At 33.5% G+C, this 54,574-nt stretch carries 48 protein-coding genes; 23 read left to right on the top strand and 25 right to left on the bottom strand.

What is annotated here, in order from left to right:
* Nucleotides 1-181 precede the first annotated feature (181 nt).
* Together K1X44_02075 and K1X44_02080 are read right to left on the bottom strand one after the other, a co-directional pair.
* Nucleotides 182-913: a ComF family protein gene (locus K1X44_02075; GenBank protein ID MBX7146077.1), complete on the bottom strand. Its 732-nt coding sequence runs from the start codon at nt 911-913 to the stop codon at nt 182-184.
* Between the two features lie 7 nt (nt 914-920).
* The gene (locus tag K1X44_02080) at nt 921-2,012 is read right to left on the bottom strand and encodes an anhydro-N-acetylmuramic acid kinase (protein ID MBX7146078.1); all 1,092 of its coding nucleotides are present in this window, start codon (nt 2,010-2,012) and stop codon (nt 921-923) included.
* Between the two features lie 86 nt (nt 2,013-2,098).
* Here K1X44_02080 and tyrS point away from each other — a divergent pair, with 86 nt between their 5' ends.
* The 3 genes from tyrS to K1X44_02095 all read left to right on the top strand — a co-directional run bounded on the left by tyrS (nt 2,099) and on the right by K1X44_02095 (nt 4,801).
* A complete protein-coding gene (gene tyrS, locus K1X44_02085) occupies nt 2,099-3,352 on the top strand; it encodes a tyrosine--tRNA ligase (protein MBX7146079.1) in 1,254 nt (417 codons plus the stop codon).
* A 111-nt stretch (nt 3,353-3,463) separates the two neighbouring features.
* Nucleotides 3,464-3,898: a GyrI-like domain-containing protein gene (locus tag K1X44_02090; GenBank protein ID MBX7146080.1), complete on the top strand. Its 435-nt coding sequence runs from the start codon at nt 3,464-3,466 to the stop codon at nt 3,896-3,898.
* A gap of 39 nt (nt 3,899-3,937) precedes the next feature.
* The gene (locus tag K1X44_02095; protein MBX7146081.1) at nt 3,938-4,801 is read left to right on the top strand and encodes an AraC family transcriptional regulator; all 864 of its coding nucleotides are present in this window, start codon (nt 3,938-3,940) and stop codon (nt 4,799-4,801) included.
* A 17-nt stretch (nt 4,802-4,818) separates the two neighbouring features.
* Here the strand turns inward: K1X44_02095 and K1X44_02100 are convergent, their stop codons facing one another.
* Nucleotides 4,819-7,992 (bottom strand): AsmA-like C-terminal region-containing protein, encoded by a 3,174-nt coding sequence (locus tag K1X44_02100; GenBank protein MBX7146082.1) that lies wholly within the window; start codon nt 7,990-7,992, stop codon nt 4,819-4,821.
* Between the two features lie 103 nt (nt 7,993-8,095).
* On the opposite strand from K1X44_02100, the gene K1X44_02105 reads away from it, so the two are divergent.
* Together K1X44_02105 and bcp are read left to right on the top strand one after the other, a co-directional pair.
* Entirely contained in the window at nt 8,096-11,032 is a 2,937-nt protein-coding gene (locus K1X44_02105) for a bifunctional [glutamine synthetase] adenylyltransferase/[glutamine synthetase]-adenylyl-L-tyrosine phosphorylase (protein ID MBX7146083.1), read from the top strand.
* Between the two features lie 9 nt (nt 11,033-11,041).
* A complete protein-coding gene (bcp, locus tag K1X44_02110) occupies nt 11,042-11,506 on the top strand; it encodes a thioredoxin-dependent thiol peroxidase (GenBank protein ID MBX7146084.1) in 465 nt (154 codons plus the stop codon).
* A 1-nt stretch (nt 11,507) separates the two neighbouring features.
* Here the strand turns inward: bcp and K1X44_02115 are convergent, their stop codons facing one another.
* From K1X44_02115 to K1X44_02130, 4 genes are all read right to left on the bottom strand, one after another.
* Complete coding sequence (locus K1X44_02115; protein MBX7146085.1) at nt 11,508-12,767, bottom strand: hypothetical protein; 1,260 nt, start codon at nt 12,765-12,767, stop codon at nt 11,508-11,510.
* Between the two features lie 80 nt (nt 12,768-12,847).
* Nucleotides 12,848-13,961 (bottom strand): peptide chain release factor 2 gene (gene prfB, locus K1X44_02120; protein ID MBX7146086.1). Its coding sequence is split into 2 segments (ribosomal slippage): nt 12,848-13,891 and nt 13,893-13,961, totalling 1,113 coding nucleotides; the frame shifts between segments, so codons are not numbered across the junction.
* Nucleotides 13,962-14,000: 39 nt separating this feature from the next.
* Entirely contained in the window at nt 14,001-16,451 is a 2,451-nt protein-coding gene (locus K1X44_02125) for a penicillin-binding protein 1A (protein ID MBX7146087.1), read from the bottom strand.
* Between the two features lie 58 nt (nt 16,452-16,509).
* On the bottom strand, nt 16,510-17,673 hold the full coding sequence (locus K1X44_02130; GenBank protein ID MBX7146088.1) for an N-acetylmuramoyl-L-alanine amidase: 1,164 nt from the start codon (nt 17,671-17,673) through the stop codon (nt 16,510-16,512).
* Between the two features lie 841 nt (nt 17,674-18,514).
* Between K1X44_02130 and K1X44_02135 the strand changes: the two genes are divergently transcribed.
* Complete coding sequence (locus K1X44_02135; protein MBX7146089.1) at nt 18,515-21,247, top strand: ribonuclease E/G; 2,733 nt, start codon at nt 18,515-18,517, stop codon at nt 21,245-21,247.
* A 30-nt stretch (nt 21,248-21,277) separates the two neighbouring features.
* Here the strand turns inward: K1X44_02135 and K1X44_02140 are convergent, their stop codons facing one another.
* The gene (locus K1X44_02140) at nt 21,278-22,909 is read right to left on the bottom strand and encodes a gamma-glutamyltransferase family protein (GenBank protein MBX7146090.1); all 1,632 of its coding nucleotides are present in this window, start codon (nt 22,907-22,909) and stop codon (nt 21,278-21,280) included.
* 91 nt (nt 22,910-23,000) lie between these two features.
* Between K1X44_02140 and K1X44_02145 the strand changes: the two genes are divergently transcribed.
* The 7 genes from K1X44_02145 (at nt 23,001) to aat (ending at nt 28,453) form a co-directional block, all read left to right on the top strand.
* A complete protein-coding gene (locus tag K1X44_02145; GenBank protein MBX7146091.1) occupies nt 23,001-24,341 on the top strand; it encodes a M48 family metalloprotease in 1,341 nt (446 codons plus the stop codon).
* Nucleotides 24,342-24,466: 125 nt separating this feature from the next.
* Nucleotides 24,467-24,583: a zinc ribbon domain-containing protein gene (locus tag K1X44_02150; GenBank protein ID MBX7146092.1), complete on the top strand. Its 117-nt coding sequence runs from the start codon at nt 24,467-24,469 to the stop codon at nt 24,581-24,583.
* 267 nt (nt 24,584-24,850) lie between these two features.
* Nucleotides 24,851-25,510: a DsbA family protein gene (locus K1X44_02155; protein ID MBX7146093.1), complete on the top strand. Its 660-nt coding sequence runs from the start codon at nt 24,851-24,853 to the stop codon at nt 25,508-25,510.
* A gap of 24 nt (nt 25,511-25,534) precedes the next feature.
* Complete coding sequence (gene aroQ, locus K1X44_02160) at nt 25,535-25,996, top strand: type II 3-dehydroquinate dehydratase (protein ID MBX7146094.1); 462 nt, start codon at nt 25,535-25,537, stop codon at nt 25,994-25,996.
* A complete protein-coding gene (gene accB, locus K1X44_02165) occupies nt 25,996-26,451 on the top strand; it encodes an acetyl-CoA carboxylase biotin carboxyl carrier protein (GenBank protein ID MBX7146095.1) in 456 nt (151 codons plus the stop codon). Before aroQ ends, accB begins: the two co-directional genes overlap by 1 nt.
* Nucleotides 26,452-26,456: 5 nt before the next feature.
* Nucleotides 26,457-27,800, top strand: coding sequence for an acetyl-CoA carboxylase biotin carboxylase subunit (gene accC / locus K1X44_02170; GenBank protein MBX7146096.1), 1,344 nt, complete (start codon nt 26,457-26,459; stop codon nt 27,798-27,800).
* A gap of 29 nt (nt 27,801-27,829) precedes the next feature.
* Complete coding sequence (gene aat / locus K1X44_02175) at nt 27,830-28,453, top strand: leucyl/phenylalanyl-tRNA--protein transferase (protein MBX7146097.1); 624 nt, start codon at nt 27,830-27,832, stop codon at nt 28,451-28,453.
* On the opposite strand, the gene K1X44_02180 is transcribed toward aat, so the two are convergent.
* From K1X44_02180 to K1X44_02200, 5 genes are all read right to left on the bottom strand, one after another.
* Entirely contained in the window at nt 28,450-28,743 is a 294-nt protein-coding gene (locus tag K1X44_02180; protein ID MBX7146098.1) for a DUF2155 domain-containing protein, read from the bottom strand. The two genes, aat and K1X44_02180, sit on opposite strands and share 4 nt — an antisense overlap.
* Nucleotides 28,744-28,822: 79 nt before the next feature.
* A complete protein-coding gene (locus K1X44_02185; protein ID MBX7146099.1) occupies nt 28,823-29,032 on the bottom strand; it encodes a hypothetical protein in 210 nt (69 codons plus the stop codon).
* 107 nt (nt 29,033-29,139) lie between these two features.
* A complete protein-coding gene (locus K1X44_02190) occupies nt 29,140-29,622 on the bottom strand; it encodes an MlaD family protein (GenBank protein ID MBX7146100.1) in 483 nt (160 codons plus the stop codon).
* Nucleotides 29,623-29,637: 15 nt separating this feature from the next.
* A complete protein-coding gene (mlaD, locus tag K1X44_02195) occupies nt 29,638-30,123 on the bottom strand; it encodes an outer membrane lipid asymmetry maintenance protein MlaD (protein ID MBX7146101.1) in 486 nt (161 codons plus the stop codon).
* 31 nt (nt 30,124-30,154) lie between these two features.
* Complete coding sequence (locus tag K1X44_02200; GenBank protein ID MBX7146102.1) at nt 30,155-30,511, bottom strand: NADH:ubiquinone oxidoreductase subunit NDUFA12; 357 nt, start codon at nt 30,509-30,511, stop codon at nt 30,155-30,157.
* A 472-nt stretch (nt 30,512-30,983) separates the two neighbouring features.
* Here K1X44_02200 and K1X44_02205 point away from each other — a divergent pair, with 472 nt between their 5' ends.
* From K1X44_02205 to K1X44_02230, 6 genes are all read left to right on the top strand, one after another.
* Complete coding sequence (locus tag K1X44_02205) at nt 30,984-34,754, top strand: vitamin B12-dependent ribonucleotide reductase (protein MBX7146103.1); 3,771 nt, start codon at nt 30,984-30,986, stop codon at nt 34,752-34,754.
* A 17-nt stretch (nt 34,755-34,771) separates the two neighbouring features.
* The gene (locus K1X44_02210) at nt 34,772-35,242 is read left to right on the top strand and encodes a RidA family protein (protein MBX7146104.1); all 471 of its coding nucleotides are present in this window, start codon (nt 34,772-34,774) and stop codon (nt 35,240-35,242) included.
* A 115-nt stretch (nt 35,243-35,357) separates the two neighbouring features.
* Nucleotides 35,358-35,942, top strand: coding sequence for a hypothetical protein (locus tag K1X44_02215; protein ID MBX7146105.1), 585 nt, complete (start codon nt 35,358-35,360; stop codon nt 35,940-35,942).
* 1 nt (nt 35,943) lies between these two features.
* A complete protein-coding gene (locus tag K1X44_02220) occupies nt 35,944-36,228 on the top strand; it encodes a hypothetical protein (protein ID MBX7146106.1) in 285 nt (94 codons plus the stop codon).
* An 83-nt stretch (nt 36,229-36,311) separates the two neighbouring features.
* Nucleotides 36,312-36,554: a hypothetical protein gene (locus tag K1X44_02225; GenBank protein MBX7146107.1), complete on the top strand. Its 243-nt coding sequence runs from the start codon at nt 36,312-36,314 to the stop codon at nt 36,552-36,554.
* 339 nt (nt 36,555-36,893) lie between these two features.
* Entirely contained in the window at nt 36,894-37,337 is a 444-nt protein-coding gene (locus tag K1X44_02230) for a hypothetical protein (protein MBX7146108.1), read from the top strand.
* A 186-nt stretch (nt 37,338-37,523) separates the two neighbouring features.
* On the opposite strand, the gene K1X44_02235 is transcribed toward K1X44_02230, so the two are convergent.
* The 4 genes from K1X44_02235 to clpS form a co-directional block, all read right to left on the bottom strand.
* Complete coding sequence (locus K1X44_02235; GenBank protein MBX7146109.1) at nt 37,524-37,796, bottom strand: hypothetical protein; 273 nt, start codon at nt 37,794-37,796, stop codon at nt 37,524-37,526.
* A gap of 71 nt (nt 37,797-37,867) precedes the next feature.
* A complete protein-coding gene (locus K1X44_02240) occupies nt 37,868-38,719 on the bottom strand; it encodes a sel1 repeat family protein (GenBank protein ID MBX7146110.1) in 852 nt (283 codons plus the stop codon).
* Nucleotides 38,720-38,786: 67 nt separating this feature from the next.
* A complete protein-coding gene (gene clpA / locus K1X44_02245) occupies nt 38,787-41,057 on the bottom strand; it encodes an ATP-dependent Clp protease ATP-binding subunit ClpA (protein MBX7146111.1) in 2,271 nt (756 codons plus the stop codon).
* Nucleotides 41,057-41,380, bottom strand: a complete 324-nt coding sequence (gene clpS / locus K1X44_02250) for an ATP-dependent Clp protease adapter ClpS (GenBank protein MBX7146112.1) — start codon at nt 41,378-41,380, stop codon at nt 41,057-41,059. Before clpS ends, clpA begins: the two co-directional genes overlap by 1 nt.
* A gap of 401 nt (nt 41,381-41,781) precedes the next feature.
* Between clpS and K1X44_02255 the strand changes: the two genes are divergently transcribed.
* On the top strand, nt 41,782-43,071 hold the full coding sequence (locus tag K1X44_02255; GenBank protein ID MBX7146113.1) for a D-alanyl-D-alanine carboxypeptidase: 1,290 nt from the start codon (nt 41,782-41,784) through the stop codon (nt 43,069-43,071).
* 98 nt (nt 43,072-43,169) lie between these two features.
* On the opposite strand, the gene K1X44_02260 is transcribed toward K1X44_02255, so the two are convergent.
* The 8 genes from K1X44_02260 to K1X44_02295 all read right to left on the bottom strand — a co-directional run bounded on the left by K1X44_02260 (nt 43,170) and on the right by K1X44_02295 (nt 51,216).
* Nucleotides 43,170-44,477 carry a UDP-glucose/GDP-mannose dehydrogenase family protein gene (locus K1X44_02260; protein MBX7146114.1) on the bottom strand — a complete coding sequence of 436 codons (1,308 nt, stop codon included), beginning with the start codon at nt 44,475-44,477 and terminating at the stop codon, nt 43,170-43,172.
* Nucleotides 44,478-44,503: 26 nt separating this feature from the next.
* Nucleotides 44,504-45,385, bottom strand: a complete 882-nt coding sequence (gene galU / locus K1X44_02265; protein ID MBX7146115.1) for a UTP--glucose-1-phosphate uridylyltransferase GalU — start codon at nt 45,383-45,385, stop codon at nt 44,504-44,506.
* Between the two features lie 22 nt (nt 45,386-45,407).
* Entirely contained in the window at nt 45,408-45,839 is a 432-nt protein-coding gene (locus K1X44_02270; GenBank protein MBX7146116.1) for a hypothetical protein, read from the bottom strand.
* A 190-nt stretch (nt 45,840-46,029) separates the two neighbouring features.
* On the bottom strand, nt 46,030-46,767 hold the full coding sequence (locus K1X44_02275) for a hypothetical protein (protein ID MBX7146117.1): 738 nt from the start codon (nt 46,765-46,767) through the stop codon (nt 46,030-46,032).
* Between the two features lie 176 nt (nt 46,768-46,943).
* The gene (locus K1X44_02280; GenBank protein ID MBX7146118.1) at nt 46,944-47,603 is read right to left on the bottom strand and encodes an OmpA family protein; all 660 of its coding nucleotides are present in this window, start codon (nt 47,601-47,603) and stop codon (nt 46,944-46,946) included.
* Nucleotides 47,604-47,625: 22 nt separating this feature from the next.
* Nucleotides 47,626-48,105, bottom strand: coding sequence for a hypothetical protein (locus K1X44_02285; GenBank protein ID MBX7146119.1), 480 nt, complete (start codon nt 48,103-48,105; stop codon nt 47,626-47,628).
* A gap of 114 nt (nt 48,106-48,219) precedes the next feature.
* Nucleotides 48,220-50,292: a molybdopterin oxidoreductase family protein gene (locus K1X44_02290; protein ID MBX7146120.1), complete on the bottom strand. Its 2,073-nt coding sequence runs from the start codon at nt 50,290-50,292 to the stop codon at nt 48,220-48,222.
* Between the two features lie 75 nt (nt 50,293-50,367).
* The gene (locus K1X44_02295) at nt 50,368-51,216 is read right to left on the bottom strand and encodes a hypothetical protein (protein ID MBX7146121.1); all 849 of its coding nucleotides are present in this window, start codon (nt 51,214-51,216) and stop codon (nt 50,368-50,370) included.
* Between the two features lie 276 nt (nt 51,217-51,492).
* On the opposite strand from K1X44_02295, the gene K1X44_02300 reads away from it, so the two are divergent.
* The 3 genes from K1X44_02300 to K1X44_02310 all read left to right on the top strand — a co-directional run.
* Nucleotides 51,493-52,512, top strand: coding sequence for a putative 2-aminoethylphosphonate ABC transporter substrate-binding protein (locus K1X44_02300; GenBank protein MBX7146122.1), 1,020 nt, complete (start codon nt 51,493-51,495; stop codon nt 52,510-52,512).
* A 55-nt stretch (nt 52,513-52,567) separates the two neighbouring features.
* Nucleotides 52,568-53,659 carry an ATP-binding cassette domain-containing protein gene (locus tag K1X44_02305; GenBank protein ID MBX7146123.1) on the top strand — a complete coding sequence of 364 codons (1,092 nt, stop codon included), beginning with the start codon at nt 52,568-52,570 and terminating at the stop codon, nt 53,657-53,659.
* A 14-nt stretch (nt 53,660-53,673) separates the two neighbouring features.
* The coding region (locus tag K1X44_02310) for an ABC transporter permease subunit (protein MBX7146124.1) at nt 53,674-54,574 on the top strand (901 nt) is incomplete at its 3' end.

Raw genomic sequence — 54,574 nt, forward strand, 5'->3', positions numbered from 1 at the left:
TTTTCAGGTGTCAAAATTAACTCTGCTTTTTCACGTGCGGCTTCACCAATAAAATCACACACCATTTCTATATTTTGGTATGTGTCACCTAAGGATGCGATTTGCAAACATGCTACCTTAAAAGATTTTTTAGTTTTATCTATATCATCAAAACTCATATTTTTTTATAATTATATATAAATTAAACGACACGGGCTAAAGTTAAAATATCAACATTGGCAGCACCAGCATTTAAAAGCGTTTTTGTGCATTCCAAAACTGTTGCACCTGTTGTGAAAACGTCATCTATAAGAAGAATATGTTTCCCTTGTATAGTGTGTTTATATTTAGAATTAAATGTAAAAGCATTTTTTACATTTTTTTGTCTCTGATAATTACTCATATTTCCTTGGGAGAGAGTTGATCTAGACCTAATGAGTAAATTAGGAATATATTTCAAAGAGGTTAAAGTAGCTAAATGTTTAGCTAGTAAGGCTGATTGATTATAGCGTCTTTGCCATAAACGAACCCAATAAAGCGGCACAGGTGTAATCATTGAAACATCTTTTAAACATTTTTCGCCTGCTTTAATTAACCAACGTGTATAAAGATCGCAAGCATGCGTTTGATCAGCATATTTAAATTTTAAAATAAATAATCTACTAAAGTCATCATAACGTAAAGCAGCTTTTGCTCGGCGATAGAGAGGTTTATTTTTTAAACAAGCAAGGCATAATTCCTGATCATTATCGTAATCAAAGGGATATCCACAACACGAACATTGCGGATCAGTTAAAAAACTAAGATTTGCAAAGCAATCAAAGCAAACTGCATTTCCAGAATTTATTCCTGGCGGGTGAAGAAACACATCACATCCCAAACATCGTATTGGTAAAACAAGATTAAGCGCGGAATGTAAAATATTTTTTAACATTTTATCATTAAGAGAGACCTAATGATAAATGTCCCCCATATATTGGACGTATGACACCTGTTGTTTTTGGAAAACTAATAGGTAATTTTTTTAAAAAACGAACAGCGCAATAAGCAAAAGCTTGGGCTTCTAAACTATCACCTTCCCAACCAAAAGCTTCTACTGGTTTAACTGTAACTTTTAATCGTTCCTGCAAATTTTGCATTAAAGTTTTATTATGTCTTCCCCCACCTGTCACTAGCCACAGTTGAACAGGTTCTGGAAAATATTGTACAGATTTTACAATCGATTCTACAGTAAAAGCTGTTAATGTGGCTGTTCCATCTAAAAAAGAAAGACCTTGCAAACACGAAACATCAAAACCATATCGATCCAAAGATTTTGGGGGTTTTAAAGAAAAATAATGATGATCCATTAAAATATCTAAAAGTTCCGGATGGATCTTTCCTTGACGCGCATAACTTCCATCATAATCGTAATAATTATCACTATGTTTGCTTACCCAATCATCTATCAATGCATTACCTGGACCTGTATCAAAGGCAATTAATTTTTCTGGATCATCGTGATTAATCCAAGTTACATTAGCAACCCCACCAATATTAACAACAGCTAATGGATGCTGCAAAGATCGCGTTAATGCATGATGGTAAATAGGTACTAAGGGTGCTCCTTGACCACCTTCAAGCACATCTTGGGTACGGAAATCATTAACAACTTTGATGCCTGTTAATTTTGCAAGAAGTTCACCATTACCAATTTGTTTTGTTATTTTATCATGAGGTTTATGAATTAAAGTCTGGCCATGAAATCCAATAACATCAATAGTTGAACTGTCTTTTTTAATGGTTGTTAAAAAAGATTGGACAGCTTGACTATGAAGATAAGTTAATTCTTCTTCTAAAGATTTAATTAAATCCACATTGGTATTATCTTGCATAGCTTTAAAAATTTTCTGACGAAAAATTTGGTCATAAGGATAGGTATGACCTTGATAAAAATGAACTTCTTTATCGCCATCGGTCTCAAGCAAAGCAATATCAATTCCATCCCCGCTTGTTCCACTCATTAATCCCAGAGCCGATAATAATTTGGTCATTTTATTTTCTCTATTTATTACTTTTGTTAATTGACAAATCCAGCTAATAATTAATTTATACTAAAATAATACGAATGGGAAGTTTTATGAATAATTTTAAATCTAGCTTTATTAACACGATTATGTCCCGTGGTTATTTTTACCAATGCACCAATCTTGAATCTTTAGATGAAATAGCATCAACTGATGTTATCATTGGATATAATGGGTGTGATGCAACCGCTGATAGTCTTCATGTAGGTCATATGATGCAAATCATGCTTTTAAGACGTTTGCAACAACACGGACACAAACCCATTATTGTTGTGGGAGGGGGAACAACAAAAATTGGCGACCCATCAGGTAAGGACGAAAGTCGCCAAATTTTGACAGAACAGCAAATTGATCAAAACATAAAAAAAATAACACCTATTTTTTCAAAATTCCTTTCTTTTGGAAATAAAACAAATGATGCTATCATTGTTAATAATGATGATTGGCTTAAACATTTAAATTACATAGAATTTCTTCGGGATTATGGAAAATATTTTTCTGTTAATCGAATGCTATCCTTTGATTCTGTCAAATTACGGTTAGATCGACAACAGCCTCTAAGCTTTCTTGAATTTAATTATATGATTCTTCAAGCCTATGATTTTTTAGAATTATTTCGTCGTTATAATTGCCGGTTACAAATGGGAGGCTCTGATCAATGGGGTAATATTGTAAGTGGTATCGATTTAGCAAAACGTTTGGAACATCAAGAATTATTTGGATTATGCACATCATTATTAACTACTGCATCCGGAACAAAAATGGGAAAAACTGCATCTGGAGCTGTATGGTTAGATTCTGAAAAACTTAACCCTTATGATTTTTGGCAATATTGGCGCAACACAGATGATGCAGATGTTGGAAAGTTTTTAAAACTTTTTACTGATATTCCTTTGGATGAAGTTTCAAGACTAGAAAAATTGCCAGGTGCCGAAATTAATCACGCTAAAATTATGCTTGCTAATGCTATTACAACATTGGTTCATGGAAAAGATGAAGCAGAAAAATCTGCAGAAACTGCACGCTTAACTTTTAGTGAAGGCAAAATTGGTGAAGCTTTACCCATTTTTGAAATGTCTCTCAGCAAATTGGATCATGGCATTCCTGCTTTTGAACTTTTTAAACAATCGGGACTTACAACAAGCAATGCCGAAGCCAGACGATTAATCCAGGGAGGAGGCGCAAAAGTTAATGATGAAAAAATAACAGATGAAATGTTTAAAATAACCAAAAATTTTATGAATGAGGATGGTATAATTAAACTATCAGCTGGACGAAAAAAACATGCATTAATTAAAGTATCGTAATCATAATAATCTTTTATATTAATTTTTCAAAGTTCAATACAGCAAGATTTATCAAAAAACAATGTGATAGATTTTTATTATATTTTAACTTTATTAAAAGGAAAACATATAATGAAAAATATCCAAGAACCAATTACTATTGTGGGACTTGAACTAAAAACATCCAATGCTATAGCTGCAGAAACTATTCCACTGCATTGGCAAAAATTTTATCAAGAAAATATTTTAGATAAAATTTCTAATAAAATTTCTTCTGATATTTATGCTGTATATACACATTTTAAAAACATCGGAAAATATGAAGAATGCGTTTATTCCCTTATTATTGGTGTGGCCGTTAAAACAATAGAAAGATTACCAGAATCATTAGTTTCATTTACTATTATGCCTGAAACAAGAAAAATATTTAATGTAAAAAACGGCCCACAAAGTGTTGGAGAAAAATGGTTTGAAATTTGGCAACAGCCCCTTCAAAGAACTTTTATTGCCGATTATGAACACTATCAATCTTCTGGTACTATTGATATTTTTATTGGTGTTAAATAAAAATTATTAAGAGATGAATCATAAATATAGGTTAATACGATGCGTAAAGCTTCCCATCTCAAAGATTATGAACAACGATTAAACCGTGTTATAACCTATATTTATGATCATTTAAATGAACCCTTAGATTTATTAAAATTGGCTGATATTGCATGTATGTCGCCATATCACTGGCATCGTCTTTATCACGCTCTTTACGGTGAAACCATTGCCGATACAGTAAAGCGTTTGCGTCTACAAAAAGCTGCCACATATTTATCTCATACAGAATTATCACCTGCAATCATTGCCAAGAAAAGCGGATATCCCAATCTTCAATCTTTTACAAGGTTATTTAAACAAGAATATGGGTTACCACCAGCACAATATCGTAAAAAAGGGAACCACCACCAATTCCAACTTTTATCAAAACAATCTTTATCTGAACAAAATTATCCGGTTATTATTCGACACGTATCAGATTTAAAAATAGTCGCACTTAATCATCAGGGATCTTATATAGACATAGGAAAAGCTTTTTATAAGTTATTTACCTGGCTTGGTGCACATGATTTAGTTACAACAAACCAACGTATGCTCGGAATTTATTTTGATGATCCTTCTATCACAGCTGAAAAAGATCTAAAATCTCAGGCCGCAATGGTTATAGAAAATCATTTTAATGTTAATCCACCTATTATTTCCTCTTATATTCATGGTGGGCTTTATGCTGTATTACGTTATATTGGGCCTTATGCTAGTATGCGTGCAGCTTATCAATGGTTATATGGTCAATGGCTTCCTCAATCAGCATTTGAAACGACGGATCAACCAATTTTTGAAGAATATATAAATAATCCCCGAGATGTATCAGCCACAGAACTAATTACAGATATTTACTTACCTTTAGCATCTTCTAAGTAAAAAATTATTTGTATAATCTAATGCGTATCTTTTAAAATATTATTTTCTTGTTTTGGACTAAAAGGTTGGATATCCGGTATTTTTTCAAGATTATCATCAAAATCATCATCCAAATTATCTGATTCTGGATTAAAAATATCTCGTAAAAATCCTGGCGTTAGAATAGAGAAATGATTAATATCGAATATAGGCTGGTTAATTGAACCATAAGCTTTATAGGTAGAAGAAAATATGCCTTCGCCTTCACCCCCATTTATAATAGGACCTATAATAGGAATATTGTTTAGAATACTATTCAATAGATACGCAGGTGCTATAGTACCTTCTAAGTCAATTTTATCATGAGCAAAATCAATTATTCCTCTACTTGTAATACCAAGAGACGGCCCATGTGCACGAAGTTCTGGTATATTTATTTTCCCATCATGAATAGAAAAGTCTGATGAAAAGTTTGTAAACCAAACCCCCTCTCCTGTTAATAAATCGAGAATTCCCGTCAAAGATGCCATTGTAAATAATCTGGCTAAAAATGATGCGTTTGTAAAACGAAAAGATCCCATTTTACTTTTTCCATAAAAAACTCTTTGAGGATCACGATCATCAATATATCCAGAAATTTTCATTTTTCCATCTTCTATATTTTCAAGAATACCTAGCTGTTTTAACAAATATCCCATATTATCACACACAAACCTTAATTCATGCCTTTGACGTAATGGATCACTAGTATAGACTAATTTAAGGTCATCATTATTATTAAAATCACCTTTAATATTAATTGTATTCCACGATGTCCCATTATAACTTAATTCAATTGTTGCTGGATCCAAAATCTTATTATCATGATTATATAATTTTAATGATCCAGTACTTTTTATATTAAAAGGTTTTTTATTATTTTCTTCATTTTTTTGTTTCAAAAAAGGGGCGATATCTAGTATTCCTTGATCTATCAAAATTGATAATGAAGGGTTAATAAAGTTAACTGTTACATTTTTTAAATCTGTTATCCCTAATTTAAAACGATTAAATTTTACTAAAGATTGATTAAAGGGTAAATTCATTTCCCCACTTATATCTGCTGTCGATGTTGTAAATATAAATTGAAGATTATTAGGTTGAGGCAACAAATTATTATATTTAAAATTTAAAATTGCATGATCGGATTTACTTTTTATCCAATCAAGAGTGGGCACATTAATCTCTGTTTGATCAAATATAAACGATCCATCAATTGCTTGAATTGTATTTTTATTGTTATCCAAATTTACATTAAAACTAATTGGACCTTTAACATAATCCTTTAAATCTAAACCCCAATTTTTTATATCATTTGTTGTAAGTTGACCCGAAAGTTTAATTGATCTTTGCTGGTCCAAATTTTTATTAAAATTTTCTGTCCAATCTATATTGGTTTGAATTGAATCTAATAACCCTTCACCTTTTATTTTCATAAAATTCGGATTAAGTATTAAATTGAAATTACCCTCTGCCAAATCACGATTATTAAAAATATTCTTTATATTAATATTATTTAAATTACCTTCTACCTTAAAATCAATATCGTTCATATCCAAATCTTTCTTTGCCAAAAAATTGACCAACAGATCCGCGTCTACAGTACCTTCAACCTTTGCAGGATCAAACCCCAGTTTATTTGCATATTCAAGTTTTGGGTGGTTAAGTAAAGATAAAATTTTATTCAAAGAACTGTTTGTAGCAATTTGGATTTTAATTGTTTGATCTTTTTGATCAAATGGCCCAATTGACAATCGGGCATGATCATTAATTTTAATATTTTCTGATCTTACACCGTTAAACTCTGCATTAAATTCATTTTGATTTAAAGTGGCCGTTACCACACCATCTTGTACGGGTGGCATATAATCAAGATAATGAAATACAAAATCGTTTATTACGAAAGAACTATTAAAATGATCTAATAAAAAATTTTGTGTAATTGAATTAAAAGTAATTGAAAATTCTGATTGATAATGGCGGATCATTGCTGTATCAATATTATGCTCAATCCATTGATGTACATTTCGTACAGCATTAGCAGGCCAATATTTTTTCAAATAATCTACGGATAAATCTTTGACATTTAACGTACCTGTAAAATTAATTTGTTCTAAATTATCTGCAAGTTCGATTATTCCTTGACTATTAAAGATAGTATTCAAAGATTGTATATCAAAATTTTCCAAAACAATCTTCTGTTGATTTTGGGAAAAAGCGGTGAAATCTGCCTGATCAATTTGAAATAGTTGATTATTCCATAATGGTGACGTAATAGAACCTTGCCCTATAATTCCTTTTGTATAAAAACTATAAAATTGTCCATCCAATCCTATATCAATTTCTAGGTCTGCTGAAATATTTATTTCTGATGATACAATTTTATGGTTTGATAAAAAATTATCAGTTATAAAAGCCAAAGGTATCTGATCAATTTTATTTTGTAGATGCATTTTCTGCAATTGTTTATTAAACGCAAAAATTCCTGTTATAGATCCTTTATACTTACCTTCTAAATTTAGATCATAATTTCCTTCAAAAGTTAAAGGATCAAAAGAAACATAATAATTAAATGAATCTAGATAAAAAATTGATTGCTCCGATTGATCAATAAAATTTATAGAACCACGTAATAATTCAAGATTAATATTTGAATTTAGTTCTTTGTTTGTAGATACGTTTATAAAATTTAACTTTTTAATTAAATATAAAATTTTATCAAAATAGATTTTTTGTGATAAAGATTTTCTATCATTAAAAGAATCGATAATTAATTTATCTTCTGCCGTTCTTTTTAAATTGATATTTAAATCAACTAAAGATACTTTTTTAATTATTAATTTATTGTGTAATAAAGAAAAAAAATTAATATCTAAAACCAGATCAGGCAAAGTTAAAGAAAAATCTTCGTTTTTATTCATAAGTATAATTTGATTAAACAATATACGTGGATAAAAAGTATTTTTTTTCCATGTTAAAGATATATTGTTAATAACAATGTCCAGGCCAGTCTGATTTTTTTCTAGTTTTTCTTCAATTAAAGGAATAAAAAAATTTAAATTAACTGATTTGTTATTTGACAAATTATATAGGCCAATAATTAATAAAGTGCTTAAAATTAACAAGCAAATAGAAATCCCTTTTGTCACATAACGCATTAATCTATAAGACACTTTAAAACCTTTATAATTTATTTTTCTGATTTAATCATTTATAATAATTTTAAGCAATATATCTTCTCACTAACATAACTAATATAACATACAATTTAATTTTATGTTAAACCCATCAATAAACTTTAATCATTTACCCTTGCCCTCTGATGATAGCCAAGCCAAATTAGGTATGGAAAAATGGCGAAATCTTGTTACTAGTCAATCAGATCATTTGAAACAATTTATTATAGATCTAACAAATAATTTACAGGGGCAAAAGATACTCCAGTCAATTTTTGGGAATAGTCCCTATTTAACATATTGCCTTTTAAACGAACCTGATACCTTCTATTCTCTTTGCACAGAAAAAAGTATAATCGTATATGATAAAATTCTTAAAGAATTAGAACAAATTTTATCTAATATTTCTGATATAAATTTATTCATGCATCATTTGCGTATTGCAAAACGACGTATTTCTTTGGTTATTGCATTGTCCGATTTAGCTCAATGGTGGTATTTCAAGGAGATTGTCAGAAAATTAAGCCATTTTGCTGACACCATTCTTAATTTAACATGTCATTATCTTTTGAATCAAGCACGGTTAAAAGGTGATCTAATATTTCATGATCATGACATTCTTAAAAAGTGTGGCTTTGTTATTCTTGGAATGGGTAAATTAGGTGGAAAAGAATTAAATTATTCCAGTGATATCGACCTTATTATGCTTTATGATCCGAATAAGATAATTTATAAAGGAAAACAAAGTTTACAAAATTTTTTTACAACATTTACACGGCAATTTATTCATATTTTACAATACCCAACTGTCGATGGGTATGTTTTTCGAGTTGATTTAAGATTACGCCCTGATCCTGTATCTACACCTTTATGTATCTCTATTCAAGCTGCAGAAAATTATTACGAAACTTTTGGACAAAATTGGGAAAGATTAGCATTGATCCGGGCAAGAACAATTGCCGGTGATTTTGAAATAGGTCAAAATTTTTTAAAAACAATTCAACCTTTTATTTGGCGTAAATATTTAGATTTTGCTGCTTTACAAGATATTCACAGAATGAAAGAACAAATTCATATTAATCATGGGCATAATAAAATCAAACTTGAAGGTCATAATATTAAAATTGGGGCAGGTGGTATACGTGAAATCGAATTTTTTATTCAAACACAACAATTAATTTGGGGGGGGCGTTATAAAGATTTACAAACCTCATCTTTAGAGGATGCTCTTGATCAACTTGTACATATAGGTTGCGTTGATAAAAAAACATCTGAGCTAATGAAAGAAGCTTATATTTATTTAAGAACATTAGAACATAGATTACAGATGATTGATGATCATCAAATTCATGAATTGCCATCCCAACCCGAAAAATTGAAACAATTATCTTGTTTTATAAAGGAGAAATCTATCAAAGATTTTGAAGCAAAAACTTATTACTATCTTAATAATGTTGCCAAAAATTATATTAAATTATTTAATCCCACATCAGAAACAAATTCAAACCATTCTTTAATTTTTACTGGAATAGATTATGATAGTGAAACAATTAAATTTTTGGAAAAGCTTGGTTTTACCAATCCTTTATCTGTTATTGATATTATTAGACGATGGTATACAGGCCAATATCGTTCTACCCAAAATGAAAAAGTCAAAAATCTTTTATATATACTTGTTCCAAAACTATTAAAAATTTTTGGGCAAAGTACTAACCCAGAATTAGCTTTAATTAGGTTTGATAAATTTATTTCTAGTTTACCCACTGGTATACAAATTTTTTCACTTCTTCATAATTATCCTAATATTTTTTCAACAATATCGGATATTATGATTTATACACCTTTTCTAGTTGAACTTTTAAATGAAAAACCCCAACTTGCAGAATTTATTATAACACCATTCTTTTATGATCCCCTCCCACCTTTACCAAAGTTAAAAAAAGAATTACATACACAAATTATTTTTGAGAATAATTATGAAGAAAATTTAAATATATGCAGACGTTGGCTTAAGGAAAAAAAATTTCAACTTGCTTTTAAATTTTTTAAAAAACAAATTGATATAGAAACTTTAACATATTATTTAAGTAATATAGCCAACATAATAATCCAAATAGTTTTTGATATTACCTACCAGGCCTTTACACATCAATATGGATCGTTACCAAATTATAAAATTGCTGTAATTGCTTTAGGTAAGTTAGGGGCAAACGGATTAAGTTTTTCATCAGATCTTGACCTTATCTTTCTTTACAATCCGGAGAAAGAAAATAATGAAATTATAGGAAAAAAAATATCATCACTTAATGATTATAGCGCACGGTTAACTCAGCGATTTATCCATGCCATTAGTTTAATCAGTAAAGAAGGTAAATTGTACGATATTGATATGCGGCTTAGACCATCGGGTAACGTTGGGCCTATTGCTTCATCGCTTAGTGCTTTTACACGCTACTATCAAGAACAGGCATGGACATGGGAATATATGGCGTTAACTAAAGCAAGAGTAATTTGTGATTTTAATAACTTTAAACCAACCGTTAATAAAACCATTCGAAATATTCTTTGTCAAAAAAGATCAAATTTAAAAATTCTCCGCGATGTTTTAGAAATGCGTGAACGATTATTTAAAAACCATCCTACCCAAAATATTTGGGAAATTAAATATGTTAAAGGCGGTATAATTGATATAGAGTTTATATGCCAATATCTCCAGCTTATTTACGGATTTAGATATCCAAGCATTTTACATTCACACACAATAGCTGCATTAAAAGCTTTAAACAAATACAAAATCTTATCCACTAATCATACAGAAATTTTATTAAATGCTTTTCAATTTTACCAAAAGATTTTAGTTACATTCGAAATTTTGGGATTAAATGGTCATGAAAAAGATTTTTCTTTAGTTAATCAAAAAACAATGTCCTATATGATTGGTAAAGAAAATTTTGACATATTAAAAATGTCGTTGCTTGATACATCAGAACAAGTACAATCATTATATCAAACCATTTTAAAACCTATTGAAATATAAAGGTAAATTATGACATTAAAACCAGGAATAGCAGCGCCAGATTTCACAGCCTATGCTGATGATGGTAAAAAAATATCCTTAAAACAATTTAAAGGTAAAAAAGTCATTTTATATTTTTATCCCAAAGATGATACCCCTGGTTGTACTAAAGAAGCGTGCGATTTTCGTGATAAGCAAAGCAATTTTGTTGATCATAAAACGGTTGTTATTGGTGTTTCAAAAGACAATCAGCAAAGCCACACAAAATTCAAAAACAAATATAATTTAAATTTTATTTTAATATCAGATGAAGAGGGTAAAATTTGTGAAGCCTATGGTACCTGGATTGAAAAAAGCATGTATGGTAAAAAATATATGGGCATTGACCGCGCCACTTTTTTAATCAATGAAAAAGGGGTAATTGATCATATATGGCGTAAAGTGAAAGTCCCAGGTCACATTGATGAAATTTTAAATATAATACAGCCTCAATAATTTAATTTTTTGTTTCATTTTTTATATAGCGTTTTAAATGATAAACTAAGAGTTGCCCCAAACGTTCATTTCCAGCTGGCCTTTGACCAATACGCTGAATAATATCAAGATCGGGGCGTCCATTTCCTTCTACAATAACGGGTTTATTCGAACATATAGCTATATCCCATCCTATGATTAAACGTACTCCAAAATGACTATGGGCCTGCTTAACAAGTTCACATGTTTCTTTCCAAAGTGGTAATTGTCTGCCTAAAATCTTTGCATGCGTTGTTGGATGAATTTCATGCCATCTTGAGTTACGATTAAGTCCTATATCACTTGCTAATCCCAATGTTCCGGTTTCGATATTAACTGCTGCTGCTATGCCTCCAGCATGAAAATTATCAACCGTATGGTTATTGCCAACAGCCATACGAAAAATTGCATGAGTAATTTCATAATTTCCATGTTCATCTTCTATTGATACAACCCGAATTGTTGATAAGGCACCATTAGCCAAATCTTCTAACTCTTGATGAACTTTTATCCTTGGTTGAACAAAAAAAGGTTTTATATGTGACAAAATACGAAATTGGTCAATAAGTTCAGCAGCTGGTAATACTTTGCTATTGTTAGAATATTTACCTTCACCAACATAATCCCATCTTTCTATACCGTATCCTCCCCGGCCTAAAGTTGGTTTAAAAAATAAATCACAAGAAGGTAATAATTCTACGGAAGAATTATTATTTAGATTTATATATTGACCTTGTAAAAAAGAAGCAAAAATTGGTATATGGGCAAGATTATTTCTATGGCAAATTTCATTAAATTTAATTTTATTTTTTAAATGAACCCTTGGTTTAGTTTGATAGATTCTTTTCAAATAACTATAAATTCCTCTCTTCGTTTCAAAACGATAAAGATAATCTTTCCATAATCTATATTTTCTATCTTCATAAAGCTCAAAAATATAATACCATCTAGGTAAGAAAGGATAGGTTAATGCCAACGGCACCTGATCTAAAAACTGGCGCGTTAAACTTTTCCCAACCCGTTTTTTTACAATCCAACCATTTCTATATATACTAAGACATATAATAATCAAACCGATAAAAGGAGCTAATATTTGTTTGATACATAAAACCAACCGCGCAAACCATCTTTTTCTTCGCCATAATTCACGAGATTGAAATCGATGAATAAAATAAGCCGATGATCCATTTTGTCTAAGAAAAAACCAATTCAAACTGAATGGGGCAGTAAATCTTTTCTTCATTATCTTAATAGTTTTTATAAGTCGTATTTTGTAGGTAGAAAATATCATTATATCATCACAACATTAATAAAGTGATTATGTCAATCATTTCGTATATGCCCAACACGTGCTGCTAGTGATGCATGAATAAATAAATCAATGTCGCCGTCCAATACAGCACCCGTATTACTTGTTTCAACATTCGTTCTTAAATCTTTGACCATTTGATAAGGATGCAAAACATAAGAGCGAATTTGATGCCCCCATCCAATATCAGTTTTTGTTGCTTCTATACTTTGGGCTTCTGCCTCCCTCTTTTGTAATTCCCGTTCATAAAGACGTGCCTTCAGCATATCATAGGCCATAGCCCGATTTCGATGTTGCGAACGATCCGATTGACATTGGACAACAATGCCCGTAGGGATATGGGTAATTCTGATTGCACTATCTGTTTTATTAACATGTTGTCCTCCTGCACCTGAAGCACGAAACGTATCAACACGCAAATCTTTATCCTGAATATCTATTTCGATTGTATCATCAATCACAGGATAAACCCAAATGGATGCAAAACTTGTATGTCTTTTTGCTTGGCTATCAAATGGGGAAATCCGAACCAATCTATGCACCCCACTTTCAGTTTTTAACCAACCATAGGCATAAGCCCCTTTAATCCTAATCGTTGCAGATTTAATTCCTGCCTCTTCGCCGCTACTTTCTTCTATCCATTCAATTTTATAATTATGCTGTTCTGCCCATCTTGCATACATACGTAATAAAATTTGGGCCCAATCTTGCGCTTCCGTGCCACCTGCACCTGGATGAATTTCAAGATAGCATTCATTACTATCAGCCTCACCTGACAATAAACTGGCTAGTTCTTGTTGGGACGTTACATGACGCAAACGATGCAAAGTTGCTTCAGCTTCCGCAATAATTTCTTGATCATTTTCAAATTCAGCCAATTCAATAAGAGCAATTGTATCTTCAAGTTCTTTCAATAAATTTTGATACGAATTGATTGAAAACTGTAAATGTGTTCGCTCCCGCATAAGTTTTTGTGCATGAGCGGAATTGTCCCAAAGCTTTGGGTCTTCACATAAATGATCAAGTTCTGCTAACCGGTTTATTGCATGGTCCCAGTTAAAGATGCCTCCGGATAAGATCAAGGGACGCACGAATAGATTGAATGATACTAAGTATTTCTGCTTTCATTATTACCTTTTAATATTTTTATTTTAAAAATTTTTATCCTTAATATAAACCACCTGCATTTCCTGATGGTTCTTCTTGTGAAGGTAATTGTTGCATACCCTCACCATCAGTTATACCAAACATATCACTTTGCGGGATAGCTTCACCCGTGATGACCTGTTGTTGGGATGCATCTGGTTCCGTACCTGGTTTGAAAGCTTCTAAAATAACATTTGACCCTGCATAAGATCTTTGTCCTGTCGTAGCATCAACCCGAATTAATCTTATCCCAGGTGGTATTCTAAAAGGTATACCTGGCTGATCTTTTAAAGCTTCATTCATAAAATCACGAAAAACCGGGGCAGCAACACCTGCACCTGCTTCATTATTCCCTAAACTACGAGGTTGATCAAATCCAAAATAAACCCCCACCGCTAAATCAGGAGAAAAACCCACAAACCATGCATCATTATAATCATTACTTGTCCCTGTTTTTCCAGCTAAAGGTTTTCCTACAGAACGAATTGTACTTCCCGTTCCACGTTGAACAACACCCTCTAAAATCGACACCATCTGATAAGCTGTAAGTGGATCTTCGATCTGAGCACGCGTATCAGTTAATTTGGGGGTAACTTGTTGTTTCCATTCTTCGACAAAACATTCTGGGCAAGTACGTTGATCATATCGGTAAGTAGTTTTACCATTTCTATCTTGAATACGATCAATAAAAGATGGGTCAATTTTTTTGCCCCCATTGACAATCATGGCATAAGCTGTTGTTAATTTCAAAACTGTCGTTTCACCCGCACCTAAGGCCATGGAAAAAACAGGTAACATATTTTCATCAATACCAAATTTTTTTGCATACTCAACAATTTTAGGCATACCAACAGCTTGCGCCATACGGACAGTCATCAAATTTTTTGATTTCTCTACTCCCACACGCATTGTTGTTGGTCCAGAATATTCGTGTGTATAATTTTTGGGTGTCCAAAGAGGCATTCCTGGACCTTGGTTAACAGTTACAGGAGCATCCAAAATTAAAGTTGAAGGTGTGTATCCACTATCCAAAGCTGCCATATAAACAAACGGTTTAAAAGAGGAACCTGGCTGTCTTTTAGCTTGGGTTGCCCTGTTAAATTCGCTCATTTTATAGCTCCATCCCCCGGTCATGGCTAAAACTCTTCCTGTATGAGGATCAAGTGCAACTAATGCTGCCCCTATTTCTGGGATTTGACGCAATGTATATCGATCTTGTTGATCGGAAATATTTTCAACCAAAACCACATCACCCACTGTTAAAACATCTGATGGTTTTGCAACAACTTTACCCCACCCTGTTTTTTTAACAAGACGCGCCCATTTTAGTTCAGCTAAAGGTATGGTTCCTTTTTTGCCATCATTAAATCCAATTGATGCTTCACTATCCGTTAACGATAAAACTACAGCCACTTTCCATGACCCCAAATCAGGGGGAATAGGTAAAGAAGATAGTTTTTGTTGCCAATCATTTTGAACATTAAAATGATTTAATGGGCCCCTATATCCATGACGGCGATCATAATTAAGCATCCCGGCTTTTAAATATTTATCCGCTATAGCTTGCAATCTTGGATCAAGACTGGTACGTACAACCAAACCACCCTTATATAAAACATCATCTCCATAAAGATTAATAATCTGGCGACGTACTTCTTCTGCAAAATAATCGGCCCTTGCTGTTTCTGTTATACCTCGTTGTTTTACTTGCAAAGGTTCGGCAAGAGCGGCGTTTTTTTGGTCTTCAGTAATATACCCATCTTCGGCCATACGACCAATAACCCAATCTCTTCTTGATTTTGCGGCTTCATAATCATGAACCGGATGATAATGGTTGGGCGCTTTAGGTAAAGCTGCTAAATAGGCAGCTTCAGAAACAGTTAAATCATCTAAAGATTTATTAAAATAATTTAAACTTGCAGAAACAACCCCATAATTGCCTGTACCTAGATAAATTTCATTTAAATAAAGCTCTAAAATACGATCTTTACTAAAAGCTTGTTCAATACGGTAAGCTAAAATAATCTCTTTAACTTTCCTGGCTAGGGATAATTCATTTGTTAATAAAAAATTTTTTGCAACTTGCTGGGTAATAGTTGAAGCACCAACTGGACGACGATCTGCACCTTGAATTTTATTAAAAAAATTGGTTAGAAAAGCTTGGACCACACCTGGTAAATCAATACCTTTATGACTATAAAATGTTTTATCCTCGGCTGCTAAAAAAGCATTAATGAGCCTTTTAGGAATAGCCTGAATAGGAACAAAAACTCTGTTTTCTGTTGCATACTCCGTTAATAATCTCCCATCTGTTGCATAAATTCTTGTAACAATTGGGGGATCATAATGGGCCAATTGAGTATAATCAGGAAGATCTTTGGCATAATATTTATAAACCCCAAGCCCAATCGCTCCAGACAAAAGAGCACAAAATATAAATAAAGCACTAATTGTTTTTAAAATATGTGTCATTTTTCACTTTAGCTAAATCATATAAATTTTATTCTGATCTTTAAGGTTAATTGTAAAATTAATCTGGAATTTCTACTCTTTTTTGTAACGCAAAATATCTTTCAACACCAGATAAAATCACACCTGCTAGTTTAGCATGATATTCTGGTGAATTTAAGAGTATTTCATCTTCAGGATTGGATAAATAGCCCATTTCCAAAAGAACGGAAGGAATATCCGGCGCTTTCAAAACGGCAAATCCAGCAAATCGATGTGTATTATGTAAAAGCAATGTGCTTTCTTTTAATTCTTCAACGAGCAGCGTTGCAAACTGCACGGATCTATTCATTGTTTCACGCTGGGTTAAATCAATTAAAATATTACTAATAATTGGACTTTGTTCTGTTAAATCAACCCCTGCAATTAAATCCGCTTTGTTTTCCTTACTAGCCAATGCTTCAGCTTCAGCATCTGATGCTTGTTCTGATAAAGTATAAATAGAAGCTCCACGCAAATTAGGTTGAGAATGCATATCAGCATGCAATGATATAAAAAGATCGCCTTTTACTTGGCGTGCTATTGCTATACGGTCTCTTAAAACTACATATCGATCAGAATTCCTTGTTAGAAAAACTTTATAACGACCAGTTTCTTCAATTAATTTTTTTAACTGAAGCGCCATAGCTAAAGTTATATTTTTTTCTCTAAGATTATGCTCACTAATTGCGCCTGGATCATTACCACCGTGACCTGGATCTAAAACAATGACGATAGGTTTAGGTGTATTGGGTTTAACGGGTAAAGAATTTTGATTTGAAAAAATCGGAACTGTTTTATTTTCTTTAAATGAAGGTTTTGACGGTGGTATTAAATCTTTAAAATCTTCATGGACAATTTTTGGCTCGATTTCTGATGGGGTAGTTTTAACTTCTTGATCCGATTTTATTGTTTTATCCGAATTTTCTACAGGTTTTTCAGATAGAGATGGATTGATATTAGAAGCTGTTTTTTCTATTTGCGCTGGAATTGAAGGTTGAATATCAACCTTTTCTTCTTTACTAGAGTCAATTTTTGATTTTGTTGTTTTTGCCCAGCTTTCAAATTGATTAACTGTACTTTTTTGAAAATCTAAAACCAATCTATAGGTTTTGCGACCAAGGGGTGGTAATAAATCTTGATCACTAATTTTAACAGGATAAGTAAAAGTCAATAGAATTTGTGTTGTATTTTTTTTATAAACAATTTCAGTTTTTGCGATTAATCCCCGGTTTGAAATTAATCCCTGGGCAGATAAAATTTTATTAACAGATCTGACATCCGAATTAGGAATTTCAATTACAATTTTTTTAGGATTAGTTATACCATAAATAGTATAGTTAGGTTTATTTATAAATTCCGCTACAAAACGAGTTTTACCAGGATGTTCCCCTATTCTTAGGGCAGTTAATACTGTCTCTGCAGCATAAAGGGTCCGGGGCACAAATACCCAAATATTTAATAGTAAAAAAATAAAAAAGAAATATCGGTAATATTTAAAAATAAAGGAACGCATACCAATAATTCTATTCAAGATACATCATGATTATAAATAATTACTAAGTACAATTTATTGTAACTTCTAGAAAGTAATTAAAAAATACTTATATAAAATAATGAAAGCTGATACAATATTTATATTATATAATTAAGGGTAGAACCATAAAATTTATAGCTTTACGCTAAATTTTATCTCATTTCTATAAAATGAATTGTATTTTTCAAACCTTAGCAATTGACATTTTTTTAAAACCAGTAAAAATATGATCTTTATTTTAGAGTTTTACAAGACCAAATTCTTATGACCTTTAGTATTTTATACAGCAATTATTTTTATCGCTTAAAAACAATCTCTTTTCTTTCATCATTAATTGTTTTGTTTGAATTCTTATTCTATCGCGATACTATAACAACTCAACAATTTGGCTCTTTTCCTATTTATCACCCTTTTATTAATCAACTTTTCAATTCCCTATTGAATTTTTTTAACAAGTCTCAAGCAAAAATGTATTGGTTCGCTTGGACTTGTAAATTGAGGTATTATTTCTATGACAAAAAAAATGCTTATCGACGTTCTTCAACCCGAAGAAACACGTATTGCCGTTATTGATGGAAAAAAATTAGAAGAATTTGATTTTGAAACTAGTGGCAAAAAACTTATTAAAGGCAATATTTATCTCGCAAAAATTGTTCGTGTAGAACCATCTTTACAAGCAGCTTTCGTAGATTATGGTGGTAATCGTCATGGTTTTTTAGCTTTTAATGAAATTCATCCCGATTATTATAAAATACCTGTCGAAGATCGCGAAGCACTTTTAGACGCAAAAGCTAAAGAACGTCGGGATAAAGCAGCGCAAGAATTATTTCTAGATGATCATTTTGAAGAAATGATTTCTGAAGCTGTACCAACAGAATCATTTCATTCAGAAGATTCTACGAGTGAAAAATCTTCTACTCATCTTGAAATTAATGAAGAATTTAAGTCTTCATCATCTATGCCTTTACAAACCGATTATGGGTATGAACCTAAAATAACCCAGGAAATTTTTATAGATGACACTTTAACACCACGAGAACACTCTGAAAATACTTTCCTCTCAGATACAAATAATGTACAGAAAAATGATCAGTCAGTTCCATTTGTACAAAATGGTTTTTCAGAAAATCCATCTAATGATAATACAACCCCTGTCCTCCATTCATTGGAAGAGAATGTTGACATAACCCTTTCACAAAACCAAGATTTACCGGTCTCTGATGAAAATGATGGAATAGAAAACATACCAAATGATATGTCCGTATCCCATAATACTCGTGCTACCCAACTTTTACGTAAATATAAAATACAAGAAGTTATTAAAAGACGGCAAATACTATTGGTTCAAGTTGTTAAAGAAGAACGCGGTAACAAAGGGGCAGCTCTTACAACCTATTTATCTTTAGCTGGTCGTTATTGTGTTCTTATGCCTAATACAAGACATGGGGGTGGTGTAAGTCGTAAAATTACGTCAAATGAAGATCGTAAAAGATTGAAATCTTTTATGTCTGAATTATCACCTCTTGAAGATATGTCTGTTATTATCCGTACAGCAGGAAGCGAACGGTCCAAAACCGAATTAAAAAAAGACTTGGATTATTTAACAAGATTGTGGTCTGACATACGCGATCTGACTTTACGTTCAACTGCCCCAATTCTTGTTTATGAAGAAGCTAATTTAATTAAACGTTGTATTCGTGATCTTTACGATAAAGACATTGATGAAGTTCTTGTCCAAGGTGAAGAAGCTTATAAACATGCTAAAACATTTATGAAGTTACTTATGCCTAGTCACGCAAAAAAAATTAAACTATATCGTGACGCAAGCATACCTTTATTCCAAAGATTCCAGGTAGAAACCCAACTAGATATAATGCACAATCCAGTTGTTCAATTAAAGTCTGGAGGATATATCGTCATCAATACGACAGAGGCCTTAGTTGCTATAGATGTAAATTCTGGCCGCGCAACCCGGGAAAGAAACATTGAAGAAACTGCTTTTCGTACTAACCTTGAAGCAGCAGAAGAAGTTGCCCGTCAATTAAGATTACGTGACCTTGCGGGATTAATAGTCATTGATTTTATTGATATGGAAGAAACTAAAAATAAAACTGCTGTCGAAAGACGATTAAGAGAATGCACAAGAAATGACCGTGCAAAAATTCAATTGGGATACATAAGTCCTTTTGGTCTGTTAGAATTATCTCGTCAAAGATTACGGCCTTCTTTATTTGAAAGCCATACAGAAACCTGTCCTTATTGCAAAGGTATGGGACATGTACGATCTATTGAATCAACAGCTCTTCATATTTTGCGTTCAATAGAAGAAGAAAAAAAGTATAAATCTTGCACAATTTTAACTGTTACTCTGCCCGTTGCTGTTGCTTTTCATATTTTAAATCAAAAGCGTAAAACAGTTACAGATATGGAGAAACGTAACGGTTATCAAATTTTTTTCAAAGGTGATGATAAACTAATTGCAACGGATTATCGTGTAGATTTTGTTAAAGAACCAATAAAATCTGAAAAAAAATCTTCGACACCTGTTAATTTACCTCCTCTCAATCTGCCAGAAGATCAAAATGGTGATGAACCCGCTTTAAAACAAAAAAATTCTATACCAACGGAAGATGGTACCAACCTGATAGATGAACAAATTCAATTAACGAAAGATAATAAAACACACCGCACTTCATCACCCCAACATGGAAAAAAACGCCATTTAGGGCAAAAAAATAATCCCAAAAGCTATCAAGAAAGAATTATTGAACGTTATCGAAATTTAGACAAAATTGAAGAGGATACAGTAGAAGTATCAAAAACACATAATTTACAACCACCTGAAGAAGATGAAAATTATCTTATGGCTATATCATCAAATTCTTCTATTGAAGAAAATAAACCTGTAAAAAAACAAGATGGTAATCGCCAAAAACGTGGGTATTTTAATAAAAAAGATAAAAGAAAATATTCACCCCATTATAAAAAGAGAACTCATTATAAAGATAAAATATCAGATCAAGAAACTGAGCGTAATGAACATGTTTCTGAATCCAATTTTGTTTCTCCAAGTTCGCTAGAAACGAAGAGTTATAATGAAACACAAAAACATGAAGAAACAGAAAATAGCTCTTTACCTAAGTCTCCTTTTTCTTATGAAGAACAAATGGATCATCCGTTACCTAGAGCTGAAAAAAAAGATGCACGCCAAGGCTGGTGGAGTAAACTAGTAAAAAAAAGTTAGCTTAGCCCTATCTATAGATTAGAAATAATTTTAGTCTACTACGATTACACCTAATCCATTGCCACGCGGATCTGAAGCTACCTCACAACTTTGCTCCTTACCCGGTAATCCTTCAGGACACCAAATGGCATTCACACGTCCAACAATACCACCTTGGTCCAAATTATGCCCATGCTGCTTTAAGGATTCAAGAACAGATTCTTTTTCATTTTCTTCATAAAGAACAACATCTCCAACTGTACTATAATGTAATCTTGGGTTGCCTATTACTTGGTTAAGTTTTTTATCTAAAACATTCGTTTGCATTAAAACATAAATTAAAGAGCTTGCAGCAGTTGCACCACCTGATGCACTTGTCCCATAATGAAAGGCACCTGAATATCCATTTACAACAAGCGCTGGACCCAGTGCATTATACCCATCACCATTTTTACCTGCCGCAGAAGACCATAATATTCCTAAGCCTGGGATAACATGACCATTACCAAAAAGGGCGTTCATTGTAAAATTACAAGCAATAGCCATACCTTCAGCATCTGCAATAACAAAACCAGCAGCCCACGGATTCTGATCTTGATTAATTGGCTGATCAGTTAAGCTTGACAAAGGAGTCATTTTAGTATGAGAAATACCTTCTACTAGATTATCAATATAATCTTCATCAAGTAACTTTTCAATTGATGGGGCTGTTATGTCTCCATTTTGATTTAACCATCGACTTTCTTCTACATACGCACGTTTTAAAAGTTCAACAAAGATATGCGGTTTTTCATCTTCTCTTGCTCCTTGGTATAATCCACTCGTTAAAAAACCATGACCCGATTGAAGCATCAATAAAAACTGTGCTTCAAAAAGGCCATTCGCAGCAGGAGGAGATGCAAAATGAACCATATTACGTCCAAGTTCTAATTTGATTGTATCAACAAAATTAGGTTTTACAGATGCTAACAATTCAGATGTTATAGGAATATTGGACGCCTGGGCAGCTTCGCCAATTTGTTTAGCAAGTAATCCTATATAAAAGTCATTGGCACCTCTTGCACGCAACCCTCCCAAAACGTCTGCTAGTGCTGGTTGAACTAACATACTACCTTCATCAAGTAATGTACCATCAACTTTGGTAAAAACAGCACTTGTTGCGGGATCTTGACGTAAATAATTATCGGCTGTCAGAATTTCACGCGCTAAAGCCCGGCTTACTTTAAATCCTTTACGCGCAAGATTTTCAGCTGGAATAACAACCTCTTGCCATTTTAAGTCCCCATATCGTGCATGTAAGGCCGCCATACCTCTTATAGCTCCAGGTTGGCCTAAATTAGCTTGTTCATTTAACGTATAAGGCAAGAAATTTATAGATTCGGTTCTCGCAGGTTTTTTATCTTTCGGTTTAGCCGCATAATGAACGAGGCATATACCACCCCCCCCTAACCCTACAGATGAAGGCATTGTAACCGTCATTGTAAAATAGGCAGCAGCGGCAGCATCAGCTGCTGTTCCACCAGCTTTTAAGATATCACTAGCAACTTGAATCGTATAAGGTTCATCAGCAACAACTATGCCTAAAAAATCTTGTGTTGCTTCTTTTGTTTCTTCTGCTTGCCAACTACAAGATACTAAGATTAATATTATTGTATAACTAATAAAATAAAAGAATCTTTTCATACTTAAACTTTTTAGATCACAAAAACGAGTTATAAATTTGTACAAAATTTTTCTCTCCTTAAAATACTCTTTAACTATCTTTCTTTTTTTTATGAGCTTATATCCTATTAACATAGTTGATACGGTCAAAGCTGCTCCAACCAATAAAATCAGTTTTATTCGTGATTCAGAAATTGAAAATATCATTAGATCCTATGCAACACCTATATTTAGTGCAGCCAATCTCGAAGCTGATTCTATTCCAGTTTATATCATTGAAGACGAAAATTTAAATGCTTTTGTTGCAGGAGGCATGAAAGTCTTTATTCACACTGGCCTACTTATGCAAACCGAAACTCCAAACCAACTTATTGGAGTTATTGCCCACGAAACAGGCCATATAGCTGGAGGACATTTAGCAAGAGCGCAAGAACAACTGGAAAACGCTACTATCGAAGATATTATTGCAACAGTCTTGGGTATAGGGGCAGTTGTGGCAGGGGGGATAGGTGGTGCGGGCATGGATAATAGAGCGGCTGGGATTCTTTTAAATTCTGGAGCAGGGGTTGGATTACAATCCATGCTTCAACATACGCGAACGCAAGAAGCAGCAGCCGATCAAGCAGCTCTTTCTTATTTAGATCGCACAGGCCAATCATCTAAAGGTTTTTTAGAATTTTTTCAAATTTTAAAAAGTCAGGAAAACATGTTGGGGAGCCAACAAAACGTTTATCTACGTAGCCATCCTTTAACTGAAGATAGAATCAAAGCTGTTCGGGAGCATTTTAATCATTCTCCTTTTTCTTCACGTATTGATTCACCACAAAAACTTGCCTTACATCAACGAATGAAAGCAAAACTTATTGGTTATTTTATGCCTTTACAAACGGTTTTACAACTTTATCCAGAAAGTAATACAAGTGATATTGCCCGTTATGCCAGAGCTTTTGCTTATTACAGATCAAGTCAAACAAATAAAAGTATCGCTTTGATGGATAATCTTCTTCAACAATCACCCAATGATCCTTATTATAATGAATTTAAAGGACAAATCCTTTTTGAAACTGGGCATAATCAAGAAGCATTACCTTATTACCAAAAAGCTGTTGATTTACTTCCCAATGATCCTTTACTTCGTCTGGAGTTAGGACGTGTTGAAATTGAAAGTGAAAATCCACAAAACAATCTTTCAGCTATTACAAATCTTGAAAGAACACTACAAAAAGAACCCGATAATTCAAATGCATGGCGGCTTCTTAGTATTGCGTATGGACGTAGCGGCAATCTTGGTATGGCAGCTCTCGCCCTTGCTGAAGAGCAAAGTGCACGTGGCCACCAAGAGGAAGCCAAACAACAAGCAGAACGTGCTTTAAAATTACTTCCCTATGGATCGCCAGGTTGGTTACGTGCCCAAGATATTCAAAATGAAGCCAAAATTTCTAAAAATAAATAAAAATTCTATCGAAAAAAAAACAAACTATGCTATTTTAAAGAATATTTTTATTATTTAATATTAATAGATATTTACTTAAAAGGTTTCAAAAAATGTAATCCTATAAAATAGGCCAATCTTGTTCCATGCCCCTTAATAAAGATCCACAAGGCGGTGGCTCAAATATAGATGGGACAAAGAATAAGATGTATTGTAGTTATTGCTATCAAAATGGACAATTCACGTCAGAGATGAAAGTTTAAGATATGCAGCAATTAGTTAAAAATAAAATGAAAGAGATGGGTTTTCCTGGATTTATCGCTTCCCTTTTTGTAAGAAAAATTCCTAAACTCTATCAATGGAAACGAAATAATCGTTAAAGCATTATTATCCTATAATATTATTGTCATATATCGATTAAAATGATTTATAATAACCCAGAATCTAAACTATATAAATTTCTTTGTTTTTTATTTGTTATTATAATTTTAAGTTTTGTTATTTATCAAAATAGTTTTTTTACGCAAACGGTGAATAAAATCTTTTTGGATACCCAAAATTTTATTCACTATTTTTATAATGATATACGTCCCATATCAGATCTGGCCAATTCTGTACCCAATCAACATAAATCATCTAACAAAGAATCATCAAAACAAGATCAAATAACTATATTAAAAAAGGATATTTTCTTTAATCTTCATGATCCTTTTTTAGGGGATATAAATGCACCCTATAAAATTGCTTTTTTCTTTGATTACAGATGTTCCTATTGTAAGTCTATATCAACAAAATTGATACAAAGATTACAAACTGAAAAAGATATAAAAATTATTTTTAAAGAATTTCCTATTTTAGGTCCCATATCTATTCTTGCTTCAAAAGCAGCACTGGCAGCGAATAAACAGCAAAAATATTATGAAATTCATCAAGCTTTCATGGATCTAAAACAACCTTTATCCCAAGATATAATTGAAGATATTGCCCAAAAAATTGGACTAAATATGGAACAATTTGATCAAGATATGAATGACCCAGAAATCAACACTATTTTATCAATTAATCAAAATAGTGCTGAAAAACTTGACATAACTGGTACACCAACCTTTATTGTAGATAATCTGATTATTCCAGGTGTCATTGATCCTGAAGAAATGGTATCTTTAATAAAAAATCAGAATATTAATTAACAAATTTGAGATTTTTATTTTCACATGACTTCTAGCGCTAATATTATAATAATTAATGGCCCTAATCTTAATATGTTAGGTATGCGAGAACCAGAAATTTATGGATCAGTAACTTTAGGTGATATAGAAGAACAATGCCATAGTGTGGCCCATGATCTTAATCTTCATATTGATTTTTTTCAATCTAATCTTGAAGGTGATTTAATTAATTGGGTTCAACAAGCACCCGAAACATATGATGGTGTTATTATTAATCCTGCAGGCTACGGTGCCACATCTATAGCTTTACTTGATGCTTTACTTATGACTAAACTTCCTGTTATTGAAGTACATGTATCAAACATTTATCGGCGTGAATCATTTCGCCATCATTCTTATGTAAGTCTTGCCTCCCAGGGAATTATTTGTGGACTAGGGGCACAAGGATATAGTTTAGCATTACGAGCTATGGCAGAAATAATTGGTGTAATAAAGGTAGAAGAATAATGGTAACAAAAAAATTTGATATTGATGAGAAACTTGTCCAAAAGCTTGCGCAACTTTTGACTGACAATAATTTAAATGAGATTGAATTTGAAAGTGGAGACCAACGTATTCGTATTAATAAGGCAGGATCTGGATTGGGGCATGTTATAAACGCACCATCCTCCGTACCAATAAATAGTTCTGTTGTAAATACCCCTATATCTAGTACATTAGATGTATCCCAAGATGCTGTAACATCACCTATGGTTGGGACAATTTATCTTGCGGCAGAACCAGGTGCCAAGCCTTTCATTAGTGTAGGTAACACTGTAAGCAAAGGTCAAACTTTACTAATTATTGAAGCTATGAAAGTTATGAATCCTATTCAATCTCCTAAAAATGGCGTGATAAAAACTATTTTAGTAAGTGATGGCCAACCTGTAGAATATGGCGAACCTCTTGTTATTATTCAGTAAAATTCATGTTTGAAAAAGTTTTAATAGCCAATCGTGGGGAAATTGCGCTTCGTATTCATCGTGCATGCCGGGAAATGGGTATTCGCACCGTTGCTGTCCATTCTACAGCTGATGCCCAAGCTAAACATGTTTTATTAGCCGATGAAGCCGTATGTATTGGCCCTGCGGCGTCTAAAGATAGTTATCTTAACATTCCCGCTATTCTTTCGGCTGCTACAATTACAGGTGCAGATGCCATACATCCAGGTATAGGTTTTTTGTCAGAAAATGCAAAATTTGCCCAAATGGTTGAAGAACATGGTTTTTGTTTTATTGGTCCAAGCCCTGAACATTTATCTTTGATGGGTGACAAAATAAGGGCCAAAGAAGCCGCGATTAATCTTGGTCTTCCTGTCGTACCAGGTTCAGAAGGTGCTATTAAAGGCGATGATGAAGCTATACAAATTGCATCTTCTATTGGATATCCGGTCTTGATTAAAGCTGCGGCAGGTGGTGGTGGAAAGGGCATGAAAATTGCAACCAGTGATGCTGATATGTCCCAAGCCTTAAGCCTAGCCCGCGCAGAAGCTAAAGCTAATTTTGGTAGCGACGAAGTTTATATGGAAAAATATTTATCCCATCCAAGACATATTGAAATTCAAGTCTTGGCAGATCATCATGGGAATGTTATTCATTTGGGCGAGCGGGATTGTTCTCTCCAGCGACGTCATCAAAAATTATTAGAGGAAGCCCTATCCCCTGCCCTTAATTCAGATCAAAGAATGGCTATTGGTGAAACTGTAACCAAAGCTATGAAAAAGCTTGGCTATCGAAGTGTTGGAACGGTTGAGTTTTTATTCCAAGATGGACAATTTTATTTTATTGAAATGAATACACGGCTTCAGGTTGAACACCCTATTTCAGAAATGATCACAGGCATTGATTTGGTACGTGAGCAAATTCGCGTGTCTACCGGATCTTTTCTTGAACTTAAACAAAAAGATGTTGTTTTTAATGGACATGCTATTGAATGTCGTATTAATGCCGAAAATCCAATTGATTTTAGGCCTTCACCCGGACTTGTAACCGATTTTCATGCCCCTGGTGGTTTAGGGATCAGAGTTGATTCTGCGCTTTATGCTGGGTACCGCGTTCCACCCCATTATGATAGTTTAATTGCAAAATTAATTGTCCATGGGAACAGCCGTAATGAATGTATTATGCGCCTTAAACGTGCTTTGGAAGAAATTCATATTGGCGGTATCGATACTGTCATTCCCCTTCACAGAAAATTAATAACCAACAGCGATTTTATTAACGGTGATTATGATATCCGCTGGTTAGAAAAATTTGTTGAGCAAAAATCTTAACCTCGCTTAAAAATTACAGTTAAGCATTAATGACATATTCCCTTACACCCGAACTTGCCCTTAGAGCATATGCCGCTGGTATTTTTCCTATGGCACCAAGTCATGATTCCAACGATATTGATTGGATTGAACCTGAACAACGGGGTATCATTCCTCTTGATCATTTTCACATTCCCAAAAAACTTCACAAAATTTTACGTCGAAAAATTTTTGATGTTCAATGCAATAAAAACTTTGCGGAAGTGTTAATGAATTGCGCCAAACTTACAAAAGATCGTCATGACACGTGGATTAATCAACCTATTTATAATCTTAATTTAGAATTACATAGGTTGGGATTTGCCCATTCTATAGAATGTTGGCACAATAATGAGCTTGTTGGTGGATTATATGGCATCGCATTGGGAAGTGCATTCTTTGGTGAAAGTATGTTTAGTAAGGTCAAAGAAAGCAGCAAGGTAGCATTATGTTATTTAGTATCCCATCTTAAAGTTGGGGGATTTACACTTTTGGATACACAATTTTTAACGCCCCATCTTCAGCGTTTTGGTGCTATTGAAATATCCAAAGCTGATTATAAAAAAAAATTACAAATTGCGTTACAAAAAACGGCGACCTTTTATCCCATAATTGATCAAAAAGATTTTGATTAATTCTTACAATTTACAACCCATAAATCATAAATTGGATCTTCCATGGCAGAAACGGCAGGGCTAGAGGCAAACATCCAACCATTAAAACGGCGTACCGGATCTTCACCTTGTTTCATTTCATCTATTTCTAAAAATGCTGTACTTTCTGGTGTTTCTTCTGGGGGATGTTGATCACAATAACGTACTGTAATAACTAAAGACCCAAATTTTACAGGTTTATTAATTGGGGCAGTAATAGTTGAAACTTTTGCTGTAACTTTATCCAAAGCACCCAAGACTGCAACTTTCATAGGATCAGCATAAGATATAGAGGGCACACAAAGTAAAAAAATAACAAAAAATCTAAAAAAAAAGAAAACCATTTGAAATTTATTGATTTTGATAAGGGTTAGACAATTGATCAATAGCTTGGTGAAGTATATCACGAATTTGCTGTTCGTCACATCCCATAATTAATGCATCATCAAAAAGATCACGCATCATCACATTAAATTCGTCAAGATTTTCTTGAAGCATTTTAATTTTTTCTTTACATGCAATCAACTGACCATCAGCTTGACGCCATTGAATACGGGGCATAAAAATAACCTTATACTTATAACATTTTATTCTTATATAAAATCTTAATTTATTACAAAATATATATGATCAAAACAACTGAATAAAACAAAAATTTAAATAGATAATCATGGATTAACTGATCTTCTTGTTGCATAAGCTTTATCAAATTCTTCTTTTGTGTAAATTGCTTTTGCCACAAGATCAATAACATTAATAGATCCCTGGGTAAAATTAATTTGATCCCCATGGGCCAAATAAATCATATCCCCACCTGGTTGAATTTCAACATAACTATGTCCCATTAATCCGATATTTAGAACACGCAAATTAGAATCAGCAGGTATTTTTAAAATTTTATTGGTAATATATAACGTCACAATTGCTTCAAAATTATCTGGATCAAGTCTTATTCTATTAATCTCGCCAATCTTCTTACCCCCTAAAACAACATCACTTCCGACAGCTAAGCCATCCACCCTGTCAATTCTAGCATGCAATTTATAACCGTTTTCATCAATTTTATCTTCATTAATAAAAATAACAAAGACAATAAAAATAGCACTAACAATAAGTCCAACCACTATTTCTTTAATATCTATTTTTTGCATCAGAATTTATATAATTTAGTTTTGGGGGGTAGTAGTATTAGGAGATGAAGTGGTACGTTCCGCAGCCTTAAAAATAGCTTGGGCAACTAAATCCATCACATTTAAAGCACCTTGGGTATTTGTAAATTCCCCTTCTGGTTGTAATAAATTAGGTGAAATTCCAGGTTCTAACGCCAAATAATTATCCCCCAACAAACCATTGCTTAAAATTCTGACATTCGTATCAACTGGTAGCTTAATTCGTTCTTCAATATTAAAGGTAATAATCCCTTCAAAAGTTTGGGGGTCAATTTTTTCATCTGTTATTACCCCTATTTTTACCCCAGACAATCTAACATCACTTCCAATTGTAAGACCATCTATACGGTTAAACCGTGCATGAGCTTGATAACTATTAATTGATGTATTCAACTGGACCGTTGAATAGGCAAAAATTAAAAACCCAAAAGCAACTACAATAACAACAGCACCAATAAGTGTTTCAATAATATTACGTTTCATAGGAACTAATCAATAAATCCTTATTTTAAACTTAAGATGATGGGGTCCAAGGTTGATAATCTAAAGTATCAAGTACCCCAATTTGTGTTGGTCTTGGTGTATAAGCATGAACCGTACCTGTTAAATTTGGAATATGTGTTTTTTGCCAAGAAAATTTTGGAATTCCTCTGTTACTTGGAATCCGATCATAGGTATGATGAAGCCATCCATGCCATTCTGCTGGTACTTTACTTGCATCATTCAATCCTCGATAAATAACCCATCGTTTCGCACGTCTATGTGCATGGCGATGTCGGGTTTGATAATAAGAATTTCCTAAATAATCACAGCCAACTTTTTTTCCAAAAAACAAACTATAGATTTGTAAGCACAATTTCATAACAAACATATCCAAAAATACTTTGATTTCAACGAACCATAATTTAGGCTCATCATCCTATAAAATCAATACAATTTCATAGGAATTTCTACCTAACCATATCAATCTTAGTGTATAAACTTGAAATTGAATTAGTTTTTTTGATAATTTAAATCTACATATTTTGATAAAGTTAAATTAGATATAGTAATCAAAATGAGATGATTTTTTCTTTTTATATAAGAACATAAATAAAACAAATAAATTTTAGATATAAGAACAATAATTTTTTTATTAGGATTATTCCCACTTTTATATATTTCTTTATTTTTTTTAAAAAAGAACTTGCCAAATCATCCAAACTCGATTTAATCTACATTTAGTATATGATTATGGAGAAAAACACCATAATCTGTATATGTCACCGTAATTTTAAAACAACAATCCTTCATTAAATAGCTTTTAAAAAGCTCTATTATCATTAGCATAAGGGGAGAATGATATGAGATTCGAACGGCACTTCACCAAATCAGGGGTATCACCATACCAAGATTTCACTTTTCACAAAACAAGTAGTGAAATTCGTAATCCCGATGGATCGGTTGTGTTTTGTTTAAAAGACATTGAAATTCCAACCCATTGGTCCCAAGTTGCAAGTGACGTAATAGCTCAAAAATATTTTCGCAAAGCAGGTATCCCCACACGATTAGTTCCCGTTGCTGAAATTGGTGTTCCAGAATGGCTATGGCGCCGTAAGGCTGATGATCAAGCTTTAGCATTCCTACCTGCATCTGAACGCTATGGGAGCGAAAAAAGCGCATGCCAAGTTTTCGATAGAATGGCAGGAACTTGGACTTATTGGGGCTGGAAGGGTGGCTACTTTGATGGGGAAGAAGATGCAGCAGCCTTTTATGATGAAATGCGTTATATGATGTGTCGCCAAATGGGTGCCCCTAATTCCCCCCAATGGTTCAACACAGGATTATTTTGGGCTTATGGAATCGATGGCCCTGCCCAAGGCCATTACTATGTTGATTTTAAAACTGGTGTTTTACAATCTTCCACCTCGGCCTATGAACATCCCCAACCTCATGCATGTTTTATCCAATCTGTCAGTGATGATTTGGTCAATGAAGGTGGCATTATGGATCTTTGGGTTCGTGAAGCACGATTGTTTAAATATGGATCAGGTACAGGCAGTAACTTTTCCCATTTACGTGGGGATGGCGAAGAATTATCTGGTGGTGGTAAATCATCAGGGTTAATGAGCTTTTTAAAAATTGGCGACCGCGCCGCTGGAGCCATTAAATCAGGTGGTACAACAAGACGCGCAGCTAAAATGGTCACGGTTGATCTTGACCACCCAGATATAGAAGAATTTATCAGTTGGAAAGTTATCGAAGAACAAAAAGTTGCAGCCCTTGTGACCGGATCAAAAATTGTTCAAAAACATTTGAAAGAAATTTTCAAAGCATGTCAAAATGATAAAATGTCAGGCGATGTATTTTCACCAGATGATAACCGTGATCTTAAACTTGCAATTAAACAGGCAAGAAAATCTTTGGTATCAGAAAATTATATTCAACGTGTTATTCAATTTGCCCGTCAAGGATACAAAGATTTAGAATTTTCTACCTATGATACAGATTGGGATTCCGAAGCATATCGTACGGTTTCAGGCCAAAATTCAAACAATTCCATCCGTATTCCTAACACTTTTTTTGAAGAATTATTTAAAAATGGGTCTTGGGATCTGGTAAGACGAACAGATAAAAAAGTTCATAAAACCATTAAAGCCCAAGATTTATGGGAACGCATTGCAGAAGCCGCCTGGGCATCCGCAGATCCTGGGGTTCAATATGACACAACCATTAATGAATGGCATACCTGTCCTGAAAGTGGTCGCATTAATGCATCTAACCCTTGTTCTGAATACATGTTTCTGGATAATACGGCATGTAACTTGGCCTCTTTGAATTTGATGACTTTCCGTCAAGATAATGGTGCTTTTAATATTAAGGCGTTTGAACATGCCGTAAGGTTATGGACCGTAACCCTAGAAATTTCTGTTCTCATGGCCCAATTCCCATCACGTGAAATTGCCAGTCTTTCTTATGAATATAGAACTTTGGGTCTTGGTTATGCCAATATTGGTGGGCTGCTTATGGCCTCAGGCATTCCATATGATAGTGCTGAAGGACGGGCCATGGCTGGTGCTCTCACCGCTTTGATGACAGGTGTAGCTTATGCAACATCTGCAGAAATGGCAGGCCAACTTGGAAGTTTCAAGGGATACAAAAACAATAAAGATGCGATGTTGCGCGTTATGCGTAATCACAAGCGCGCTGCCTATAGTACCAATGATGGGTATGAAGGTTTATCTGTTTTACCTGTACATCTTGATGAACATAATTGCCCTTCCCCTTCTCTTGTGGCTGCTGCCCGTAAGGCATGGGACCAAGCTTTAGAACTTGGGGAACAATATGGTTATCGTAATGCCCAAACCACTGTTATTGCCCCAACTGGGACAATTGGATTGGTGATGGATTGTGATACAACAGGTATTGAACCAGATTTTGCGCTAGTTAAATACAAAAAACTAGCAGGCGGTGGGTACTTTAAAATTATTAACCAAATGGTTCCTTATGCCTTAGAAACATTAGGATATAATGAACAACAAATTAATGACATTATAGGATATGCACTAGGTCATAATTCTTTGGAACATGCACCTTTCATTAATCATGAAACACTCACCCAAAAGAATTTTACCAAAGACGCCCTAAATACTTTAACTGATGCCCTAAAAAACACTTTTGATATTCGTTTTGTCTTTAACCGCTGGACATTGGGGGAAGAATTTTTAACAAAAACTTTAGGCTTTACCGATATAGAGCTTGGGGATCCAAATTTTGATTTATTGACGTCTCTTGGATTCAGCAAAGAAGAAATTGACGCGGCCAATACTTATTGTTGTGGGGCCATGACGCTTGAAGGCGCACCCCATATCCGTCCAGAACATTTACCAGTTTTTGACTGTGCTAATCCTTGTGGTCGTATTGGGAAACGTTATCTTTCAATGGAAAGTCATATTCGCATGATGGCAGCTACCCAACCTTTTATTTCAGGTGCGATTTCAAAAACAATTAATATGCCAAATTCTGCCAGCGTTGAAGATTGCAAAAAAGCCTATCTGTTATCCTGGAAATTGGGGTTAAAAGCCAATGCACTTTACCGCGACGGGTCAAAATTATCGCAGCCTTTAGCCTCAACAGTTTTGGGTGATGATGCCGATGATATAGAAGAAATTGCAGAAAGCAGCAATGCCCATAAAGCCCCAATTGTGGCGGAGCGAATTGTGGAACGTATTATTGAAAAAGTTATTCGCGCGAAACGTGAACGTCTTCCATCGAGACGTAAAGGCTATACCCAAAAAGCCAACGTTGGGGGGCATAAGGTTTATTTGCGTACAGGCGAATATGAAGATGGAACCTTGGGTGAAATTTTCATTGATATGCACAAAGAAGGTGCAGCCTTCAGAAGCTTGATGAATAATTTTGCTATTGCTATTTCTATTGGATTACAATATGGCGTACCTTTAGAAGAATTTGTTGAAGCCTTTACCTTTACCCGTTTTGAACCATCAGGTATTGTCGAAGGCAATGATGCCATTAAAATGGCAACATCCGTTCTCGACTATATTTTCCGTGAATTGGCAATTTCTTATCTTTCCAGACATGATTTGGCCAATGTTGGGATGCAAGATTTACGTCCAGATACCTTAGGCAATGAAATGTCCCATGAACAACCAACTGATCAACGTCAAATTAATCTAAACACAGTCAAACGTTTTGCCAGCACGGGATATGTAAGAAGCAGCAATTTAATTGTTCTTCATAACAATGAACCAATTATCCAAAACCAACAAACGGCTCAGCAAGCTAATATGATGTCAACTACTATGGATAATCATGAACCTATGGCTATTGCTGTTGGTCAAGATCAAGCTATTGGAACCTATAAATCAAATCTTATGTCCAAAGGAATGGTTGCCTCCCAATTGAATGAAGGAGGTAAAAACATAGATGCTCATGACCCTAAAATAGCCACAGATACTAAAATGGCCATCGATAGTAAAATAGACCGTGTTCGTGAGGCCAAACTCAAAGGATATGAGGGAGATGCCTGTAATGATTGCGGGAACTTTACCTTGGTTCGCAATGGGACATGCCTTAAATGTACCACCTGTGGATCAACCAATGGATGCAGCTAATATAAAAGGTCGATGATATGAGCATTATTGGAAAACATCTTTTATCTTTGGGTATTCAATTACCCAAAGTTGCCAAGCCAGTTGCAAATTATATTCCTGCCATGATTGTTGATAATTTGGTCTATGTATCAGGTCAAATTACCAGCTGGGAAGGTGAGGTAAAGTTTAAAGGTAAGGTTGGAAAAGATTTTGATATTCCCCAGGGTATTGAAGCTGCAAGATTATGCGGGCTTAATATATTAGCCCAATTAGAATATTTGCTTGGGGATTTAGACCGCGTGAAAAGATGCATAAAATTGGGTGTTTTCGTAAATGCCGCCGAAAATTTTTTCGATCATCCGAAAGTTGCCAATGGCGCCTCTGATCTTATGGTTCAGGTATTTGGGGATGCAGGAAAACATGTGCGTTTTGCCGTTGGTAGTTATAATTTACCCTTAAATGTTGCTGTTGAAGTTGAAGGATTATTTGAAATCACAACACCTATGTGATTAGGTACTTTAGTTTAATTACAATTTTCATCCTTAGGAAGGGTTTTATAACGCTCCCTAAGAATTTATTTTCCAGGATTGTTTTAATAAAGAATAATGTTATAATCATTTTATTATGAATAACATTGCTCTAAATATAAAACAGAACAATACTTTTCGCTATAACTCACTAAGAAATTTTAGTGATGGTCAATTTTTAGCTGAAAAAGCTAATATATCAATTTTAAGTTTACACTCATCAAAAAAATTTGAAAAAGAATTAGAGAAATTATTAGATGAACTTGTTATAGATTTAAAAGGTCTTCTAAAAAATTTTAAAGAGCTTTATATTACGCCACTCAAAAAAGAAAAAAAATACTTTTTAACTTTAAATAAAAAACATTCAAAAGAAGATTTTGAAAAAAAGATAGAAAATTATATAAATTTTAAAGAATTTTCCAAAGAGCTTTTAGAAAAGCGTCTTACAATTAATAATGATTTAGTTAAAGATTTTAAAAAAACTAACACTATAATTTACAAAAAGACATCATTTTTTTGGAAAGAGGAAGAAAAAATATGGCTTCAATCTTTTGAATTAATTCAGGAAAATTTAAAAATTCTAAAAATGATGAAAGAAATACATTATCCTTCCAAACCTGTTACTAAGATGGTTTCAAATTCGAAAGAACTAAAAAAAGAATTTAGGCGTATTTTAGGATAAAATGCTACGAATAATTTATGCTGAAGGATTTTTTGCTTCTTTAAAAAAATTAAAGAATCCAAAGTTAGTAAAAAAAATTGAAGAAAAAATTGCATACATTATTGATAATCCCAAAGCACCTGGATCTCAATTTAAAAAAGTACGCGGTATAAAACCTAAAAATATGTATGAATGTCGTCTTAATCAAGGTGATAGATTATATCTATACGAAGAATATGATGATAAAGGTGTTTATTATATAGCTTTTGATGTGGGTCATCATGACTCATTAAAGAAAATTAAATAATTTGATATAAAAATAATTAATAGATAATTAACTAATATTTTATATGTAAAATGTAATTCCATAATTTAGTAAGGGGGAAAATTATGTTTTATATGAATAAAATATTTTTTAGATTAACTATCTTAATCTTAATTATTCTATTATCTGCTTGTCGTTCTTCTACACCACCCCAACCAAAACCAGGTGATTATCCTGGTACAAGCGCACCCTGGCCTTCTTTAAACAGCAGTCACCAACCCATTGCGTCAATAAGCGATAGCTATGACAATGATATAAAAGAAAGATCAAGCATTAAAGAAACACAATCAAAAGAAATTGAAGATTAATTTTTAATAACTAAATAAAAAGGCTATTTAAAAATAGCCTTTTTATTTTATAAAATATCATCATTATTTAATAAATTTAAAAGATTTTATAAAAAATAATTCCCTTAAAAATTGGCGTAAATCCTAAATAAAATAAAGGTTTATGGATAGGCTGGTAAGAATTCACTTGACAAAGTAATTGGAATGTGTTAGATGTCGTCATAATTGAATTATTGTATCTACGCCATTTTAATAAAAAGCCATTTAAAGCCCTTGTCCTTGGACAAGGGTTTTTTTATTGGCGCATTTAATGCGCCAGTGGGGCTTTTTTATGAATTTTTGATAAGAAAGGGAAATGAAATGTCTATTCTATATGATGCTGAACTTGGGAAACAAATCTGTATTCAACTCGCCATGGGGTATAGTTTAGAAAAACTTGATGGTGAGAATAATGATTTTCCACCTCTGCCTCAAATCATGGCTTGGTTGATGGAAGAGACTGATTTCTTCACCCTGTATGAAAAAGCCAGAAGAATTCATAGCGATCTTATTACCGACCGTGTGGCCAGTATTGTTAGAAAAGCGCAACAGTTATTGGAACATGATACATCTTTAACCCCATCGCAGCGCCTATCCTATAGCAGGATGGTCATTGGTAGCAGCAAATGGTTGGTTAATCGCCTGAACCCTAAGAAATCTATGCCTCGATCTCAAAACCCATCCAAAACCCAACAGAAAAGAATGGATAAAATGCAAACTATGGTACAAAACCATAGTGGCTTTGTTGATTTGCCAATAAGTTAATTTCTAATGTCCTAAGAACAATTTAACTTATTCATGCAGGTAAATAAGCTAACAAGAAGAATTGTTTTTATTGAACAAAATTGATATATAAACAAAAATAATAGCAACTAAATTAAGAAATATAAAATTTACAAAAATGAAAAAAATATTCAATTATATTATTGCTATTATCTTAATTAAATCATGCTATTTTTTTTGACCCCATCGCCATTGCCAATTTTGATCCGATTTTTTCCAAGCAATCCAAATTATGCTTGTCATTAAAACAACCATAATCAATATTGCTATACCTATAGGAATAAAATTCAAATCTTGAAGATTTAAAAACCACACAAGAAGAATTGTAAATAAACATATATGAATAAATAAACAAAGCCAGCCCTGCCAACTTATAGGATAGGCACCCAACCCATAATTTTTTACCTTAAACCAAGCTTTTTGATGAGGGAGAACTGGCACAGTTGATCCAATGTAAGTTAACTATAAAGTTTTAAATTAAAATAATAACTCAATTTTCAAAAAAATGGACTTTAGGAAATTGGACGTAAACATTTATTTGCAAATCTAGCTGGATCTGTTTTTAAAGGTGGTGTTCCTTCAATCCCATTTGCAATTTTGTTATGAATATTATTTTCCCAATCTAATGTTTGTTGTACACCAAGATAGTTACTTCCATTTTCGCTTAAAAATTGCTGACCTTTATGTAAATCCAATGCTTGTTGCCATTCTTGTCGTGCTTGATCTGGTAATCCTACTTGCCAATAGGCATCCCCAAGATGCAACCGAATTTCTGGATTCCCAGGTTCTCCTAATGCTGCTTGACATAAGGGCGGGACAGATTCTTCATAACGGGCAAGCTTATATAAAATCCATCCATATGTATCTAAGGCTGATACATTATCTGGGTTATGCGCCAAAACTTTAACAATTAAATCATACGCTTGTTCCAAATTACGATCAGATTGGACCCAGCTATAAGCCAAATTATTCATACCTGTATAATCACCTCTGTTAGCTGCCTGTTGATACCAGTATTCAGCTTGTTTTTGATCTCTAGGCACACCCAAAGCAAAATCATATGCATAGCCTAAATTAACAATAGCCACTAAATGTCCAGCTTTTGCAGCTTGTTGATAAAATTTTATGGATTCTTCTAAATCTTTATTAACACCCAAACCACGGCTATACATATAGCCCAGGCCATATTGGCCTTCGGGATTACCTTGATTAGCCAAATCATTAAAAAGAGTAAGAGCATCTACATAATCATTACGCTTAATGGCATCCCATGCTTCTTCAACATTTGTTGCAGCATAAAGTTCAACCGCATTGAAACACATTAAAATAGCAAAAAAAACGATGAAATTTTTTATTCTTTTCACGGAAAACAACCTTTTAAAATAAAAATAAATTATACTTATAAAATAACCTATAAAGATTAAAGAATCTTTACGATGAATAATGTAAGGTTAATTGGTCTGAATCATATCCAACATGAACTTTGCCACCTTTTTTAAGACATCCAAACAATAATTCTTCAGCCAATGGTTTTTTAATATGTTCTTGAATTATACGGGCTAAAGGACGGGCCCCAAAAAAACGATCATATCCTTTTTCTGCAAGCCATTGTTTTGCTTTTTTATCAACTTCTAATATAACTTTTCGTTCTATCAATTGTCTATTAAGATTATCTATAAATTTATCAACAATTTTTATCACAATATTAAAATCTAAAGAATTAAAACTTATAATCGCATCAAGACGATTACGAAATTCTGGGGAAAAAAGTTTGTTAATTTGCTCTAGATCATCACCTATTCTTTCTTCACGACCAAAACCAATTGGCGATTTAGCCATTTCTGTTGCCCCTGCATTTGTTGTCATAATAAGGATCACATTACGGAAATTAACTACTTTACCATTATGATCTGTTAAAGACCCATGATCCATCACTTGCAAAAGAATATTGAAAATATCAGGATGGGCTTTTTCAATTTCATCCAATAATAAAACAGCATAAGGATGCTGATCAACCGCATCTGTTAATAATCCATTTTGATCAAAGCCTACATAACCAGGGGGTGCGCCCAAAAGTCTTGAAACTGCATGCCGTTCCATATATTCAGACATATCAAAACGAAGAAGTTTTATATTTAAACCATCAGCCAATTGTTTGGCAATTTCTGTTTTACCAACACCTGTGGGGCCAGCAAACAAATAACACCCAATAGGTTTTTCTTTATCCCGCAACCCAGCACGCGATAATTTAATAGCATCAACCAATTCTTGAATTGGTTTTTCTTGACCAAAAACCATCTTTTGTAAAGTATGGTGTAAATTCTTAAGCATTTTTTGATCGTCTAAAGACACTTCTTTAATTGGTACACGAGCAAGTTCAGCTACCACATCTTCGATATCTTTTGGGACAATTTTTTTAACTTTTCTTCCCATACTACGCATCATATGTTTGGCACCCGCTTCATCCAAAATATCAATAGCTTTATCTGGCAATTTCCGTTCTGATATATAACGCACAGAAAGATCTACAGCTGTTTTGATAGCCTCATTGCTATAGTGAACCTTGTGATGTTTTTCATAATAAGGTTTTAGTCCTTGAAGAATTTTTATACAATCTTCAATTGACGGTTCTTGAACATCAATTTTTTGGAACCGCCTGGCAAGAGCTCGATCTTTTTCAAAATAATTTTTATATTCTTTATAGGTTGTGGCCCCTATACACTTTAATGCACCATTTGCCAAAACAGGTTTAAACAAATTTGATGCATCCATGGCCCCACCACTTGTTGATCCTGCGCCGACTAATGTATGAATTTCATCAATAAATAATATAGCATGTTCTTTATTTTGTAATTCTCCAAGAACAGCTTTAACGCGTTCTTCAAAATCACCCCGATACCGTGTACCCGCCAATAGCCCCCCAACATCCAAACTATAAACAACAGAATCTTTTAATATCAAAGGAACATTATGATGAACAATTTGATAGGCCAATCCTTCGGCAATGGCTGTCTTACCAACACCTGGATCCCCAACATATAAAGGGTTATTTTTGGTTCGCCTACATAAGATTTGGATCGTTCTTTCAATTTCCTGGGCCCGCCCAATTAAAGGATCAATCTTACCTTTAAGGGCTTTTTCATTTAAATTAATACAGTAATTTTTTAAAGCTTCATTTTCTTGATCAGAAACTGTTTCCTCTTTAGGTTTGTTTTCTGGTTTAATACTTTCTTGAACTTCTTTATAATCTTCTTTTATCTTTGGCAATTTAACATCTGGAATGGAGTGTCCAATTTTTTGCATTGTATTAAGTTTGGACATATTTTGCTCTTGCATAAAATAAACAGCATGGCTTTCTTGTTCAGAAAAGAAAGCTACCAATAAATTTGCCCCAGTAACTTTTTCACGGTTCGCAGATTCTACTTGGATGACCGCGCGCTGTACCACACGTTGAAAACTTAATGTCGGTCGTGATTCAGCCAAACGGTCCGCAACCAAATTAGAAAGTTGATGATCTAAAAATTGTTCTAAATCTCCACGCAATTTTTTTAAATTGACACGACACCTTTGAAAAACAACCAAAGCATCAGGATCATCCATTAAAGCCCATAATAAATGTTCAAGCGTTGCGAATTCATGGCGCCGATCATGGGCACATTTTAAAGCACGTCTTAACGTATTTTCAAGGTCAGTTGAGAGCATTATTCTTTTTCCATTGTACATTGCAAAGGATAATCATGTTGTTTTGCAAAATCACTTACTTGAGCGATTTTATTTTCAGCCACCTCAAAAGGATAAAAGCCACAAAGACCTATTCCTCGATGATGAACATGTAACATAATTTCTTTGGCTGTTTCATAATTTTTTTGAAAAAAATGTTCTAAAACATGAACAACAAAATCCATCGGTGTAAAGTCGTCATTATGTAAAAAAACCTTATACATTGAAGGTTTTTTTGATTTCATTTTTACCAATGTATTTGGTTTTTCATCCAATATAATTATAGGCTCATTTTTTTTATGCATATATAACTCAAATTTTTAATACCCTATTTCATGCAATAAAAATTACACAATAAAGTTAAAAATAAATTTTCAAAAAAGCTTATCTTTAAATTCTTGACTAGGCTTATAATTATTTTTATTATACCTTAGTTTTATAAAAAAAACAGCTATTTTACTCTGTTTAACTATAAAATATGTAATCCAATTTCTTTAAGAAATATTTCGGAATTAAAATATTTCAATTATTTTAAACATTAATCTATGGATGAAAATTTTTCATTTTATAGTAAAAAAATTATAAAATGGGCTTAAACTTAATATGCCTATTTTATTTTAAAAAAAGTTAGCTTAAATAAAATTCTTATATTATAGTCGAATAATTTGAAATCAATAATAAGATAAAATAATTAAGGATGATAATAATGCCCCTGAAATTATGTAATTTTTTAAATAAAATTACGTTTAATCAATTAAAAATTCTCTTGATATTAAGTTTTTTTGGGGTGTCCTATTTAATTACAGCACAAACTTTTGCAGCTGTACGATATGAATCAATTATTGTTAACGCACAAACTGGAAATATTTTATTTGAATCCAATGCTAACTTACCTACTTATCCTGCGTCTTTAACAAAAATGATGACTTTATTATTACTGTTTGAAGCTTTGGAAAAAGGTCAGTTACGTATGGATCAAAATATTGTTATATCAGAGCGTGCTGCAAGTAAACCCGCAACAAATATGAATGTTAAAACTGGCGCCCGTATGAATGTGGAGACAGCTATTAAGGCTATTATTATACGCTCGGCCAATGATATTGCCTGTGCTATAGCAGAAACATTAGCTGGAAGTGAAGAAAATTTTGCTAAATTAATGACAGCAAAAGCTAAACAAATTGGAATGATCCAAACCGTATTTCGTAATGCCTCTGGACTCCCAGATTCTGGTCAAATAACAAGTGCGCGCGACATGGCGACATTAGCACTAACCCTTATGCGTGAATATCCTGCCTATTATCCTTATTTTTCAGAAAGAGCTTTTTCTTATCAGGGCCGAAAATATACAACACATAACCGTATTCTAAATAATTATGCAGGTGCTGATGGTCTTAAAACCGGTTTCATTCGAGCCTCAGGGTTTAATCTTGTTAGTTCTGCTAAACGCAATGGACAAAGACTTATAGGCGTGGTCTTGGGCGGGGAATCTGCAAGCTGGCGTGATAAACATATGATGCGTTTATTTGATCGTGGATTTTCAATGCTTCAAAATCCATCAACAAGTAACGGGACAAATAAAACTGTTACACCGCCCCCTGGTCCTTTTGAATGGAATGAAGCTAATAATTCTAAAGCATCTCCCGTACCTGTTGAAGCAGAGGGTGATACAGATGAGGCATCTTCCCCCTACGAGACACCTAAAAAAGCTGCACCACCTAAAATTACAAAACCACCTATTTCAACTGGTAAGTGGAGCGTATCTGTTGGCAGCTACAAATTATATAATAGTGCTATGGCTGCGGCAAAAAAAGCATTACAAGCCATTCCTGCCAATCAAAAAAGTGGGGCTCTTGTTAAAGTTGATACAATTAAACAAGGAAAAGGACGTGTTTATCGCGCCCGTATCGGTGGACTTGTCAATAAAGATAAAGCACAAAGCATATGCACTGTGTTAAAATCTAAGAAACAATCTTGTGCTGTATTACAATTATCTTAAAATATTTATTGTGACTAAATTAAGCCTTACGACCAATTCTAAAAATTAAGTCTTGGGGCCAGTTTTAAAAGTTAGGCCTTGCGGCCCAGGCTTAAAGGTTAGGCCTTACGGCCAAGGGAATAATAAGAAAACCCGAATTTTTGCATATCTATTGGATTATAAATGTTACGTAAATCAATAATCACAGGATTATGTAATAGCTTTTTTATCTTCGATAAATTTAACGCCCGAAATTCATTCCATTCTGTTAAAATAACTAAAAGATCTGCCTGTTTCATCGTTTCATAGGCATGATCACAATAAGTTACATAATTTATATGCTTTTTCATTTCTGCCATTCCGTAAGGATCAAAAACAAACAGCTTTGCACCCTTTTTGTGAAGAGCGGGTAAAATGGTTAAAGCAATACTTTCACGGACATCATCCGTATTAGGTTTAAAAGTCAAACCTAATATGGCAATTTTTTTACCTTTCAGACGAGGTCCCGCAATTTTAATGATACGTGCTGCCATATTAACTTTACGATTCTGATTAATTTTTATTGTTGCTTCAACCAGAAGTTGCGGCGTTTTATATTCTTTAGCAGTTCGAATAAAAGCTTTAGTATCTTTGGGAAAACACGATCCACCAAATCCGGGTCCCGCATGTAAAAATTTTTGCCCTATACGCCCATCAAGACCAATACCCTTGGCTACATCTTGAACATTGGCACCTACCTTTTCACATAAATCAGATATTTGATTAATAAAAGTTACCTTCATGGCCAAGAAGCTATTTGAAGCGTATTTGATTATTTCAGCACTTTCCAAGCTGGTACGTACAATAGGGGTTTCTCTTAGATAAAGAGGTCTATATAATTGGCACATGAATTGATATGCCTCTTCTGTTTCAACACCAATAATAACACGATCAGGGCGCATAAAATCATTAATTGCTGATCCTTCTCGTAAAAATTCCGGATTGGAAACTATATCAAATTTTATGGATGGGCGTATTTTTTTTATAATTTCCTTTATTTTTTTCCCTGTACCTATAGGCACAGTTGATTTAGTAACAATGATTTTATATCCACCCATACAATGGGCAATTTGCTTTGCTGCATCATAAATAAAACGTAAATCAGCATGCCCGCTTCCCCGTCTTTCTGGTGTCCCAACCGCAATAAAAATCACATCTGCTTTTTTAACAGCATTTTGCAAATCAGTTGTAAAAGACAAACGACGGCTTTTTTGATTACGATGAACCAGATTTTCCAAATCTGGTTCATAAATTGGTAATCGTCCTTGCTGTAATTCTTTAATTTTACCAGTATCATGATCAATACATGTAACCTCAAATCCAAATTCAGAGAAACATGCTCCTGACACTAATCCTACATACCCTGCCCCTACCATCGCAATATGTATCATGGCATTTCTTTCCTTAGTAAAGATTATTTGGTCTTGGTGCTATAATCTTTAACAATATTGTGAATTGTTACCCCAAAATCTGGATGTCTTAAAGCAAAAGCAAGATTGGCTTCAAAAAAGCCAATTTTATCCCCACAATCAAAACGTTTGCCTGAAAAACGATACCCATGAAAAGGCACATCCCCAATCATATGGGCCATAGCATCGGTAAGTTGAATTTCCCCACCCGACCCTCTTTCTTTTCGATCTAAAATATTAAAGATGCCAGGCTGCAAAATATATCGTCCAATAATTGAAAGTGTTGATGGTGCGTGCGCCGGATCAGGTTTTTCAACTAAACCCTTAACTTCTACCATTGAACCTTTATCTGTACCAACCTTTAAAATTCCATAGCGGTTCGTTTGATCGCGTGGCACATCCATAACAGCGACTACATTACCATCAACCTTTTCATAAATATCTACCATTTGTTTCAAACAAGGAGGTTCTGCCAAAATCAAATCGTCAGCCAACAATACCGCCACAGGTTCATCATGGATAAGATGCCTTGCGCACCATACAGCGTGCCCCAAACCCAAAGGTTCTTGTTGCCGTAAATAAATAGCCTGCCCTGGCAAGGGTAAAATATCTGCCAAATCCCTAATTTCTTTTGATTTGCCACGTTGCCGCAAAGTTTCCATAAGTTCAAATGAATAATCAAAATGATCTTCAATAACAGTTTTACCCCGTCCTGTTACAAAAATAAACTGTTCAATACCCGCAGCTTTGGCTTCTTCAACGGCATATTGTATTAAAGGTTTATCCACAACGGTTAACATTTCTTTGGGCATAGCCTTGGTTGCAGGTAAAAATCTTGTGCCTAAACCACCGACAGGAAAAATTGCTTTACGTACAGGTTTAACCATTATATTTCCCTAAAATTATAAATTATGATTTTTGTTTATCTAAATAAGCAGAAAGAAGAAACGCGGACCGATTGTCATGAGTACGATAATAGTTCAAAAGCGTCTGCAATGTTTCTGATTTTAGCTCGCTTAACCTTGAACCTACTTCCGGGCCACTTGTAATAAATCCATCGATAACTTGACCTTCTTGGTCGAGGCTAATTTTTAAAAATGTTGCCTGCATAATTTTTGATTCTGAAACATCTTTATGAATTTTTTCTTCATGAAGAATTGGGCCAGTTTCCAAATTTTTTATACTTTTTACCCTGAGCAAGGGCCATAATATAATTCTACCAATCAAGGCAATCAAACTAACAAAAAAAGCAAAAAGCCATAATCCAGCAAAACAAAGAACAACTAAAAATATAATTGTAAATCCTAAAATAACCCATGACATAATTTGGACGATATTCATCTTCACCCTATTTAAATATAATTGTGCATTCATAGCATGTTTCATTCGAAAAGATAAGATTTTCTTATAATTTTCATTATCATGGATTATATAGGGATTATGCAATTTAATTTAAAGTTTTGTTATTTAAATTATAAAAATTAAGGAAGATAAAATTAATCTTATCTTCCTTTCAATTTATAAGTTCATATTAACTTGTGACATATTGATTTTTTCTTAGGCTTGTATAGGCAATTACAATCAAAAGTATGACAGCAAGAACAAGCGATGAATCAACTGTACCCAGGTCTAATCCACCTTTTTCATGCGTCTTGGTTAAAAAGTCACCCAACGTAGCCCCAAATGGACGTGTTAAAATAAAAGCTAACCAAAATAACACAACCTTTGAAATGCGTGTATAAAATGCAGCTAAAGCTATTAAAGCTAAAATACCGCTGATTAAAAGCGCACCACCCGCAAACCCAAGCCCTGAATCGTCCGCTAAAAAATCACCTAAAGCAGTTCCTAAAGTATTTGAAAACAGTATGGTAATCCAATAAAACAATTCGACTTTTACAGTTTTAATATTGGTTACAGATAAAGACCCCACATTAAAACGCCATATCATAAGAATAGCGATAAGAATACAAATTAAAATTGCCGACCCTGTTGCATAACCCAGCCCCAAAGTTCGATCCATATAATCAGACATTGTTGTGCCTGCCGTACTTGTTGAAAGTATGACTAACCAATAAAGCAAAGCATAATGTTTTTTAGCCATCATTTGTGCAATAAGTGTAGCTAGAAATATACTAATTAAAATTATTGAACTTGCAGCATAACCAACATTCATTGTCATCGATAAAAGGTCACCAGCCGTTTCACCCAAAGTTGTTGCACATATTTTCATAATCCAAAAATATAAAGTAATTTCTGGTAATTTATTCATCATTATTTCATCTTCTCGTAAATCAATAATTTGTTCGTTTTTTATATTCATTTACCGAATCCTTTAAAATAATTATTGTATTGATAAGTAATATCCATAAAAATAGAGTTTTTAATTTGTAATTATACAATATGGCTAAATTAAGCCAAAAAATTTTTAAAATTATTTTAGTAAAATTAACTATTTTTAGGAACAAAAATTTCAACACGACGATTTTGTTGTCGTCCTTCTGGATTGTCAGAACCATCTGGATGTTGATTGGGTGCAACGGGCTGGCGTGCCGCATAAGCTTCAACCTTAATTGTTGGCTTTTGTTGTAGATTTTTTAAAAACCAATCTCGGACTGTTTCCGCACGTTTTTTAGATAAATTTTGATTATACGGCTCTGTACCTATGGAATCGGTATGTCCTGCTATTTTCAATTGTTTAACCTGTTGACGGTTTAAAAACTCAGCAATTTTTTTCAATGTTTCGTTTGCTGACGGACGCAATGTTATCTTATTAAAATCAAATAAAATATCCCCTAATACCTCGATCTTTAATTCCGTTTCAGTTTCTGTTATTTTAATCCCATTGGTATTTTGTTGTAAATTGTGCAAATCCTTCGTCAAATCATTGGATGTCGTTTGAACATTATTGCTATTGCCTTGAACGCTGGCAATTGTTGCTTGTACTTTATTAATTGTCACCAAAACATTATTAATCGTTTTATTGTGCGATGAAGGTATTGGTAGATTGGTTGGATCGTCACTTGTATCGTCTTTGGTTTGCGCATTTAATAATACTGGAAGCAAAAAACCAACAAAGCATATAAAATACAAAAGGTACCTTTTCAAAACATAATTCCTTTAGGAAAAATTATTCGGTTATCGTAACCTTTTCAAAAGGTTCACCAACCTTATCAATATAAACATCAATTGCTTTTACATCTTTGGGTGGGGCTGGAAAACGTACCCACATCGCATATTCAGATTTAGGTGCAACAACAACCTTATCCCCATGTTTACGACCCAAAGGATACCCATTTGTTGTTAAAACTTCATATTGTTTTTTATCTTTTAAATCTAGTAAATAATGTTCTTTTCCCAAAAGATAGGGGTTTCCACTATCTGCTAATTCTATAGGTTGATCTGTATTATTGATATAGACCCAACGCAAAGTTACAATATCATCCCCAGTTCTTTTCAATTCAGTAATTTTAACTGTTATACCTTGAATATCATAATCATGAACAATGGGTTCAGGTGTTTGGGATATAGCATATTGGGGTAAAAATAAAAAAGAATTGCCTAAAACAATTCCTATAACAAAAGCATATTTAAAGAAATTTTTAAACATTTTAACCCTTTTCATTTTTGTAAAGACCAACCAGACACTTTTTAAGTCATATCAAATTTTTAATTAAAAATCAAGTTTATTTAAAAGCAATCTGTTAAATAAATTAATAAAATTTTATCTAATTGTATCAGACTTAATCCATATTGCTGTATCATGAAAAACTGCTCCACCAGCTGGAAACCCAGGATCCACACTGGTTAAAACGTTAATCCCCTTACCTTCAACAAAATCTTTTGATGGCCATATGCTTTCAACCACCACAACACCCGGTTGTACCCCATCAAAAAATTTCACATGGATTTTCAATGATCCTTGTTTATTACCAATGGTCACAAGATCACCTTCTTTTATATTCAAATGATAACAATCTTGAGGATGAATTAATAATGTTGGTCTATTTTCACGTTTTCTAGATGTTGGGGTTTGGGTAAAAGTTGTATTTAAAAACTGTCTAGCAGGTGCCGTCACCAACCGAAAAGGGTGGATATCATTACTTTGGTCAATATTTTCATAATAATCAGGCCATAGGGGTAAAGATCCAGAATGATCCGTAAAAGACCAATTGGGTTTAAAATGAAATTTTCGATCCTTATGCCCATAGCCATTTAGAAAATGGGCTTCTTTAAAATCAAGGGCACAATCCAACCATTTATTTTTTTGAAAATAATCAATGCCGGGTTTACCTGACATTTTTAATGTTTGGTCAATAATCTCAATCTCCGTCAAATTAAAACCTGGGTGTTTAGCCCCCAAACGCTTAGCTAACTCACAAATAACCCAATGGTTCGATCGCGCTTGACCCAAAGGTTCTAAGATCTTAGGACCTAATTGTAAATAAGTATGACCGCCCGCCACGTAAAAATCATCATGCTCCAAAAAAGTGGTGGCAGGAAGCACAATATCCGCCATCGATGCGGTTTCTGTTAAAAATTGCTCGTGGACACATATAAATAAATCTTTTCTGGACATTCCTTGGTAAACTTGGTTTGAATCAGGGCATACATTTATAGGATTCGTATTTTGAATGAATAAAGCTTTAATAGGTGGGCCATTTCCAAGATCAGTTTTGTTGCCATTCAAAATTGGGCCAATTCGGGATTGATCAAGCATACGAACATTTGGGTTTAAATAATCCAATCCTTCGATTAACGTTTTATCAAGCTTATATAAATCCCTTCCTTGACTATAAAGTGCCCCACCCCCTTCATAACGCCATGCCCCCGTTAGGGCAGGAAGACAAGTAACAGCATGAACGTTAACAGATCCATTGCGTGATCTTGAAAAACCATATCCAATGCGAATAAAGCTGCGTTTTGTTTGTCCATAAAGTTTGGCAAAATCTGTTATCTCATCCGTAGATAGACCTGTAATTGATGATGCCCATTCAGGCGTACGCGTGACAAGATGCTGCTTTAACCCTTCGGGATCATCTGTATAGGTATGTACATAATCCCAATCAATATAATCTTCTTTAAATAAAACATGCATCATTGCACAAGCTAGCGCCCCATCTGTTCCCGGTTTTACCATAAGATGTTGATCTGCGCTTTCAGCTGTAGCAGTACGATAAGGATCAATAACAATAAATTTTGCCCCTTTTTCTTTACGGGCCTTCGTAATATGGGTCATAAGATTAACCTGGGTAGCTACCGGATTCCCACCCCACATAATAATAAGGTCAGAATGTTCGATTTCTCTGGCATCAACACCATATTTAATACCCACACCTGCCATCCATCCTTGATCGGCCAAGGTTGTACATATTGTAGATTTTTGACCTGAATATCCCATAACATGGCGTAATCTTTGAATACCATCACGTTGAACCAAACCCATGGTTCCTGCATAAAAATATGGCCAAATAGCCTCAGGCCCATAAATTGCAGCAATTTTAATTAATTTTTCACTTATATTATCAAGTGCCTGGTCCCAGAATATAGGTTTAAAGCCATCAATCCCACATCCCTTATCCCCTATACGTTGCATAGGCATAGTTAAACGATCTTTATGGTGTTGACGTTCGTAATAACGAGCAACCTTTGCACATACAATACCCGCTGTATAAGCTTGATCACGGGCACCATGAATGCGGCCGATGCGATTATTTCCTTTATATTCTATATCAAGAGCACAGGTGCTAGGACAATCATGAGGACAGACAGAATGAAATGTTTGTACATTCTCCATAATGTTATTAATAATAATTTTTATTGGAAAGAGGATTTACAGATAAATTACCCATAATCATTTTAACACATGTCCTTATTTTGAAACCAATCCGCTAAATTTTTTATGGCTTATGTAATAAAGCAAAGCAGATAAAAGCAAAATGGCAAAGCCTGCTTCGAAAACTTGATCAATATCTGCCATATTAATTGCATGGATAGTCAAGGCGCCAAGGCCCCCAAGCCCAATAAGAGAGGCAATCAACACCATGGATAAAGCTCTTGGCAAACTTTGATGAACAATCAAAGGTAAGGTTTTTGTGATGACCATCAAAATAACCAACCCATAAAAATGGAATAAATTCTCCCCCTCTTTTCTTTTTTTATGGGCATGCGTTTGAATTGATTTGGCAAGCGATAGAATAAACCCTGGCATAATATAGATTAATACCGCTATAAAACCTGCAACCAATCCAACACCAAAAAATATAATAGGCGGAATTAAATAAACAAAAATTGGCCATGTTTTTGCCCATTCAAAAAAAGGGAAAAAAAAATGACAAAAAGGATCAATAAAACCAATAAGTAAGGCCAAACAAAATGAAAGGAATCCTGCCATAAAAATGGCTAGTAAAACTAAAATTAATGTTTCCATCGTAGGAATCCATAACCCAAAATTTAAAATAAGAAGGGCACACCCACTTGTTACCAAACAAATCCCCCAACGTTTAAATAAAACATAAAGAATTACAACAATAACAAGAATAAACATCAAAGGCGGTATGTGTGCCACCAAATCCATACTGCCACCCAAAATAATAATAAAAAATTTTTCAATGCCATTTAGGATAGATGAAAGATTTGTTACAAGCCAATCTAATAAAAATTTTACCCATAAACCTATAGGAATTTTATAGTCTGCTATTTGATCAGAAAGCCAATTCATAAATTCAACAATATTTAGAATTTTAATTTTATTTATTTTTAAGTTCAAAAAATAAGTGTAGGGTATGAAAAAAATTTTGCAAGCTTTGTTCCATATTCCTCTTAAATATAAAGCCATATGAAATAAAAAAGGAACGATTGGTTAAATTTCATCCTATTTTATTCTTTTCTTAAATTGCATAAGTGCTATGCTTTTTCTTTATTTGTGGAATGGGTTAAAAATAACTTTAATAATGAAATGATTGTTTTTTCATAATTTTTCTATGAAAGGTGTCCCATGAAAAAAAATATTTTTTTCTCCTTACTGATAGGCTGTCTTTTATTTTTATCCACATTTGGTTATGCCCAAGATACACTTGTTGTGTATACAGTTTTTGACGCCAATCAAACCAAAATTTACGAAGACGCTTTCAAGCAAGTTCATCCAAATATAAATCTTGAATGGGTACGGGATTCAACTGGCCCAATTACTGCAAGATTATTAGCAGAAAAAAACAACCGCCAAGCTGATGTAATCTGGGGAATAGCCGCAACCAGTTTGATGGTTTTAAAAAAGCAAAATATGTTAGAACCTTATGCCTCACCTGATAGTCATAATTTAAAAGCAAATTTCAAAGATCAAGACAGGATTCCAAGTTGGATTGGTATGGATGCGTGGGCATCTGCTATTTGTTTTAATACCAAGGAAGCAAAAAAATTAAATCTATCTAAACCATCATCATGGCAGGATTTATTAAAACCAGAATATAAAAATCATATTGTGATGCCAAATCCCAATTCATCTGGGACGGGATATTTGACAGTTTCCGCATGGATTCAAACTATGGGTGAACAAAAGGCTTGGGCCTATATGGACGACCTTCATAAAAATATTGGAACGTATCTTCATTCTGGGTCTAAACCTTGTACAGAAACAGGACGCGGCGAATATCCTATTGGGATTTCTTATGCCTATCTTGGGGTTATGGAAAAAAATAAGGGTGCCCCTCTTGATATTATTCTACCCAAAGAAGGACTAGGATGGGAAATGGAAGGGGCTGCCATTATGAAAGGTACCAAAAAACTTGAAATGGCTAAACGTCTTTTGGATTTTGCAGCAAGCAAAAAAGCTAATGAACTTTATAGCCACGGCTATTCTGTTGTTGCGTATCCTGGTATTAAACCCCAAATTCCTGGATATCCAGAAGGAGAAGAAGAATTGCTTATTAAAAATGATTTATTGTGGGCCGCGGAAAATCACGACCGTATTGTAGAAGAATGGGAAAAACGTTATGGTCAAAAAAATGCACCCCAATAATTAATAAAAAAGTCAGATATAATCTAAATGACACTATTTTATTTAATTGATTGGTATGAATTTTTCTAATCATAAAAAAAGCAACCTTGTTCTTCATAAAATATGCAAAACATACGGATCATTTTTTGTTTTAAATGATTTAACCGTCACAATACCCCAAGGTTCTTTTACCTGTTTTCTTGGACCTTCAGGATCAGGTAAAACAACCTTGCTTCGGATTATTGCGGGATTAGACCACCCAACAAAAGGACAGATTTTTTGGCATGATCAGGATATTTCACCTTTATCTGTCCAAGAAAGAAATTTTGGTATTGTTTTTCAAAATTATGCTTTATTTCCAAATCTAACAGTTGAACAAAATATTGCGTTTGGCTTACAAAATTTACATACGCCTAAATCAAAAATTGCAGAAGATATAGATTTTTTTTGTGATGCTATGCATCTTCAAATGCACCGCCACAAATATCCCTGGCAACTTTCCGCGGGCCAACAACAACGTGTTGCCTTAGCACGAAGCCTTGCTCTTAAGCCTGATATTCTTCTCCTTGATGAACCTTTGTCGGCTCTTGATAATCAAATACGAATTGCCCTTCAAAAAATTATTATAGAATTCCATTATCAATTTAATTTAACAACTATTTTTGTAACCCATGATCAAGAAGAAGCGTTTCTTTTGGCAGATCAAATTATCGTGCTTCATGAAGGGGAAATCAAACAAATAGGTACACCTAAAGAAATTTATGGTGAGCCTAACAGTCTTTTTATGGCTAAATTTATAGGACTTACAAATATTTTACCTGCCCAAATTACAAGCCAACATAGTCTATTAATTGGTTCTCTATCTTTTGAGCATGATGATGCATCCAATTATAAAATTGGTGAACAAGTTCATCTAAGTATCAGACCTGAACACATTAAACTTGTCAAAAACCCAACAAATAATTTAACTCATATGCCTATATATGGATCAATAAAACACATTAATTTTATGGGACCTTTTTATCGAATCCATTTTCACCTAGAGCAAATCCCGCATATAGAAATTATTGTTGATCTATCAACCCAGCATTATGATGAATTTCATTTAAATGTAACAGATAAAATTTGGTTAGAATTACCCAAGAAATTTATAAAAATTTATCAATAAATTATGTAATAATTATGATTAATATATTAAGCCTTAAAGAAAAAAAAACCATTAAAATTATTTTATGCTTTATTGCTTTCTATTTAATTTTGACTATTTTTGTGCCTCTCTTTAATCTTCTAATAAAAAGTTTTTATACCGAAGAAGGTACGTTTGTTGGCGTAGATAATTATTTTTCTTATTTTACAAAATATGGTGTAGTCGAAAGCATTTGGCATAGCTTGATTATTGCTTTATCAACAGGCTTTATAACAACATTTTTTGCTTTTATATGTGCCTATGCCTTACAACATTCTACGTTAAAAAATAAAAAAATAATCGAGCTTGTTATTTCTATCCCCTTATTTTGTCCATCTTTATTACCGGGATTGGGTCTTATTTATCTTTTTGGCAATCAAGGATTAATTAAATTTTTACTTCCTTATCCTTTTTACGGTCCATTTGGAATTATTATGGGAGAAGTTTTTTATAGTTTTCCCTATGCTGTTTTAATCCTTATGACATCCCTTTCTCTTTTTGATCAAAGATTATTTGATGCAGCCTATATGTTACGTACATCAAAATTACGTATTTTTACATCTATCATTTGGCCAATATGTAAGTCAGGCCTTTTTAAAACATTTTTAATTGTTTTCATTACAAGCCTAACAGATTTTGGGGTACCCGCCATTGTTGGGGGAAATTACCGTGTTTTAGCAACCGACATTTATCAATATATTATTGGCCAATATAATTTTTCTTTGGGTTCTGTTGTGGCGGTTCTTTTATTACTACCAAGTTTAATGATTTTTTGCATTGATTATCTTTTTTTTAAAAAACAAAAAATTACCTTTATGCCTCATGCTATTCCTTATCAACCAAAACCCAGTATGATTAAAAATTCTATTTTATTCATTTTATCTTTAATCCCAGCAC

It is taken from the genome of Alphaproteobacteria bacterium (genome assembly GCA_019695395.1).
Classification (GTDB): Bacteria; Pseudomonadota; Alphaproteobacteria; order JAEUKQ01; family JAIBAD01; genus JAIBAD01.

What these genes read in the sequence shown, in the direction of transcription:
- K1X44_02075 (MBX7146077.1), bottom strand. Translation starts at nt 913, where the DNA reads ATGTTAAAAAATATTTTACATTCCGCGCTTAATCTTGTTTTACCAATA.
- K1X44_02080 (MBX7146078.1), bottom strand. Translation starts at nt 2,012, where the DNA reads ATGACCAAATTATTATCGGCTCTGGGATTAATGAGTGGAACAAGCGGG.
- tyrS (MBX7146079.1), top strand. Translation starts at nt 2,099, where the DNA reads ATGAATAATTTTAAATCTAGCTTTATTAACACGATTATGTCCCGTGGT.
- K1X44_02090 (MBX7146080.1), top strand. Translation starts at nt 3,464, where the DNA reads ATGAAAAATATCCAAGAACCAATTACTATTGTGGGACTTGAACTAAAA.
- K1X44_02095 (MBX7146081.1), top strand. Translation starts at nt 3,938, where the DNA reads ATGCGTAAAGCTTCCCATCTCAAAGATTATGAACAACGATTAAACCGT.
- K1X44_02105 (MBX7146083.1), top strand. Translation starts at nt 8,096, where the DNA reads ATGTTAAACCCATCAATAAACTTTAATCATTTACCCTTGCCCTCTGAT.
- bcp (MBX7146084.1), top strand. Translation starts at nt 11,042, where the DNA reads ATGACATTAAAACCAGGAATAGCAGCGCCAGATTTCACAGCCTATGCT.
- K1X44_02115 (MBX7146085.1), bottom strand. Translation starts at nt 12,767, where the DNA reads ATGAAGAAAAGATTTACTGCCCCATTCAGTTTGAATTGGTTTTTTCTT.
- K1X44_02125 (MBX7146087.1), bottom strand. Translation starts at nt 16,451, where the DNA reads ATGACACATATTTTAAAAACAATTAGTGCTTTATTTATATTTTGTGCT.
- K1X44_02135 (MBX7146089.1), top strand. Translation starts at nt 18,515, where the DNA reads ATGACAAAAAAAATGCTTATCGACGTTCTTCAACCCGAAGAAACACGT.
- K1X44_02140 (MBX7146090.1), bottom strand. Translation starts at nt 22,909, where the DNA reads ATGAAAAGATTCTTTTATTTTATTAGTTATACAATAATATTAATCTTA.
- K1X44_02145 (MBX7146091.1), top strand. Translation starts at nt 23,001, where the DNA reads ATGAGCTTATATCCTATTAACATAGTTGATACGGTCAAAGCTGCTCCA.
- K1X44_02150 (MBX7146092.1), top strand. Translation starts at nt 24,467, where the DNA reads ATGCCCCTTAATAAAGATCCACAAGGCGGTGGCTCAAATATAGATGGG.
- aroQ (MBX7146094.1), top strand. Translation starts at nt 25,535, where the DNA reads ATGACTTCTAGCGCTAATATTATAATAATTAATGGCCCTAATCTTAAT.
- accB (MBX7146095.1), top strand. Translation starts at nt 25,996, where the DNA reads ATGGTAACAAAAAAATTTGATATTGATGAGAAACTTGTCCAAAAGCTT.
- accC (MBX7146096.1), top strand. Translation starts at nt 26,457, where the DNA reads ATGTTTGAAAAAGTTTTAATAGCCAATCGTGGGGAAATTGCGCTTCGT.
- aat (MBX7146097.1), top strand. Translation starts at nt 27,830, where the DNA reads ATGACATATTCCCTTACACCCGAACTTGCCCTTAGAGCATATGCCGCT.
- K1X44_02180 (MBX7146098.1), bottom strand. Translation starts at nt 28,743, where the DNA reads ATGAAAGTTGCAGTCTTGGGTGCTTTGGATAAAGTTACAGCAAAAGTT.
- K1X44_02185 (MBX7146099.1), bottom strand. Translation starts at nt 29,032, where the DNA reads ATGCCCCGTATTCAATGGCGTCAAGCTGATGGTCAGTTGATTGCATGT.
- K1X44_02190 (MBX7146100.1), bottom strand. Translation starts at nt 29,622, where the DNA reads ATGCAAAAAATAGATATTAAAGAAATAGTGGTTGGACTTATTGTTAGT.
- mlaD (MBX7146101.1), bottom strand. Translation starts at nt 30,123, where the DNA reads ATGAAACGTAATATTATTGAAACACTTATTGGTGCTGTTGTTATTGTA.
- K1X44_02200 (MBX7146102.1), bottom strand. Translation starts at nt 30,511, where the DNA reads ATGTTTGTTATGAAATTGTGCTTACAAATCTATAGTTTGTTTTTTGGA.
- K1X44_02205 (MBX7146103.1), top strand. Translation starts at nt 30,984, where the DNA reads ATGAGATTCGAACGGCACTTCACCAAATCAGGGGTATCACCATACCAA.
- K1X44_02210 (MBX7146104.1), top strand. Translation starts at nt 34,772, where the DNA reads ATGAGCATTATTGGAAAACATCTTTTATCTTTGGGTATTCAATTACCC.
- K1X44_02215 (MBX7146105.1), top strand. Translation starts at nt 35,358, where the DNA reads ATGAATAACATTGCTCTAAATATAAAACAGAACAATACTTTTCGCTAT.
- K1X44_02220 (MBX7146106.1), top strand. Translation starts at nt 35,944, where the DNA reads ATGCTACGAATAATTTATGCTGAAGGATTTTTTGCTTCTTTAAAAAAA.
- K1X44_02225 (MBX7146107.1), top strand. Translation starts at nt 36,312, where the DNA reads ATGTTTTATATGAATAAAATATTTTTTAGATTAACTATCTTAATCTTA.
- K1X44_02230 (MBX7146108.1), top strand. Translation starts at nt 36,894, where the DNA reads ATGTCTATTCTATATGATGCTGAACTTGGGAAACAAATCTGTATTCAA.
- clpA (MBX7146111.1), bottom strand. Translation starts at nt 41,057, where the DNA reads ATGCTCTCAACTGACCTTGAAAATACGTTAAGACGTGCTTTAAAATGT.
- clpS (MBX7146112.1), bottom strand. Translation starts at nt 41,380, where the DNA reads ATGCATAAAAAAAATGAGCCTATAATTATATTGGATGAAAAACCAAAT.
- K1X44_02255 (MBX7146113.1), top strand. Translation starts at nt 41,782, where the DNA reads ATGCCCCTGAAATTATGTAATTTTTTAAATAAAATTACGTTTAATCAA.
- galU (MBX7146115.1), bottom strand. Translation starts at nt 45,385, where the DNA reads ATGGTTAAACCTGTACGTAAAGCAATTTTTCCTGTCGGTGGTTTAGGC.
- K1X44_02270 (MBX7146116.1), bottom strand. Translation starts at nt 45,839, where the DNA reads ATGAATATCGTCCAAATTATGTCATGGGTTATTTTAGGATTTACAATT.
- K1X44_02275 (MBX7146117.1), bottom strand. Translation starts at nt 46,767, where the DNA reads ATGAATAAATTACCAGAAATTACTTTATATTTTTGGATTATGAAAATA.
- K1X44_02285 (MBX7146119.1), bottom strand. Translation starts at nt 48,105, where the DNA reads ATGTTTAAAAATTTCTTTAAATATGCTTTTGTTATAGGAATTGTTTTA.
- K1X44_02290 (MBX7146120.1), bottom strand. Translation starts at nt 50,292, where the DNA reads ATGGAGAATGTACAAACATTTCATTCTGTCTGTCCTCATGATTGTCCT.
- K1X44_02295 (MBX7146121.1), bottom strand. Translation starts at nt 51,216, where the DNA reads ATGAATTGGCTTTCTGATCAAATAGCAGACTATAAAATTCCTATAGGT.
- K1X44_02300 (MBX7146122.1), top strand. Translation starts at nt 51,493, where the DNA reads ATGAAAAAAAATATTTTTTTCTCCTTACTGATAGGCTGTCTTTTATTT.
- K1X44_02305 (MBX7146123.1), top strand. Translation starts at nt 52,568, where the DNA reads ATGAATTTTTCTAATCATAAAAAAAGCAACCTTGTTCTTCATAAAATA.